The organism is Pseudomonas sp. GW821-FHT09C10 (assembly GCF_059418085.1).
The window spans coordinates 133,172-187,723 of the sequence record NZ_JBWKPE010000015.1 but is presented as its reverse complement, the minus strand read 5'-3'; the positions used below and the strand labels follow the sequence as shown (position 1 = coordinate 187,723).

Sequence of the window (54,552 nt, the reverse complement as noted above, 5' to 3'; positions counted from 1 at the left end):
ACCAGCCCTGGAATACCCCTGGGGAGGCGAGCGGACACCAGGCAAAATCCCATTGCGTGGCGGGGAGTGCCTGTTGTTCGGCGGCGGCACTGCGCGCGCCCTTCCAATCGAACACCGTCAGGCCTTGCCAGGCCAGGACCACTCCCTGGGCCTGGCTGTCATCCGTACTGATCCAACGCGCCGCCGCCGCTGCCATGAAGGTTTCGATGGGCTCTTCATCAATCTGCCCGCGATACGGCGACGCCAGCAGCCAACGGCACAGGTTCAGGTGCCAGGTCCAGTCCTGGGCCGGCTGGTTGCGATAGGCCCAGGTCATGAAGCTGCGAAACAGATTCAGGCCTTCGGGCGGGTCGAGCTTGAGCAGCGTCGGGCAGATGTCGAACAGGGTGTGCCAATACGGCAACAGGCGTGCATCCAGGTGCACAAAGCAGCGGGCATTGCTCGGGTAGTCCGGGCGTGCCGGTTCCGCGCGCAGGCGACGGGACGCCTGGCTGACCAGACGGCTGGCGCCGGCAGGCAAGTGATGGTTCATAAAGCACACTCACAGTCGTGACGATAGAACGCCCCCTGCTCACAGGAGGCCCAGGGCACACGTCAGAATGCGGGGGATGCGCGGGGGTTGGCCGAGGGCCAGGAATAACGCGGCGGCGCCTTGTTGCGCCGCTCATGGGCCGGGCGTGGGTTCTGCCCCAGGCCCAGCAACCAGGCCAGGCCGATCAGGAACACCAGAGCGACGGTCACGGCGTTGCACACCGGGCAGGCAAAGTAGTTCGAGATGTTACTGGAAGACGGCGCGCCCAGCCCTTTGTCGGAAAGTGGCGCCTGCTGGCCGTCCACTCCACAGAACGCGCCACCGATGCCATTGAGCTGCTGGCCCGTCATCTGGCCATGGCCCAAACCGCACACGAACAGGTTCATCAGCACGCAGAAGTACAGGGTCCAGACGATCAGGGAACGGTAGGGGTGGCTCGATTTCATGGCGGCGACTCTACCACCAGCGGTGCAAAAGGATGAAATCCAGCGTGCCCCTGTGGCAGAACGTCGCAGATTACGCGGGCTGGCCAGGGTTGGTAGACTTGGCGCCCTCCTCGTTTACTCCTATTCCAAGCCCGCCGAGTTGATTTCGCGCAATGCGGGCGTTTCACAGGATGCACCGTTGATGAGTACGTTATTCACCCGCCGCAAGGTCCTGACCGGCATGGGCCTGTTGGGCCTGGGCCTGCTGGCCGGTTGTGACAACAGCCCCAAGTTGAACTTCAAGTACGGCAAGGACTTGAGCGACAAGATCATGGGCCGCACCTTCAAGCTCAAGAACACCGAGGGCGACACCGTCACCCTCAGTTCCTACCGTGGCCTGATGCCGGTGGTGTTCTTCGGTTTCACCCAGTGCCCGGCCGTGTGCCCGACCACGCTGGCCCGCGCCGCCCAGGCCAAGAAACTGATGGGCCGCGACGGCGAGATCATGCAGGTGATCTTTATCACCCTGGACCCGGAGCGCGACACGCCGGAGATTCTCGACAAGTACGTCAAGGCCTTCGACCCCAGCTTTGAAGCGCTGTACGGCACCCCGGAAGAAATCGCCGTGGCCGCCAAGGAATTCGGGATCTTCTATGAAAAGATCCCCGCCGGCGACACCTACACCCTGTCCCACACGGCCACCAGTTTTGTCTTCGACACCCGTGGCAACCTGCGCCTGGGGTTGCAGGCATCCCTTACCGCTAAAGAGTGCGCAGAAGACCTGCTCACCGTCATGGAGGTCTGCTAATGACTGCCGTTCAACACCTCAAGCGCTTCACCCTTGGCCTCGCCCTGGTGGGCCTCGCCGCCCACGCCAGTGCCCAGGTGCAAGTCACCGACGCCTGGGTGCGCGCCTCGGTGCCGGGCCAACCGTCCAGCGGCGCGTTCATGACCGTGACCGCCGACAGCGACAGCAAGCTGCTCAGCGTGGCCTCGCCGGTGGCCAAGGACGTGCAGATCCATGAGATGAGCATGAAGGACGACGTGATGCGCATGGGCCCCGTGGACGCGGTGGCCCTGCCGGCGGGCAAGGCGGTCAAGCTCGACCCGGACGGCTACCACGTGATGCTGATGGGCCTGACCGGCCAGATCAAGGAAGGCGACCAGGTGCCGCTGACCCTGACGGTGCAGGACGCCAAGGGCGAAAAGCAGACCGTTGAGGTCCAGGCCACGGCGCGTGGGCTGGATGGCATGGACCATAGCATGATGCATTAAAGCAGCGGATTTAAGGGGGTGCCTGTTCCTGTGGTGAGTGAACTTGTTTCCTCACCACAAAGGTCCCCTTCAATCCACGATAAATAGCTTCGCCCCGACACTCGTCGAGGAACGATGCGCCTCCATGTCATTGCCCACCTGGTAACTCATCCCGGCCGTCAGCGTGAACCGGCGGCCGTCTTCCAGCTCGGTGTGCAACTCGCCTTCCAGGCACAGCAGCACATGCCCGCGCCGGCACCAGTGATCGGCCAGGTAGCCGGGACTGTAATCCACCCTGCGCACGCGGGTGGTGCCGAAGTGGCAGGTGCGCCATGAGGCACTGCCGCTGACGCCGGGGTGAAGCTCGGGTTCGAGGGTGGACCAGTCGGTGATGCCAAACGGGACAGCGGTGAGTTCCATGGTTTGCTCGGTCGTCAGTTAACGTGGCCTGAGGCTATCCACCTGACAACGTGCGCGATAGACACAGATCCCGTGGTTTTGTGGGATACAGGCGAGCGTGCTTGTTATCCTGCCCACCCTGCTCCCAAGGACACGTGCTGATGCAGATCGACCCCGCCTACATCCTGTTTGAGACCGAGCATTGGCTGCTCAACCATCACCTGGCTTCGAAGCTGCCGGGTTACCTGATGCTGGGTGCCAAGGCGCCAATTGATTCCCTCGCCGATATGCCGGAGGCCGCGTTGGCCGAACTGGGTGGACTGCTGGCGAAAACCCAGCGGGTCATGGAGGCGCAACTCAAGCCCAAGTGGTTGTATATCAGCCGCTATGGGCATCTGCCGGGGTTCCCGCTGCACTTTCATTTCATCCCGGTGTATGACTGGGTGGAAGATGCGTTCTGGCGGGATGAGCGTTATCGGCGGTTGCAGGATTTGGGTTCCCAGGACCTGGCAAAAACCCTGACCGATGGCGCGGAACTGACGCTGTTTGTGTGGCGGGAGTTTGGTGAGAGCCTGATGCCCCCGGCGATCAAAGGGCTGTCGGTTGAGCAGGTGATCGGGAGCTTGCGTGCGCATTTGCGTCACTGATGGAGATCCCCGGCGGGAGCTGACTTATCGGCACGGGTGGTGGTGTAGCATCAGAAATCGAAGTGCTGTGTCATGGTGTGCATGTGCCGTTACAAGTCTGTCTGGCAGCTTCCCGATGTCTGGATACAGTTCAGAAAAGACTTCTGGATATCGCCCCCATGAAACGCAAAGTTCGAATCTTGATCCTGTGCAAAACCTACCCTTCCCCGAGCGCAAAATATGCCGAAACATCCTGCGTTGCGGGGATGGATGAGGACGGCAATCTCATACGCCTGTATCCCGTACCGTTTCGCTTGGTGACTAGCGATCAGCAGTTTGCCAAGTGGCAATGGATCGAAGCCTCTATAGAACGCAGCCCGGCGGACCGCAGACCAGAAAGCCATAAGATCGGCGTCGACAGTATTTGTGTGGGCAAGCCCCTGCCCGCAGGCGATTGGTACGAAAGACGAGTATTGCTTGACAGACTGACGGTGTATGAAAGTTTTGATGCACTGGAAAAGGCCAGGATTGAGCATAACGTCACGCTAGGCCTGATCAGGCCGGCACGCATCGCAGCATTACGCATCCAGAAATCAGCCTCTACAGAATGGACCCCAGAGGAAATTGACAAGCTGCAATCGATGCAACGCCAACCCAGCCTGTTTGAAGAGCAGGAGCACGCCAGCATCAAGCGCCTGGAGAAAGTGCCCTTCGACTTTCATTACGTTTATGAGTGTTTGGTCGACGGTGAACTGAAAACCCATATCCACAAAATTGTCGACTGGGAAGCCAGTCAACTCTTTAGAAACGTGTATCGCAAACACGGTGTAAAAGGTTGGGAGGCCCCCTTTCGGCACAAGCTGGAAACCGATCTACCCGACAAAGACCTCATGCTGTTGATGGGCACGATCCATCGTTTTCCCAAACAGTGGCTGATCGTAAGCTTGATCTATCCGCCTAAGCGACAGAAAGAAAATGATCAACAAATAGCGTTGTTTTGACCGGCAGATGCTGAGCTTCCAGCGACGGTTCCACTTCCTGCGCGGCTTCGGCGATCAAACTGCGATGGCAAAAACTTGCGTCCGCCTCATAGCAGACCATGCAGACCCGCTGTTCAGCCGCGCTGCAAAGCAGCTCGCTCAACACAGTGCCTTGGGTGCGGATATAAGCCCTGAACTCACGCGCATAGGTGGCCCAATTACCGTCTTCCTTGTATTGCTTGCGTATGGGCTTCGGGCAGCCGAGCGACCGGATGTGCTCATAGGCGATCCCCTCCGCAGCCAGGCATTGGGCAAAGGCATTTTTGGAGAAGCCTTTCTTTCGCGACAGCGGGTATTCACGCACATCCAGCACCTTGTCGATCCCGGCCTGCTTGAGTCGCGCGATGAATGCGTCGATAGACAGTCCTTCGTAGCCTGCGGTGTAGAGGTTCATGCGGAGTCTCCTAGGGCCTCCCGGCGCGATCAAAAGGTAAAAAAGCGCCGGGACTATAACATCGCCGGTTATTGACCTGACTTTGCGGGTGACGGGCGGAGTAGATTATTGCGTAACAAGCCAATGGCGCTTTTTTGGTTGGAACTCCGTTTCAACCCATCTGTTTTTTCATCGGAATACACGCCAACTGCAACCCCGACGGCGAGTGATAAATCGCCTGTTCATCGCCCACGTAGCCGCACGCGCGATAAAAACTCGCGGCATTCAACGTCGCGTCCAGCACCACCTCTTCAATCGCCAGTTCCCGCGCGACCTGCTCAAGGTGATCCAGCATCGCCTTGCCATACCCGCGCCCGGTGAATGCAGGCAATACGAACAGTGCGCCGACTTCGTTGTTGACCAAATCGAGCATGCCGGTGGCCACCGGTTCACCGTTCAACCAGCCCAGGTAGAACGGTTTTTCCATCAGCGCGCTGTAGCCGTCCTCGGCCTTGCCACGGGTCCAGAGCGCCATTTGTTCGGCGGTGTAGGCGCCGATGCATTGGCTGCGGATGGCTGCGCGGCGGATGTCAAAAGCGGCGCTGGCGTCGGTGGGGGTGGCGCGTTTTATTTCCAGCATGGGTCCTTCCTTCATGGATTTTCATTGCCCGCCCGGGTGAATGAATAACGGAGGTGAGGGCGCTTGCTCCCGCTTTGGCGGGCTCCACACTGCCTCTTGAATGCCGTGCCCCTGACCAACATACATCGAAAACAGCACCCACCACCAAGCCTGGCGCGGACAAAACTGTGGGAGGGGGCTTGCCCCCGATAGCGGTGGATCAGTTATAGATGGGCTGATTGACACGCCGCCATCGGGGGCAAGCCCCCTCCCACAATTTCGATCTGTGTTCTGCCCAGAGTCCCAGCAAGGCCGTTATGATGTGGCCTTTCGCTCAACGCCCCAGGAAACGCCCATGCCCGCCCTCACCTTACGCAACGCCCTCCCCGCCGACGCCGCCCGTTGCTACGAGATTGAAATCACCGCCTACGAGGGCGACGAAGCCGCGACCCTGGAAAAGATCGCCACGCGCATTGCCCTATACCCGCAAGGCTTCCTGATCCTGGAAGCCGATGGCGAGGTGGTGGGTTTTATCAACGGCGGCTGCGCCCATGAAGTGGTGATGTCGGACGAGGCATTCAAGGAACTGGTGGGGCATTCGGCCGAGGCGCCGAATGTGGTGATCATGTCGGTGGTGGTCGACCCGGCGCATCAGGGCAAGGGGTATTCCAAGGTGCTGATGACCGAGTTCGTGCAGCGCATGCACGCCATGGGCAAGCGCACGATTCACCTGATGTGCAAGGAACAGCATGTGCCGTTGTACACCCGCATGGGCTACACCTATGTCCAGCCGTCGCCCTCGGATCATGGCGGCATGGCGTGGCATGAGATGGTGATGACGCTTTAACCAACGGAGGGTTTTGCAATGACCGCAGCGCTTATGGAAATCGGCGACCAGGCCAACCCCGAGGCCGAGCGTATGCTCGGCAACGGCCTGGCGGCGTTCAACGAAGGTATCGCCGGCTACAACGACCGCCTGCCACTGACGGTATTGCTCAAGGATCCCGAGACCCGGCAGACCGTCGGCGGCATCACCGGCAAAACCACCCTGGGCATGGCTTTTCTCGACCTGTTCCACCTGCCCGAGGCCCTGCGCGGCACAGGCCTCGGCAGCCGGTTGCTGCAAGCCTTTGAGCACGAAGCCCGGCGTCGCGGCTGCGCGAACGCGGTGCTGTATACCCTCAGTTTTCAGGCCCCGGGGTTTTATGAAAAGCATGGGTGGGTGCGGTTCGGGGAAGTCCCCTGTGAACCGGCAGGCAGCAGTCGCGTGTTTCTGTCCAAGCGGCTGTAACGTCCAGGCCTTTGCCAGGCCGCCGTTTGCAGCCTGGCGTCACGCCGAACAACCGCCGATTACCAACTCCCCGACGCCCCGCCACCGCCACTGGAACCACCGCCCCCCGAGGAACTGCTGCTGGAGCTGGAGCCGCTGGAACCCGAGCCGGAGCCGGAGCCGGAACTGGCGATGCTCTGCACAAACACGATAAACGCCACAAAAGAGGCCACTGGAATCGCCACGATCCAGCCCTGATACCCGTGCCCCAGCAGTGTCCCCGCAGCGACGTAGATGGCCATGACTGCCAGCGCACGCAGGAGGAAAAAGCGCGGGCGCTTTTTCCAGGATGCCCTGATGACGAAGAACAACCCGAGGTACAAGCCCAGCACCAACGCCCCGCCAAACGGCCACACCAGCCAATGGATATAACTGACCTCCACGAATCGGTTGGCGATCACCACCCCGGCGATGTAGGCCAACAGCCCTATCACGCAGTAGAACGCCGTGCGCGCCAGCCACAAGGCGCCGAAGGTGGCGCCGCCGATCAGGAGGGTCAGGGGCAGTACCAGCAGGTACATCGGCCATTCCCGGCCGCCGGCGAATGCCACCAGCGCCACGGTAACGACTGCCGTGGCGATCAACGCCCCACGCCAGCCCAGCTTGCGCGCGGCGACCAGCACGCCGCCGATGGCACCGCACACGAACGCCAGCAACACCGCAAGCGCCTCAAGACTGCCGCCCTGCCCGGCTACTTGCGGCAAGTCACCGCCATCCACCAGGACAACCAGGTCGTTCACGCCCTGCTCGACACCGCCAGCATAGTCGCCCTGGCGAAAGGCCGGGGTGATGTGTTCTTCAATAATCCGGTGGGCCAGCAGGTCGGTGACCGTGCCCTCCAGGCCGTAGCCAACTTCGATGCGCACCTTGCGATCATCCTTGGCCACTACCAGCAGGATGCCGTCGTTGACATCCTTGCGCCCCAGTTTCCAGGCACGGAACAGTTGGTTGGCGTAGTCCTCGATGCTCGCGCCACGGGTGGTGGGCACCAGCAACACCGCCACCTGCGCGCCTTTGCGGTGTTCAAGGGCGGCGAGTTGGTCTTGCAGACGGGTGGTGGTGCCGGCGTCGAGGGTGTTGGTGAGGTCGATCACCCGCTGGTCGAGGGCGACGCCGATGGGCGACGTCTCGGCCTGGGCGGTGATAAACAGGCTGGCAGACATCAATACCAGCAGAGTCAAGACGGATTGCCGCAACCACCGCATCATGTTTGTTACCTGAAGTTTCTTCCTGAAGGCGCTGACTTTACCCTATCGACGCTATAACGCGTGACCCAAAGCCATCGACTATCTAAACTGCAGCACACCTAGCAATACGCCATAACTTCGAGATCCCCATGGGCCTACTCCAGCGCAACAACGTCAACGTGATGGGTGACGGCCACTCGACCCTGGTGTTTTCCCATGGTTTCGGCTGCAACCAGGCCATGTGGAACTACCTTGCGCCGCAGTTCAAAGAGCGCTTTCGCGTGGTCCTGTATGACCTGGCGGGCGCAGGCCTGTCCGACCTCAACGCTTTCGACAAGGCCAAGTACAGCGCGCTGGACGGCTATGCCCGCGACTTGAACGAGATCATCGAGGCCTTTGCCGAGGGCCCGGTCATCCTGGTGGGGCACTCGGTCAGTGCCATGATCGGCACCCTCGCCGACCGCCTGGCCCCCGGCCGTATCGCCGCCCATGTGATGATCGGCCCGTCGCCACGCTATATCGATGACGATGGCTACGTGGGCGGTTTCAAGCGCGCCGACATCGACGACCTGCTCGACACCCTCGACAGCAACTACCTCGGCTGGTCCAGCGCCATGGCCCCGGTGATCATGGGCGCCCCCGGCCAACCGGCGCTGAGCGACGAGTTGACCGAAAGTTTCTGCCGCACCGAGCCGGAGATCGCCAGGCAGTTCGCGCGCGTGACCTTTATGTCGGACAACCGCCAGGACGTGATCGGCCTGCCCACCCCGGTGCTGATCCTGCAATCGAGTGACGATCTGATCGCCCCGGTGGCCGTGGGTGAATACCTGCACAGCGTGCTGCCCAACAGCACCTATTGCCTGGTGGACAACGTCGGCCATTGCCCGCACATGAGCGCGCCGCAGGCCTGCGCGGCGGCCATGGACGCCTTCCTCGTGCCGTGGATGGCCGCACGTGCCGGCTGATCTGTTCGACAGCGCCGCCTGCGCCCTGGCCGTCACCACGGAAGATGGCACGATCCTGCAGGCCAACGCGCGCCTCAGCGGCTGGCTGGGATTCAGCATCGCCGCGCTGCAGGGCCGGCGCTTCCAGGACCTGCTGAGCATGGGCGGGAGGATCTTCCACCAGACTCACCTGGCGCCCATGCTGCGCATGCACGGCAGCGTCACCGAGGTTAAGCTGGACCTGCTGCACCGCGATGGCCACAAGCTGACCTTGCTGCTCAACGGCAACAAACGCGAACAGGCCGGCGCCGTGGTGTACGACCTGGCGCTGTTCGGCACCACCGACCGCGACAAATACGAGCGCGAGCTGCTCAACGCGCGCCACCTCGCCGAAGCGCTGTTGCAGGAAAAAACCGCCACCGAAGTCGCGCTGCAACAAGCCCAGGCCGAACTGAACGAGGCCTACGCCATCGCCCAGCGTCGCGCCCTGTTTGCCGAGCAGATGGTGGCGATTGTCAGCCATGACCTGAAAAACCCGCTCACGGCGATCCGCATGGCCTCGGACTTTCTCAGCCGTGGCGAACGCACGCCCAAGGAGCGCCAACTGCTGGGGCACATCGGCCAGTCCTCCGAGCGCGCGCAACGCATGATCGCCGACCTGCTGGACTTTACCCAGGCACGGGTCGGCCACGGCATCACCATCAAGGCGGCGCCGCTGGACCTGCACGAGGTGATCCGTCGCGCGGTGGACGAACTGCGCGTGGCGTTCCCCAAGGCAACGCTGGAGCATCACGCACAGGGCCGTGGCGACGCCTGCCTGGATGCCGATCGCGTGCAGCAAATCATCGGCAACCTGGTCGCCAACAGCGTGGCCTATGGCGACCTGCAACGGCCGATTACCATCACCTCACGCCTGGATGGCGGCGCTTGCGAAGTGACGGTGCACAACCACGGCACGGCGATTCCGGCAGGTTTGCTGGCCGGGCTGTTCGAGCCCATGACCCGCGGCACCGACCAGGGCAGCGACGTGCGCAGCGTGGGCCTGGGCCTGTATATCGTGCGGGAGTTGGCCAAGGTCCATGGCGGCGATGTGGCGGTGAGTTCCTGTGCCACGGCCGGCACCACCTTCACGGTGACGTTTCAGAACAGGTAGGCACTGCCCTGCATGATCGGCTCCACACTGCCCGTCAACACCACACCGCCCTGCCCGTCCCAGTGCACCGTGACCGTACCGCCATCGCACTGCACCTGCACCGTGGCGTCCAGCAAGCCACGACGGATGCCATTGACCACCGCGCCGCAGCAGCACGAACCGGAACCCAGCGGCACACCGCCGCCACGCTCCCAGATGCGTAGGCGGATATGCCCACGGTCGAGCACCTGCACGAAATGCACATTGGTCCTGGCCGGGAACAGCGGGTGAATTTCCAGCGCCGGGCCGACGGCGGCCGGATCGATGGCGTTGATGTCGGCCACAAAAAACGTGCAATGGGGGTTGCCCATGCTGCACGCCGCCGGGTTGCCCGCCAGCGGTAACGTACCCGTATCCATGGCCTCGGCCAGCGGCACGGCCGACCAGTCCAGCGACGGCTCACCCATGTTGACCGACACTTGACGATCCGCTACCCGCACGCAGGTCAGCAGGCCCCGGTCGGTGCGCAGCACAACCGAATCGCTGCGGGTTTCATGCATCAAGCGGTCGGCCACCCCACGCGTGGCGCTGCCACAGGTTTGCAGCGGCGTGCCGTTGGGGTTCCAGAACTTGATGCGCGCAGCGGCGTCTTCGCAGTCGAGCACCACGGCCAGTTGATTGAAGCCAATGCCGGTGTGGCGATTGCCCAGGCGGCGGGCGACCTCGGGGGTGACAGGGTCGTCCAGGCCACGGCGGTCGATGATGATGAAGTCGTCGCCGTGGGCGTGCATCTTTGTGAACGGCAAGGTCATGGGCTGTCCTGGGGTCGACCGGTGGGGGAACTGGAGGATACCCTGAACCAACCCAACCTTATCGAGAGTCAAGCATGCTTATCGTCTTCAGCGGCCTGCCCGGCACCGGCAAGACCACGATTGCCCGCGAGTTGGCGCGCCAGACCGGTGCGGTTTACCTGCGCATCGATGTGATCGAACAGGCGATTCGCGACGCGGGCGTATTGGCAGGTGATGTCGGTGCCAGCGGCTACGGCGTGGCGAATGCGCTGGCGCTGAGTAACTTGCAGTTGGGCCATAGGGTCGTCGCCGATTGCGTGAACCCGGTCCAGGAAAGTCGGGCAGCCTGGGCAGCGACGGCCGCGACGGCAGACGTGGCGCTGGTCAATATTCAGGTGGTGTGTACAGACGCACACGAACACCGGCGCCGGGTGGAAACCCGTACGGGCGACATTCCTGGGTTGACGCCGCCGACTTGGCAGTCGGTATCGGCGCATGAATATGAGCGTTGGGACCAACCCGTGTTGACCCTGGACACGGCCTCCGCGACAGCTACCGAGGCCGTCGCATCGATCGTCGCCCACACGGCAATGCCCTAGAGCACACTCCCCATCGCCTTCATCAACACCAGGTCGCGCGCATAAATATCCGGCGCATACACCAGGTCACCCTGGCCGTCGACCTGCACTGTCCAGTAGCCCAGCAGCACCGGCACCGGGGTGGCCAGCCGGAATTCATGGGTCACGCCGGTGGCCAGCAGTTCATCGGTGCGCGCGCGTTCGGCCGGGCTGACCAGCAGGTCGCGCAACAGCAGCGGTTGTTCAACCCTTACGCAACCCGAACTGAAGGCCCGTGGGCCTTTGGTGAACAGCGGTTGGCTCGGGGTGTCGTGCAGGTACACCGAGTACGGATTGGGAAAGCGCATCACGATCTTGCCCAGCGGGTTGCGCGGACCGGCTTCCTGGCGCAGGAGGATATTGCCGGGGCGCGCCCAGTCGATATTTTCCGGCGCCAGCGGGTGCCCTTCGGCATCGAGCACTTGCAGGTTCTGCTGGCGCAGGTATTCGGGGTTGAGGCGGATGGCCGGGAGTTTGTCCTCGCGCATGATGGTGGGCGGGATGGTCCAGGTGGGGTTGAGGGTCAGCCGGGTGATGCGTGACTTGAGCAGCGGCGTCTGCCGTTCGGCGCGGCCCACTTGCAGGCGGGTCTGCCACACCGGGATGCCGCTCTGGTACACGCTCAGTTGCGCGGCGGCGACGTTGACCAGCACGCCTTCGGGCTCCAGGTCCTGGGCCAGCCAGCGGAAACGCTCGAGGTTGATGCGCAGCTGTTCGCGGCGCATGGCCGGGCTGATATTGAGTTCGGCCACGGTGCCGGCACCGATCACGCCGTCCGATTGCAGGGAGTGGCTGAGCTGGAAGGCCTTCACCGCCGCGACCAGTTCCGGACCGTATTGTTTGCCCGCGCCCCTGGGCTCCACGGGCAGGTAGCCACCGCTGTGGAGCCGACGGGCCAGTTCCGGGACGCGTGGGTCGTCCATGCCGGGACGCAATAACGGGCCGCTGCCAACCGGATCCCAATGGGGCAAGGGTTGCAGGCGCACCGTGGAATAGGCGTTGCGCAGGCTGCGGTACAGATCGGCGCTGGGGCGCGCCTGGTCAAAGGCTTGCGCCATGTTTTGCAGGCCGAGGGCAGCGAGGGCCAGCACTTCGGTGTCGGGGTCGCGAGTGGGCGGCTGCGAATGCCACAGCGGTTCGAAGCGCGATTGCTGCAGGCGCCCGTAATGCAGATCCTGCAGGGCTTGCAGGTAGTGCTGGCTGATGTCGATGTCGCTGCACAGCACATTGGCCGTGGCATCCGCCGCAGGCAGACTATAGTGGGTGGGGTCCAGCCCGTCATCGGCGAGCAGCTGCAATTGGGCGTGCAGTGCCTCGCGGCGATCATTGGCGGACCACAGCGGCCCATTCCCCTGCTGCTGGTAGAACGCCTGCAGGCGCAGTTGCGCGGCAGCGTCTATCTGCGCGGCAAGGCCCGGGCAGACACCCGGCAGTTGCGCCAGCGCCTGCTGCAGCGGGGTCAGTTCGACCGGCGCCGGCGTGGTGACCGGCAATGGCTCGACTGGCAGCACGTCGGCTGTGGCGACCAATGGTGCAACGAGCAGGCAAATGCTCAAGTAACATGCGTGTTTTTTGAACAATAGCTTTGCTCCAATCCACAGTGGGGGATGTACTGTAGATGCTGACTTTTATATGCCGCCTTGGTGTGGTCACCATGGGCCTGGCTTTACTGAGCAATTCTGCGCTCGCCGCCAATGGCAACCCTCCTTCCTTGTATAACAGCCTGGCGCGCTCGGCTCCAGAACTCAATCCCACCGTACTGAAAAGCGCCCTGAACGCCGTGCAGTGCGCGGTCAATAACGGCGAGGAACGCTCCGAGCGCCTGGCCGTGATTGACTATTCCCAGCCGTCGACCGCCCGTCGGCTGTGGATCTTCGACCTGCGCAAGAAAACCCTGGTGCTGCGCGACCTGGTGGCCCACGGCGCCAAATCCGGGGAAAACTTCGCCACCCAGTTCTCCAACCTTGAAGGCAGCCACCAATCCAGCCTGGGCCTGTTCCGCACCCAGGAAAGCTACCTCGGCACCCATGGCTACTCGCTGCGCATGGACGGCCTGGAGCCCGGCTTCAACGACCAGGCCCGCGACCGCGCCCTCGTGATTCACGCCGCCGACTACGTCAGCCCCTTGTGGAGCAAGCGCGAAGGCCGCATCGGCCGCAGCCAGGGTTGCCCGGCCGTGCGTCCGCAGGTGGCGCGCCAGGTGGTGGACAAGCTCAAGGATGGGCAGTTCATGTTTTCGTGGTACCCCGACCAACGCTGGTTGAAGTCCTCGACGTACCTCAATTGCAAACCCCAGCAGGTGGCGAGTAGTCGTACAATCCGTGGCGGTTAGCCTGTCCCCACAGATAAAAGAGAGCTTCGCATGCTTCTACATCAATCGACCTGGATCGAGATCGGGCAGTTCCTGGAACGCAGCCGCACGGTGGTGATCCCCATCGGCTCCAACGAACAACACGGCCCCACCGGCCTGCTGGGCACCGACTGGATGTGCCCGGAAATCATCGCCCATGAGGCGCAAAGGCACGCCGACATCCTCATCGGCCCGACCTTCAATATCGGCATGGCCCAGCACCACCTGGGTTTCCCCGGCACCATTTCCCTGCGCCCTTCCACCTTTATCGCTGCGATCGGCGACTGGGTGCGCTCGCTGGCCGGGCATGGCTTCGACAAGATCCTGTTTCTGAACGGTCACGGCGGCAATATCGCCACGATCGAAGCGGCGTTTTCCGAGCTGTACGCCGAGGCGAGCTTCGGCCGCCGCCCTGCCGGGTTTGCGTTGAAGCTGGTGAACTGGTGGGACCTGGAAGGCGTCACTGACCTGGCGCACCGCCAATTCCCGGTGGGCCATGGCAGCCATGCGACGCCTTCGGAAATCGCGGTGACGCAGTGGGCGTACCCGCACGCGATCAAATCGGCCGACTACTCCCCGCAGATCGCCAACACCGGGCCGATCCGTGAGGCCCTGGACTTCCGCGCACGCTTCCCCGACGGGCGCATGGGCTCGGACCCGGCGCTGGCGACGGTGGAGAAAGGTGGGGAGCTGGTGGCACTGGCGGCTCAAGGGCTGGTGAAAACGGTTAACAGCTTCAGCAACGAAGCCAGACCTTAGGCCTTATGCAGATTCAAATGTGGGAGGGGGCTTGCCCCAATGCCAGTCAGTTAAGGAGGAACACTGTAACTGTGGTGAGCGGGCTTGCCCCGCGTTGGGCTGCGCAGCAGCCCCCAATAAGAGCACTGCAGTGTGCCAGACAGCTCCGGGGCCATGTTTTGGGGCTGCTTCGCAGCCCAACGCGGGCAAGCCCGCTCGCCACAGGTGACGGGTTGCCCGTTCTGTCCCTTAACTGACCGGCGTTGGGGCTTGCCCTATCCCACATGGGTTATCTGCAGTCCTGCGCCACCTGTTCAAGCCGCGACGGCGTAATGGTCGACGCCATCGGCTTGCGCTCGTACAAAAACACCTTGCCGCCGTCCCCCGCCTTGTAGACCTCCAGCACGTCATCGGCGGCAATCTTGCTGGTCAACACCAGCTTGGCGTGGCGCGAGTTCTGGGTCACCGTCGACGTGATCCCGTGCTTTTCCAGCTTGGGAAGCAGGCATTGCACATAGGCTTCCGGGCTCTTGCCGGTTTGCAGGGTCAAGGTCGGATTATTGGGGGCGGAAACACAACCGGCCAGCAACAGGGTCGCGGCCGGTACGAAAAAAGAGCGCATGAAAAAATCCTGAGTCTAAAAATAAAGGTTCACATCAACCCGCGCGAACCAGCGCCTTGAGCGAGGCATCGAACTGCTTCAGCGCATCGAGCTGCACATCCCGCTGCTGCTCGATCCGCGCGGCAATCTCCGGTGCGGCCTTGTCGTGCACCCACACCGATGGCACCTGCCTGTGCACCGAGCCTTCGGCCTTGGCGATGTATTGCAGGTTCGCGTCATAAAACCGTGCGATAAAACGCGCTTCGACCTGATCGTTGCGCTGGGTCAGCAATTGGTTATGGGTATCGAGCATCACCACCACATCGGGGCGAGCCTGCACCAGGGCATCCAGGTTGTCGTAGACCGTCACCGACAAAAAGATTCCCTGCAGCGAGCCCATCAACCAATCAATGGCCAGTTCCGGGTCGGAGCTGTTGACGAACGCCTCGCGGATACGTGCGTCAAGGGCATCCCTGGCGCCGTTCAAGGCCATGTCGTGGTAGCGTTCGAGGTAGCTGAGGTTGTCGCGGGTGTTATCGCTTAACAACACACCCACCGATTGCGCATGCTGCAGGGAGTCTACGCTACCGGCGATAGGTAGCAAATGGCCTGCACGCAATTCATCAGCGATCGCTGCGTTGTTGACGATCACAGTGCCCAGCATCAGCATCATTAAACCCAGCTGAATCAACGTCCTCATCGCGCATTTCCTTGAACAGCGTCTCGATGCAGGCGATTTTGCGCTTTTCCTGAAAAAACAGAACTTGCGTTGCATGATGGTGACTATTATCTGAACCGATAGTGCTCACATAAAACCTATAAGGACCACGCCATGAAGCCCCACCAGAAAACCTTCGACCGCATCCGCGAAGCCGTCTTGCCGGAGTTTCGCGAACGGGTCGCCGATTACCTGCTCGACTATGAACAGGTACTGCTGGATGAGGCGTCGGAGGCCGACCAGGTGCACGCCAGCGCCCAGCAGTTGCGCGGCTACCTGCGTGGTTTGAACACCACGCGAGTGCTGGGCATGGCCGATTGGGAAGACCTGGACCGGCGCGTCATGCAGATGACGGCCAGCGCTACAGCGCAGGACGTTGCAGGTTGATCCACGCCTGCACGGACGGCCGGCGCCACTGGCGCTGCGCATAGGCCACCAGCTCGGCAGGTACGCTGTCGCCGTTGAGAATCAGGCGATTGAGCATCACCGCCAGGTCCACGTCAGCAATGCACCACTCACCGAACAAGTACGAAGGGTTGCCCGCCAACAGCACCTGTGCAGCACTGATCAAGCGCCGGGCTGCCCCTTGGGCGTTGGCTGACAACGGCGGCATTTTCTGCCCATAAAACACCACCAGGGTCGAACGCTCCTGGCGAATCGGCAGCAAATCACTGCGCAACCACGCCTGCACCTGTCGTGCCCTCGCCCGCTGTTTGGGATCGGCCGGGTACACGGCTGTCTCGGGGTAGGCCTGGTCCAGGTATTCGGTAATCGCGGAGGATTCCGACAGGGCAAAATCGCCTTCCAACAGGGTCGGCACGCGCTGGGTCACGGATAGCTGGGCAAAGTCGGCCGTCTGGTTCTGCGCGGCGTCGAGGTCCAGGGTGACCAGGTCGAAGGCCAGGCCTTTTTCCCGCAGGGTGACGAACACCGACATCGCGTACGGGCTGGTGTAGAGCGAATCAACGTAGAGGCGCAACGGAGGCTGGTTCATAACGGGGCTCCTTGGGTGAAGCCCTACGCTACGAGATGCGCGCCGAGAAAGACAATGCGCGGTTTTTATGGGGGCATTCCCGGGCGGAATAGCGGGTTAACCGGCAAACCCGCCCTTGTCCAGAAAGGCGCGCTCTTCATCCGTGGTGACCCTGGCCAGCACCGCATTGCGATGGGGAAAGCGCCCGAAGCGCTCGATGATCTGCGCGTGTTCCTTGGCCCAGCGGTAAGTGTTGGCATCCAGTTGCTGATTGAGGGTCAGGGAGCGTTGCTGGTCCCTTGGGTCTTCCGAGTGTTCGAACGGCAAATAACAGAACGCGCGCAATGCCGGCTCCACCTGCTGGTCGAGCCCGGCGTCCACCATGCGCTGGGCGTACAGGCGCGCCAGCGGGTCGGTGGCGAACATGTGCGCGGTGCCGCGAAAGGCGTTGCGTGGGTATTGGTCGAGCAGGATCAATAAGGCCAAGGCGCCTTCGGCCGAATCCAGCCAGCTTTCCAGCTCGCGCCGGGCGGCTTGCAGGTGGGTGGCGTGGAAGGTGTCGCGGAAGGTGGCGTCGAACCCATCGTCCTTGGCGAACCAGCGTTTGGGGCCGGCGTGCCGCCAGAAGTCGATGACGGTTTGAGGGGTGCTCATGCTCAGGGTCTCCGGATGTGAGTTCACTGACGGTATCAGAAGCGGGATCAACGGAGGGCAACGCGTTGATTAATGTTATAGGATAACGCCAGTTTTCCGCCCTGCCCTGTGATTCCGCCCATGACCGATGTCGTTCCCCTGCGCCAACGCCTGCTATCCATCGACGCCCTGCGCGGCCTGGTGATCCTGTTCATGCTGCTCGACCACGTGCGCGAAACCTTCCTGCTGCATCGGCAAGTCAGCGACCCGATGAGTATCGACAGCACCGAGCCCGCGCTGTTTATCAGCCGCACCCTCGCCCACCTGTGCGCGCCGGTGTTTGTGTTGCTCACGGGGTTATCAGCATTTTTATACGGCCAGAAATACCAGGGCCGCCGCGATGTGTCGGCGTTCCTGTTCAAGCGCGGGGTGTTCCTGGTGGTGCTGGAGTTCACCCTGGTCAACTTCGCCTGGACCTTCCAGTTGCCGCCCAGCGTGATCTATCTGCAGGTGATCTGGGCGATTGGCATCAGCATGCTCGCCCTCGCCGCCCTGGTGTGGTTGCCGCGCCCGCTGTTGATCGTGCTGGCGCTGGTGATCATCGGCGGGCACAACCTGCTGGATGGCCTGCACTTCGACCCAAGCTCGGCGCTGCATATTCCGTGGACGATCCTGCATGAACGCAGTTGGATTGACGTGTCCGACAGCCTGCGCCTGCGCACGACCTACCCGGTACTGCCGTGGATCGGCGTGATTGCCCTGGGTTACGGCCTGGGACCGTGGTTTGCCAATGCCACACTGCCCGCCGTGCGCCAGCGGTATTTGCTGCTCGGCGGCTTGGGTGCGTTGCTGGGGTTTGTGCTGTTGCGTGGGCTCAATGGCTACGGCGAGAAACCCTGGCAGGCATATGACAACGGCGTGCAGACGCTGATGAGCTTTTTCAACGTCACCAAGTACCCGCCTTCGCTGCTGTTCCTGGCGTTGACCCTGGGCATTGGACTGTTGCTGTTGCTGGCGTTTGAACGCGCGGGGCATCGACGCTGGATCGGCGTGTTGGCGGTGTTTGGTTCGGTGCCGATGTTCTTTTATCTGCTGCACCTGTATGTGCTGAAAGTGCTGTATGTCGCCTGTGTGGCGCTGTTTGGCCTTAACCATGGCAACTACTTTGGCTTCGACAGCATGGGCGCGGTGTGGCTGGTGGCGTTGGTGTTGCCCCTGGCGCTCTACCCGCCGGTGCACTGGTTCGCCGGGCTCAAGGCCCGCCGCCGCGACCTGGCGTGGCTCAAATACCTCTAATCTGACGCAGATCCAAATGTGGGAGCTCGCCCATACTCATCGTGGCATAGGTATCTACACAACTTTCAGAGACTGGCGAGTTCCCCTGTGGCGAGCGGGCTTGTCCCGCGTTGGGCCGCGTAGCGGCCCCAAAACAGCCGCTATGGAGTTTCTGATACACCGCATTCTGCTTTACTGGGGCTGCTGCGCAGCCCAACGCGGGACAAGCCCGCTCACCACAGGGAGATTTGTCAGAAGCTGAAAAGTTGTGTAGATACCCATGGCTATCGGGGGCAAGCCCCCTCCCAAATTTTTTACGGGGTTAAGCCAACTCGGCCCGTAGCTGGCGAGCCGCGGTGACCATGTGAATCAACGCCGCCTCCGTCTCCGGCCAACCGCGTGTCTTCAACCCGCAATCCGGGTTCACCCACAGGCGCTGGGCAGGAATCCGTTTCGCCGCCTTGCGCAACAGGTTGGCCATTTCCGAGGCATCCGGCACCCGTGGCGAGTGGATGTCGTAGACGCCCGGGCCGATGTCGTTGGGGTAGGCGAAGGCTTCGAACGCGTCCAGCAACTCCATGTCCGAGCGCGAGGTCTCGATGGTGATCACGTCGGCATCCATGGCGGCGATGGACTCGATCACATCGTTGAATTCGCTGTAGCACATGTGCGTGTGGATCTGGGTTTCATCGCGCACACCCGAGGCGCACAGGCGGAACACTTCGGTGGCCCAGTCCAGGTAGTGCTGCCAGTGCGCCTGGCGCAACGGCAAGCCTTCACGGAACGCGGCTTCGTCGATCTGCACGATCTGGATGCCGGCAGCTTCCAGGTCGACCACTTCGTCGCGAATCGCCAGGGCCAGTTGCCGCGCCTGCACTTCGCGGCTCACGTCTTCGCGGGGGAACGACCACATCAGCATGGTCACAGGTCCCGTCAGCATGCCCTTCATCACCTTGCGGGTCAGGCCCTGGGCGTAGCGGATCCACTCCACCGTCATCGCCTTCGGGCGGCTCAGGTCGCCGAAGATCACCGCCGGTTTCACGCAACGCGAACCGTAGCTCTGCACCCAGCCGAAGCGGGTAAATACATAGCCATCCAGTTGCTCGGCGAAGTACTCGACCATGTCGTTACGCTCGGCTTCACCGTGCACCAGCACGTCCAGGCCGAGGTTTTCCTGCACCTCGACGGCGTGACGAATCTCGCTGTGCATGGCTTCGACGTATTCGGCCTGGCTCAACTTGCCTTGCTTGTAGGACTGCCGCGCCAGGCGGATCGATGCGGTCTGCGGGAACGAGCCGATGGTGGTAGTCGGGAACAATGGCAGATTCAGGCCGGCACGCTGGCGCTCGATACGCTGGGTAAACGGCGACTTACGCTGGCTGTCCTGACGGGTAATCGCCGCCACCCGCGCTTGTACCGCAGGCTTATGGATACGCGGCGAGGCCGCGCGGGCCGCCTGCACTGCGCGGCTTTCGGCCAGGGCAGCAAGGACGTTGGGCGCTTCAGGCTGATTAACCGCTTGCGCCAGCACCGCCACTTCGGCGCATTTTTGCACGGCGAATGCCAGCCAGCTTTTCAACTCGGCATCCAACTGGTCCTCACGTTCCAGGTCCACCGGGCTGTGCAGCAAGGAGCAGGACGGCGCCACCCACAGGCGATCGCCCAATTTCTCATGGGCGTGCTGCAGGATGGCCAGGGCGTTTTCCAGGTCGCAACGCCAGACGTTACGGCCGTTGACCACGCCCAGGGACAGCACTTTATAAGCCGGCAGGCGGTCGAGAATGGTCGGGTACTGCTCCGGCGCGCGCACCAGGTCGATGTGCAGGCCATCCACCGGCAGGTTCGCGGCCAGGCCAAGATTCTCTTCCAGGCCGCCGAAGTAGGTCGCCACCAGCTTTTTCAGCGGGTCGCGCTGGATCAGGTTATAGGCACGCTCGAAGGCGTTTTTCCATGCCTGCGGCAGGTCGAGGACCAGGATCGGCTCGTCGATCTGCACCCATTCCACGCCGAGGTCGGCCAGGCGCTGGAAGATCTGGCCGTATAACGGCAGCAGGCGCTCAAGCAGGTCGAGCTTGTCGAAATCAGCCCCCTTGGCCTTGCCCAGCCACAGGTAGGTCAGCGGGCCGATCACCACCGGCTTGACGGTGTGGCCCAGGTCGCGGGCCTCCTGGACTTCTTCGAACAGCTGCTCCCAACCCAGGTGGAATTGCTGGTCGGCGCTGAATTCAGGCACCAGGTAGTGGTAGTTGGTATCGAACCACTTGGTCATTTCCTGGGCATGGGCACCGCCGCAGCAGCTGTCGCTGACGCCACGAGCCATGCCGAACAGGGTGTCGAGGGTGGCCTGGCCATCGGCCGGACGAAAACGCTCGGGGATCACACCGAACATCAGCGAGTGGGTCAGCACCTGGTCGTACCAGGCAAAATCACCGGCGGGCAGCAACTCGATACCGGCCTGCTTTTGCAGGTCCCAATGGGCCTTGCGTAGTTCACGGCCGATGGCACGCAGGCCGGCTTCGTCCAACTCGCCCCTCCAGAACGCTTCCTGCGCTTTTTTCAGTTCACGATCGCGTCCAATGCGCGGAAATCCGAGGGAATGAGCGACTGCCATGACTTACAACTCCACTGTAGGTATTCAATGGCAGCCATTGTCGGCACACGAGCATAGTGAGACAAACTCATTTTATTCCAGATGATCACAAGATCTGCTCATGTTACCAGCAGTGAATAGATCAACCTATTGCTGGTCGCGTCTCCTCTATTACGCATACCATGGCCCCAAACAACCATTCAAATGAGCCCCCATGATCAAAGCCAGCCTGCGTAGTCACCTCACCCTATGGTTTGCCGGGTTGTCGCTGCTCATTTTGTTGAGCGTGGGTTTCTATGTGGGGCATATCGCCACCGAGCAGATGAAACAGGCCAGTGCCAATACGCTGTTGAGCACTGCGCGCTCGACGGCGGCGCTGCTGGCGGTGCAATTGCGCGAACGGCAGTTGGAAGTGTCCTTGCTCAGCAAGGCCCCGCTGTTTCGCCGTGGCGACCTGGATGCACCGGACATCCTGGCCTTGATGGAACTGCGCACCCAATCGCGCGCCGAGTACGCGTGGATGGGGGTTGCCGACGCCGACGGGCGTGTGCGCCAGGCGGTCAATGGGCTGCTGGTCAATCAATCGGTGCAGCAACGCCCCTGGTTCCAGGCCGGCCTGCGCGGTGAGTACACCGGCGATCCCCACGAGGCAGTGCTGCTGGCCAAACTGCTGCCGGGTGCGGCGAATGGCGAGCCGCTGCGCTTTATTGACTTTGCCGCGCCGATTCGCAATGCCAGCGGCGACACGATTGGCGTGCTGGGCGCCCATGCCCACTGGCGCTGGGTGACGCAGATTGTCGCGTCCGCCGTGACGCAAAAAGACGCCCTCCCCGATATCGAGGCCTTGATTGTCGACTTCGATGGCAAGGTGCTTTACCCCGAAGCCCTCGCCGGTGAGCAGATGCCTAAAGACAAGCTGGTCCCGTCAACCGGCTGGTTCACAGACAACGGCTACGTCACCGCCTCGGTCGCCGTCCCCAGCCCGTCCAACGCGCGGGTGAGCTGGTACATCATGGTGCGCCAGCCGTTGGACGTAGCCCTGCAACCAGCGCGCAGTCTGCTGTACAAATTGCTCGTGCTCGGCCTGCTCGCAGCCATCAGCTTTGTAGTGGCCGCGTATTACCTCGCCTCCTCCCTCAGCCGTCCCATCGAGCGCCTGGCCAAGTCCGCCAAACAGGTGCAGGACCATCAGCCCGGCGCGGTCTTCCCCCAGGAACACCCGGTGCTGGAGATTGCCCAACTGGGGCAATCGCTCACCGGCATGACGCAATCGCTGCTCGCCAAGGAACGTGAACTGCAAGACGCCAACGCCTCCCTGGAAGCCACCGTGGCGCAACGCACCGCCGACCTCACCCAGGCCAACGCCGACCTGCTCAAGCTGGCCACCCACGATGCCCTCACCGGCGTGTTCAACCGGCGCCGCTTCGACGAAAAACTCGCCGAGAACAGCCTGCTGTTCCAACGTACCGGCCGCACCTTCGCCCTGCTGCTGATCGACGCCGACTATTTCAAGCGCGTCAACGATACCTACGGCCATGCCGTTGGCGATGATGTGCTGTGCCAACTTGCGGTGCTGATAGAAAGCACTACGCGCGCCACCGACTTCGTTGCCCGTTATGGCGGAGAAGAGTTCGCCGTGCTGCTGCCGGAAGTCGAAGAGCCGGACAGCCCTGACGTGGTCGCCGAAAAGATCCGTGTGGCTGTCGAGGCGGCAGTCTTTCCAAGCGTGGGTCGCCTGACCGTGAGTATCGGCGTGGGCGTGGCCGAGCCTTCTGACCGCGACTCCCTGGCATTGCTCAAGCGCGCGGACATGCGCTTGTATGAGGCCAAGGGCGCGGGCAGGAATCGGGTGGCGTGAGCACCACGGTCTTTTGGGGCCGCTTCGCAGCCCAACGGGAGCAAGCGCCCTCGCCACAGGTGGCGGGTCGGTTACTGCCTTGCGCTTACATCAACGGAATCGAATAACTCACAAACACCCGATTCTGGTCCTGGTCCCGCGCCACTTCACTGCGTGACACGCCGTTACGCCAGCCGAACCCGACGTTCTTGAATGTGCCGCTCTGCACCACGTAATCCAACGAGATGTCCCGCTCCCACTCGCTGGCGTCGTTGCCGCTGGTGGTGAGGATGTGGTCGCCCTTGAGGTACATGACCGAGGCCTTCAGGCCGGGTACACCCAACGACGCGAAGTCGTACGCGTACTGGGCAAAGGCGGTGCGTTCGCCGGCCTGGATGAAGGTCTGCACGGTACGGTCGGTGTAGAGGTACAGGCTGGCACCGCCCTCGCCTTTGTTCACCAGGCCGCCCTGGTTGAGTTGGGCGAAGTTGCTGTCGTCCGAGACTTGCTGGTAGCCGGCGGTGATCGCGTGCGGGCCGAGGGAGTAGATGAACGCGGCGCTCCAGGTGTTGTTGTCGATTTCACCGTTGCCGTTCTTGGTATAGCCGCCCAACTTGTAGCCTTCGGCACGGCCGGAGGCGCTGCTGTTTTTGCCGTCGGAGCGGGTATTGAAGTAGCGCAGGTCGGTTTTCAATGAGCCGTATTCGCCCAGCGGCAGTACGTGGATCAGCCCGGCGAAATGTTGTTGGTAATAGTCTTCGAGGTTGGCGTAGTAGTACTGGACCATCAGGTCCTTGGTCAGTTGGTAGTCCGCACCGGCGTAGGTGAATTTATTGCTCTCCCGGGTACCGCCCGCCGCTGCCAGACCGCTGCGGTCGCTGGAGCCGCGACCGGTGGTGTGCTCAAGCTGGCCGCCGACCAGGGTCAGGTTGTCGATGTCCTTGCTGGTGACCTGCCCGCCTTCGAACGACTGCGGCAACAGGCGGCCGTCGTTGCTCACCAGGATCGGCAGGTTCGGGCGCAGGTAGCCGTAGCGCGCTTCGGTCTTGGCAAAGCGTGCCTTGGCCGTTGCGCCACCACGGGCCCAGTTATCCGTGGCCTTGCCGTCTTCGGTGGGGATCATCGAGCTGCCGACATGGCGCGCGGCGCTGCTGTCAAGGGTCACGCCGAGCATGCCGATGGCGTCCAGGCCAAAACCGACGGTGCCGTCGGTAAAGCCCGACTGGTAGTTGAGGATAAAGGCCTGGCCCCACTCTTCGGTCTTCGACGGTGCCGCCGTGCCGTCGCGGTTGTCGTTATTGAAGTAAAAGTTACGCATGCTCAAGTTGGCTTTGCTGTCGCTCAAAAAGTCAGCAGACGCCAAGGGGCTCAGGGCAATGCCCAGGCCGCCGGTCAATACACTTAATACATTCAACGTGGCTTTCATCAGGACGAACTCCGGCGCGGAATCCAGGTTCCGGGCGCAAAAAATGGGCAGCAGGATGCCGTCGGCCAAATGTGAAGTTGGCCGGGGCGTTAACGGTTATTCAGTTGCTTAGTTGTTAGCGAGTTGAGTGAAGTGAAACCTCCGTAAACCTCAGTCAATCAATCCATGAGCGTCATAAAACGGGTACGGCCCCGGGTAATCCCCGAACACGCCGTTGTGGCTGATCAAGCCCTGTTGCGCATCCCAGCGATGCAACAGATACCCCGCCGGTTCCAGGTTGAAATGCGCGGGCGCGGCGTCCTGCAGGTCCAGCACAATCTGATGGGAAGTACCGGGGCACACACAACTCAGGCTGCCGCCAAAGCGTCGTTGCATGGGCCGGTGCAGGTGCCCGCACAGCAGGCGTTCCACTTGCGGGTGGCGAGACACGACTTTTTCCAATGCGGCGGCATTGATAAAGGGTTCGCGGTCCATATGGCCGATGCCGCTGATAAACGGTGGATGGTGCAGGATCAGCAACGTCGGAGCGTCCGGGCGTCGTGCCAGTTGCTCATCCAGCCATTGCAATTGGCTGTCCAGTAACTGCCCGCCATGGCCGCCGGGGATAGTCGAGTCCAGGCCGATCAGGCGCAGTGGATGCTCGTCCACCACCCAGTCCAACGGCCCCTCTGCCGACAACGGCAAATAGGCGTGATCACGGAATGCCTCGAGCAACGGCCCGCGTGTGTCGTGGTTGCCCGGCACCAGGTAGCACGGCATGTGCAGGCGCGCGAGTTCGGGGTGCAGCACGGCGTATTCATCGGCGCGACCGAAGTCCACCAGGTCACCGCTGATCACCACGATATCGGGTCGTGGGTGGCTGGCGTTCAAATGGTCGACGGCACGGCGCAGCGCACCCAGGGTATCGACCACCCCATACGTCAGGCGCTGGCCGGCTTTAAGGTGCAGGTCGCTGATTTGCGCAACAAGAAACGGACGATTCACAAGCAAACTCTCACGCATTCAGGGTGAACAACATGTGCGGCGCAATCGCCAGGGCAATCGGCGCGCCGACGGCGTACAGGTGGTTGTCGCTGCTGTCCACCAGCAGCGGTTGCGGGCCGCCCACGTCCACCAACAGGCGGCTTTGGGCGCCCTGGAAAAACTGCGCCACTAGATGGCCGTGCAAGTGCCCTTCGCTCTCCATCACCCGCAGGTGTTCGGGGCGGCAGTACACCGTGTTGGGCACGTCGGCGGCCTGCCACGGCAACTCGCCGCCGCAGACTTCCAGGCCATGGGTTGTTCGCGAGGTGACGGCAAAGGCATTGAGGTTGCCGACAAAACTGGCGACGAAGGCATTTGCCGGCTTTTGGTAGATCTCCCGTGGGCTGGCCAGTTGCGCGACGCGGCCGTGCTCCATCACCAGGATACGATCGCCCAGGGCCATGGCTTCGCCCTGGTCGTGGGTGACAAATACCGAAGTGATACCGAGGCCGCACAGCAGTTCATTCAGCTCGCTGCGCAGGCGCTCGCGCAATTGCGCATCCAGGGCCGCCAGCGGTTCGTCCAGCAACAGCACTTTAGGGCGAGGCGCCAGGGCACGGGCCAGGGCCACGCGTTGACGCTGGCCACCGGACAATTCGTGGATGCTGCGTTTGCCATGCTGTTGCAGGCCCACCAGTTCCAGCAGTTCCTCGCAGCGCTTGTTGCGCTCCAGAGCTGCCATGCCGCGAATCTTCAAGCCGTAGACGATATTGCCGGCCACATCGAGGTTGGGAAACAGCGCGTAGTTCTGGAACACCATGCCCACGTCGCGGCGCTCGATGGGCAGGCGGGTGACGTCGTCGGTGCCGAAAAAAACCTGGCCCACATCCGGGCGTTCCAGGCCGGCAATCAGGCGCAAGGTGGTGGTCTTACCGCAGCCGGACGGGCCGAGAATCGCCAGGGTTTCACCGCCTTCAACGGTCAGGTTCAGATCATGCACAGCCACGGTGCCGTCGGCGAACACCTTGCGACAGCCTTGCAGGCGGATAGTGATAGCGGTCATCGACGCTCTCCACGGGACAAACGAGCGCTGATGGCCTGCAACGCAATCAGCAGCGGTACGATCATCAGCAAAAAGATAAGGGTGTAGGCGCTGGCGATTTCCAGGCGCGCCGAGGCGTAGCTGTCGGCCAGGCCCACGGGCAATGTCTTGGTCATCGGTGTGTGGAGCATCCAGGTCAGGTTGAATTCGCCCAACGACAAGGTCACCACCATCAGCACGCCCGCCAGAATCCCCGCCCGGCAGTTGGGCACCACCACGCTGAAAAAGCGCTTGATCGGCCCGGCGCCCAGGCTGGCCGCCGCCTCTTCCAGCACCGGCAGTTGCTGGCGTTGCATCACCGCCATCACCGGACGTACCAGGAACGGCAAGGTGAACAACACATGGCCGACCAGGATGAACAGCCAACTGCTGCGAAACGTGCCGAACTGGCCGTAGGTGAGCAGCAACGCCAGCGCACTGGCCAGCCCCGGCATCGCCACCGGCAGCACCATCAGCTCTTCGAAGGCACGGCTGAAGCGGTTGTTCATGCGCACCAGCGCATACGCCGCCGGCACGCCGATCACGCAGACACACACCGCGCACGCCAGGGCCAATTGCAACGACAGCCATACGGTGGGCGAATAGGCCTGCCAGACCTGGATCAACCAGTCGAAGGTCAGGCCGCTGGACAGGCCGACGAAGAAATTGCGCGTCAACCCGGCCAGCAACGACATCAGCACCGGCACCAACATGAACGCGCACACCAGCAAAGTGAACAGCAGTTGCATCACAAACAGCGATGAGCGTTTCACAAGACTGTCCCCGCATTTTTCACCAGGCGTCGCGTGAGCAACAGCACCGCCCAGGTCACCGCGCCGAGCACCACCGACAACGCGGCGGCGACGGCAAAATTGGCGTAGTTGGTAAACACATTGTAGATCGCCACCGGCGTTACATTCAGGCGCGTGCCCAAGGTGAACGCGGTGCCGAAGGCGCCCATGGACGTGGCGAAGCAGATCGCGCCGCAGGACGCCAACGCCGGCGCCAGGCCCGGCACGATCACGTCGCACACCACCCGCCAGTGCCCTGCTCCCAGCGAATGCGCGGCTTCTTCCAGGCTGCGGTCGAGGCTTTCGCACGCGGCCATCACCGTGAGGATCACCCGCGGAATCGAGAAGTACAGGTAGCCGACAAACAGCCCGGCCAGCGAGTAGGCAAAGATCCAGCGCTCACCGGCCAATTGCAGGCCCAGGGACGCCAGCAGCCCCTGGCGCCCGGCCAGCAGGATCACCAGGAAGCCCACCACCACCCCGGGAAACGCCAGGGGAAACGTGAGCAAGGCCACCAGCGCCGAGCGCCCGAAAAAGCGCTGGCGCGCGAGAAATACGCCGCTGATGCCACCGATCAACAACGCGGTGAACGTCACCACGATCGCCAGCACGCAGGTCTGCGCCAGGCTACCCAGGTACTGCGCGCTGCTGAGCACCTGCCAATAGCCGCTGCCGTGGCTGTCGCGGCTGTCGGCGCCGAGCACCATCAAGTGCGCCAGCGGCAACAGCCAGAACGCGAACAGCACCGCAAAGGCCGGGGCCAGCGCCCAGGCTGCCTGTTTTGCCGATGCAGCCACTTACTTGACCTCGTTCAGGTAACGGGCGGCGAAGGCTTCCTGCACAGCGGCCATTTTCTGATAGTCCACCACACCGGCGCGGGCGTAATCGCTGTCGGGCAGGAACTGCGCGGCGACGTCGGCCGGCATGGTCACCGGGCGCACCGGGCGCAAGTAAGCCTTGGCCCAGAGGGCCTGGCCTTGGTCCGACAATACGAAGTCCAGCACCTTCTCGCCATTGGCGCGGTGCGGCGCGTTGGCCACCAGGCTCATCACATAGGGCACGCTGATGCTGCCTTCCTTGGGGATCACGAAGGCGACGTTGGCGTTGTCTTTGTAGCGGGCGCGGTAGGCGTTGAAGTCGTAGTCCACCAGGATCGGCAACTCGCCGGACAGCACCCGCGCATAGGCGGTCTGCTTGGGCACGATGGGGGCGTTTTTCGCCAGCTTCTGGAAGTAATCGATGGCCGGGGCGAAGTTGTCCAGGTCGCCGCCCATTGCGCGGTTGATCGCCACGGCAGAGACGTAACCGACGAAGGCGCTGGACGGGTCCAGGTAGCCGACCATGCCTTTGTATTGCGGCTTGAGCAGGTCGGCCCAGCTTTGCGGCACCGGCAGGCCACCCAATGCATCGACGTTGACCATGATGCCCAGGGTGCCGGAGTGGATCGCAAACCACTGGCCGGCGGGGTCTTTCAACCCGGCGGGGATCTGTTCCCAGCCCTTGGGCTTGTAACCCTCGACCACGCCGGCCTTTTGCGCCTGCAAGCCGAAGGTCACGCCGTAATACACCACGTCGGCGACGGGCGCGGCTTTTTCGGCCACCAGTTGCGCCAGGGACTGGCCGGAGTTCTTGTTGTCCAGCGGCACCTGCACCCCCGTGTCGGCGGCGATGGCCTTGAGCTGGGTGCCCCAGTCGGCCCAGTCCGGTGGGCAGTTGTAGCAAATCGCGGTGTCGGCGGCCTGGGCCAGGCTGGCCACGCCGCAGAGCAGCACGGCGGCCAGGGTTTTACTGAATGCGCGCATCAAGGAACTCCTCAAAGGGTTGGGTACTTTCGCCCGGCCGGATATGGCAAGGCAGGCAATGGGAAATGGGATCGTTGCCGGCGATCTGCGCCAGCAGTTGGTCAATCACCGTGCTGGCCAGCAGCGCGATGGGCTGCACCACGCTGCACAGGGTTGGGTGCATCTGGGTGCCGAGGGCAATGCCGTCGAAGCCCATCACCGACAGTTGCCCAGGTACATTCCAGGCGTTGCGGCGCAGCTCGGCGATCAGGCTGATCGCGAGGAAATCGTTGGAGCACACCAGCGCGCTGGGGGCGTCGGGGCCGTTGAGGTACGGCTGGATGGCAGCGAATTCGGCCTGGGTATGGGCGGGCATTTCGATCACCGCGCGGCTTTTGAGACCGTATGCCTTCATCGCGTCGCAGTAACCGGCATAGCGCAGGCGTGCACGGTCGGACTGCAAGGCGGGGCCGGCGACCATGCTGATGCGTCGATGGCCGGCCTCCAGCAGGTAGCGCGTGGCCAAGGCCATGCCGGCGCGGTTGTCCACCGACACGGCGCTGTAGTTGGGATTGCTCGGTTGGTGATAGGCCAGCACGAACGGCGTCCGTTCGGTATTCAGGCTGCTGAGCACGCTGTTGCTTTCGGCATCGGTGACCGTCAGCACCAGGCCATCGACGCGCTGGCGCAGCAGTTCTTCCACTACGATGCACTCGCGCTCGCTGCTGTAGTCGGTGGTCGCCAGCACCAGGCTGTAGCCACGCAAGCGTGCGGCGCGCTCCATGGCCTGGAACTGTTCGGCGAACACCGGGTTGAGCAGATTGGGCACCACCACGCCGATCAACTGGGTGGTTTGCAGGCGCAATTGGCGGCCGAGCAGGTTGGGCCGAAAGCCCAACTCACGGGCGGCGGCGAACACCTGCTCACGGGTGGCCGGGCGCACCTGGTCGGGGGAGGCAAAAGTGCGGGCGGCGGTCGCGCGGGATACGCCGGCCAGTCGCGCGACGTCTTTCAGGTCAGTCATGTTTACTCGCTTGAGATCGATCTCATTGGCGAGGACAGTAACGGCGGAATGTGGCAGGAAGGTGGTGGGCAGATGACGGTTTGATGGCAGTGCAGCAGAGGTACCTGGGGCCAAATGTGGGAGGGGGCTCGCCCCCGATAGCAGAGGGTCAATAAAGAATAGGCTGGCTGATACACCGCTATCGGGGGCAAGCCCCCTCCCACATTAGAGCGGTGTAAATGCATAGATAGTCATACTCAGTGGTTAGGATCGTAAAGCTGGCGCAGCAAAATCCGCCCACTAACCTTTCGATTCGATCCAAGTGCGGGCACAATGCGTGTCCTTTTTTGGCAGGCACCGCCGCAGGCTCTCAAAAATGATCAAAACGCCGTACTACCTCATCGATAAACAGAAGCTTCTGGTCAACATGCAGAAGATTGCTTACGTGCGCGAGCAGTCCGGCGCCAAGGCCCTGCTGGCGCTCAAGTGCTTTGCCACCTGGTCGGTGTTCGACCTGATGCAGGAATACATGGACGGCACCACCTCGTCGTCGCTGTACGAGTTGAAGCTCGGCCGCCAGAAGTTCGAAGGCGAGGCGCACGCCTACAGCGTGGCCTGGGCCGACGATGAAATCGAAGAGATGCTCGATAACTGCGACAAGATCATCTTCAACTCCATCAGCCAGCTGCAGCGTTTTGCCGAACGCAGCGAAGGCAAGACCCGCGGCCTGCGCGTCAACCCGCAGGTAAGCAGCTCCGACTACCTGCTGGCCGACCCGGCGCGTCCATTCAGCCGCCTGGGCGAATGGGACCCGGTGAAGATCGAAGGCGTGATCGAACAGATCTCCGGCTTCATGTTCCACAACAACTGCGAGAACGGCGACTTCAACCTGTTCGACCAGATGCTGAACACCATCGAAGAACGCTTCGGCGCGCTGCTGCACAAGGTCAACTGGGTCAGCCTCGGCGGCGGCATCCACTTCACCGGTGAAGGCTATGCCATCGACGCCTTCTGCCAGCGCCTCAAGGCGTTCTCGCAGAAGTACGACGTGCAGGTCTACCTGGAACCCGGCGAAGCGGCGATCACCAACAGCGCCTCCCTGGAAGTCACCGTGCTCGACACCCTCTACAACGGCAAAAATCTCGCCGTCGTCGACAGCTCCATCGAAGCCCACCTGCTGGACCTGCTGATCTATCGCCTCAACGCCAAGCTGGCGCCGAGCGAGGGCGAACACACCTACATGGTGTGCGGCAAATCCTGCCTGGCCGGGGACATCTTCGGCGAGTATCAATTTGATCGTCCGCTGGCCATCGGCGATCGGCTGTCGTTCATCGACACCGCGGGCTACACCATGGTCAAGAAAAATTGGTTCAACGGCCTGAAAATGCCGTCCATCGTAGTGAAACAACTCGACGGTACAGTCGAGGTGGTTCGTGAATTTGGTTACGACGACTACCTGTCCAGCCTTTCGTAAGCTGGCGGATAAAGGAGAGATAAAGCAATTGAAAAAGAACGTTCTTATCATTGGTGCAGGAGGTGTCGCCAAGGTGGTGGCCCACAAGTGCGCGCAGCACAACGACGAACTCGGTCGTATTGCTATCGCGTCGCGCAACATCTCCAAATGCCAGGCCATCATCGACAGCGTCAAGGCCAAGGGTAGCCTCAAGGTTCCCGCCGACATCCAGGCCTTCGCGCTGAACGCCCTGGACGTGGAAGCGACCAAGGCCCTGATCCGCGAGACCGAATCGCAGATCGTCATCAACGTGGGTTCCGCATTCCTCAACATGTCGGTACTGCGTGCCTGCATCGACACCGGCGTCGCCTACCTCGACACCGCCATCCACGAAGAGCCGGGCAAGGTCTGCGAGACCCCACCGTGGTACGGCAATTACGAATGGAACCACCTGGAAGAGTGCAAACAGAAGAACATCACCGCCATCCTTGGCGTGGGCTTCGACCCGGGTGTCGTCAACGCGTATGCCGCGCTGGCGCAGCAACAGCATTTCGACTGCATTGATTCGATCGACATCCTCGACGTCAATGCCGGCTCCCATGGCAAATATTTCGCCACCAATTTCGATCCGGAAATCAACTTCCGCGAATTCACCGGGCAGGTGTGGAGCTGGCAGAACAGCCAGTGGACCAGCAACACCATGTTCGAAGTCAAACGCACCGACGACCTGCCGGTCGTGGGTTCGCAGAACCTCTACCTCACCGGCCACGATGAAGTGCACTCGCTGTCGAAAAACCTCGACGTGCCCAACGTGCGTTTCTGGATGAGCTTCGGCGAACACTACATCAACGTGTTCACCGTGCTGAAAAACCTCGGCCTGCTCTCCGAGAAGCCGGTCACCACCGCCGAAGGCCTGGAAGTGGTGCCGTTGAAAGTGGTCAAGGCCGTGCTGCCCGACCCGTCGTCCCTGGCCCCGGGCTACACCGGCAAGACCTGCATCGGCGACCTGGTCAAAGGCACCAAGGATGGCCAGCCGCGTGAGATGTTCATCTACAACGTGGCGGATCACGAAGAAGCCTTCGCCGAGACCGACAGCCAGGGCATCTCCTACACCGCAGGCGTTCCACCGGTAGCCGCCGCGCTGCTGGTCGCCCGGGGCGAGTGGGATGTGAAACACATGGCCAACGTCGAGGAACTGCCGGCTGAGCCGTTCCTCAAGGCGCTGGACGTGATGGGCCTGCCGACTCGCATCAAAGACGAGAACGGTGACCGGGCCTGGGATGCAATGGCCTGACAGGCCATAGCGAACCGAACAGAATGTGGGAGGGGGCTTGCCCCCGATAGCGGTGGATCAGCAAGCAGCTGCTCGCTGACACACTGCAATCGGGGGCCGGCCCCCTCCCACATTTGCATCTGCATTGCCGGTTATTCCAGGTTCCGCGCCGAGTTGCTCAATGCCCTGGAGCATTGCAACAGCGCCGGCGCCAGCTGCTTCTCCGCATCCGCCCTGCTCCACCGACTGGTCGGCGCCACCACATGCACCGCCGCCACCGGGCGGCCATTGGCGCCCAGCACCGGCGCGCCGATGGTCATGTCGCCGAGGAACAGCTCCTGGGCATTCACCGCATAACCCTGCTCGCGCACCTGCTGCAACGATTCCAGAATGCCCGCCACGTCCGTCAACGTCTGGCTGGTGTGTGCCACCCGCTGGCTGTGCTCGATCAGCGCCAACGCCTCCTCCTGCGGCAATGCACTCAGAAACGCCCTCCCCGACGCCGTACAGTACATCGGCACCCGCGAGCCGATCGGCATATGCACCGGTACAAAACCCGCGCTGACAAAGCGCGCGATATAGGTCATGTCGTAGCCCGCCGGCTCCGTCAGGCACGAGGTCTCGCCTGTGAGCCGGGTCAGTTCCGACAGAAACGGGTTGGCCACCTCGATCAATGAATGCGCATCCAGGTAGCTGAACCCCAACTCCAGCACCCGGGGGGTGAGTTGGTAATGCCGTGTGCGGGAGTGTTTCCGAAGGTAACCCAGGCTTTCAAGGGTAAACACCATGCGCTGGGCCGAGCTTTTGGTCATGCCAGCGGCCTCGGCCACCTCTGCAAGGCTCATGCTGCGGCGCTGGGCGCTGAATGCCTTGAGCACCGACAGGCCTTTTTCAAGGGATTGGTTGTGCAGACTGTTGCGTTCTTCGGACATGGCGAACTCGCGGTCAGGTGGATCAGGCGTGGCGATATTACTACCCCAAATCACAAAAATAGACCATTAAATATCGCATATCGATACGAATAGTTCATTTTGTCGATTTTATATAGCTTAATTCGATTTACTTGAATCGAAATGGCACAGAGCTTGCGATTTCATCGGTAACCGCTCGCGGTACTGACTTTCCGTTTTCCTTCTGGAGTAGCCCGATGAACAGTCTTTCGCCCTTGTTTCGCCGCCTTGCCTTCGGTGTGTGCGCCACACTCTGCGTCAGCGCCGCGCACGCAGAAAGTGCGTCCACGTACAAAGTCGGTGCAACCGCCAGTGGGTCGCCGTTCACCTTCCTCGATATCAAGACCAACAGCATCCAGGGCGTGATGGTCGACGTCGCCGAGGCAGTGGGCAAGGCCGGCGGCTTCACCAGCCAGATCGAACAGACCAACTTCGCCGCGCTGATCCCCTCCCTCACCTCCGGCAAGCTCGACTTCATTTCCGCCGGCATGCTCAAGACCGAAGAGCGCACCAAGGTCGTCGACTTCAGCGCCCCGGTGTACGCCTACGGTGAGGGCCTGATCATCAATGCCGACGACAGCGCCGCCTACCCCGACCTCACGCCGCTCAAGGATCAGGTGGTCGGCGTACAGGCCGGCACGGTGTTCTACGACCAACTGAACAAGCTGGGGATTTTCAAGGAGATTCGCACCTACGACTCCATCGGCGAGATGGTCCGCGACCTGTCCCTGGGGCGCATCAAGGCGGCGGTCGGCGACCAGCCGGTGGTGGCCTACCAGATTCGCCAGAAGCTGTTCAAAGGCGTGAAGCTCGCCCCCGACTACCAGCCCACCAACGTCGGCGAAGTCTGCCTGGTGGTACGCAAAGGCGATGCGCAAACCCTCGGGCGCCTGAACACCGCCATCGCCAGCATCAAGGCCGACGGCACCCTGGACAGCATCCTCAAGAAGTGGGGACTTGATACCCAGGTGCGTCCATGAACCCGGCCGAGTTCCTGCAAAACGCCCGGGACTTCCTGCCGATTCTGCTGCAAGGCGCCTGGGTGACGATCCAGATCACCGTGCTGTCGTTCCTGCTCAGCAGTGCGATCGGCCTGGTGCTGGCGCTGCTCAAGCTGTCGCCGATTCGCACGCTGTCATGGGTGGCCAGCACCATCATCAACGTGATCCGTGGCCTGCCGATCATCGTGCAGCTGTTCTACATCTACTTCGTGCTGCCGGACATGGGCGTGCACCTCACGGCGTTCTACGCCGGGGTGATCGGCATGGGCATCGCCTACTCGGCATACCAGGCCGAGAACTTCCGCACCGGCATCATTGCCGTGGAACAGGGCCAGCGTGAAGCCGCCGAAGCCCTGGGCATGCGCTCGGCGCTGATGATGCGCCGGGTGATCCTGCCCCAGGCGTTTCGCATCGCCCTGCCGCCCTACGGCAACACCCTGGTGATGATGCTCAAGGATTCGTCCCTGGTATCCACCATCACCGTCGCCGAGATGACCCGCCAAGGCCAACTGATCGCCTCGTCGACCTTCCAGAACATGACCGTCTACACCCTGGTCGCCCTGCTCTACCTGCTGATGAGCCTGCCGCTGGTGTATGGCCTGCGTCGTATGGAGCAGCACCTGGGGCGGAGGAAAAAAGCATGATCGAGATTCGTCAGTTGCAAAAACATTACGGCAGCCACCGCGTCCTGCACGGCGTTGACCTCGACGTGGCCAAGGGCGAAGTGGTGTGCCTGATCGGCCCCTCGGGCTCGGGCAAATCCACCCTGCTGCGCTGCATCAACGCGCTGGAAGCCTACGATGGCGGCCACATCAACGTGTTCGGCGAAACCGTGCAACGCGGCAGCAAAACCGTGCACGCGTTGCGCAGCCGCATGGGCATGGTGTTTCAGCGCTTCAACCTGTTCCCCCACCGCACCGTGCTGGAAAACGTGATGGAAGGTCCGGTGTATGTCAAAGGCGAACCGCTCAAGCAGGCCCGCGAAGAGGCCCTGGTGTTGCTGGACAAGGTGGGCCTGAGCGCCAAGGCCGACGCCTACCCCGAACAGCTCTCCGGCGGCCAGCAGCAACGCGTGGCCATCGCCCGCGCCCTGGCGATGAAACCTGAAGCCATGCTGTTCGACGAACCCACCTCGGCCCTCGACCCTGAACTGGTGGGCGATGTCCTGGCGGTAATGCGCACCCTGGCCGACGAAGGCATGACCATGATCGTGGTCACCCACGAAATGGGCTTTGCCCGCGAAGTCGCCGACCGCGTGTGCTTCCTGCATGGCGGCTACATCGTCGAGAGCGGCCCGGCCGAGCAGGTGCTGGGCGATCCACAGCATGCACGTACCCAGGACTTCCTGCGGCGCGTGCTGCACCCCACCGGCAACACGCGGAGCCTGTCATGAAATCATTGTGGTCGGCGACGGCGCCCTCCGTGGTGCCGACGCCTGCGCTGGGTGAGTCGGTGAAAGTGGATGTGGCGATTGTCGGCGCGGGGTATACCGGCCTGTCGACAGCCCTGCATCTGGCCGAGCGCGGGGTCAGCGTGTGCGTGCTGGAAGCCAATGAGCCCGGCTGGGGCGCATCGGGACGCAATGGCGGGCAGGTCAACCCGACGCTCAAGTACGACCCGGAGCAACTGGTGCAGATGTACGGGCCGGAGCAGGCCGAGCCGTTGATCTCGACAGTGTCGAACTCGGCGGACCTGGTGTTCACGTTGATCGACAGGCACGGCATTGATTGCGCGCCGGTGCGCAAAGGCTGGATGCAGGTGTCGTACACGCAAAAGGGCGTGGCCGGCCTGCATGCGCGAGCCGAGCAATGGGCGCGGCGCGGCGTGCCGGTACAGCGCCTGGATGCGGCGGCGGTGGCATCGCGCATGGGCAGCGAGGCATTTGCCGGCGGCTGGCTGGATGGCCGCGCCGGGGCGATTCAGCCGCTGGCGTATGCCCGTGGGCTGGTCGGCGCGGCGTTGGCGGCGGGTGTTCGCATTCATGGTCACAGCGCAGTGACAGGGTTACAGCGCCAGGGCCCGGGATGGCAACTGCAGACCGCTGGCGGTGCGCAGGTGATGGCCGATCAAGTGGTGCTGGCCACCAATGGCTACAGCGGCAGCCTGTGGCCGGGCATGGCGCAGAGCATCCTCGCGGCGAACAGTTTTATCGTCGCCACCAAACCGCTGCGTGGGCGTGCGGCAGAGAGCATCTTGCCGGGACAGGAAACCGTATCCACCGCACAACGGCTGCTGCTGTACTTTCGCAAAGACAGTCATGGGCGCTTACTGATGGGCGGACGCGGGCTGTTCAACGACCCCACGTCACCGGCCGATTTTGCCCACCTGGAGCGCTCCCTGGCGCTGCTCTTTCCGCAATTGGGCCCGCTGGAGTTTGAGTACCGCTGGGCCGGGCGTATCGCAATCACGCGGGACTTCATGCCCCATGTCCACGAACCGGCACCGGGCCTGACCTTGGCGCTGGGCTGCAATGGCCGTGGCATCGCATTGTGTACCAGCCTGGGGCAGCAACTGGCCGGGCGGTTGTGCGACAGCCAGGCTGAATTTGCCTACCCGGTCACGCCGCTGCAGCGCTTGCCGATGCACGGATTGCAGCGGTTTTACATTGGTGCAGGGGTGGCTTGGTACAGCTTGTTGGATCGGCTCAATATCAGCTGAGTCCTAATTGCAGGCACGCTGAAAACCGTTATCCCTCACAGGTCCTTTGGTACGCAAAACCCGCTAGGCTTAGCCATGGACTGGCTGACCTGCGGGTTTGCGGTCTATTCATCCTGTGGGAAAGGCATGCTCATGCAACTCGACAACACTCGCACCGCCCGTGTCATCGGACTGGTGTACAGCGCCTGCTGCTATTTGGCGTTCCTGTTCACGTGTTTGTATCTAATCGGCTTCGTCGGCAGCGTGGCGGTGCCCAAGAACATCAACGATGGCCCCCACGTCGCGTGGCCAGTCGCCGTGCTGATCAACGGCGCGCTGATCCTGCTGTTCGGCGTCCAGCACACGGCCATGGCGCGCAAAGGCTTCAAGCAGTGGCTGGCGGCAGTCATTCCGACCTCCGTGGAACGCTCCACGTATGTGCTGCTCAGCAGCCTGGTGCTGATGCTGATGTTCTGGCTGTGGCAACCGATGCCGCTCACCGTCTGGAAGGTTGAAACGACGTGGGCCAAGGCCGTGTTGATTGGCTTGTTCGGGCTGGGCTGGTGCATCGCTTTACTGGCAACCTTTTTGATCGACCACTTCGAACTGTTCGGGCTCAAGCAAGCTATCGACCGTTGGCGCAAAACCACACCACGGGCGCCAGTATTCAGGACGCCGCTGTTTTACAGGATCGTGCGCCACCCGCTGTATCTCGGCTTCCTGATCGCCTTTTGGGCAACGCCACACATGACGGCCGGGCACCTGTTGTTTGCGACAGGGATGACGGTTTACCTCTTCATTGGCGCCAGCTTTGAAGAAAAGGACCTGGTGGCGTTGTTTGGTGAGCGGTATCGGCGCTACCAGCAAGAGGTGGGCATGATTTTGCCGGGGTCGAAGACGCGCAAAAAAGGACGCTGAATAGGCGTTTGTGGCGAGCGGGCTTGTCCCGCGCTGGGCTGCGCAGCAGCCCCAAAACCAGGCTCAGAGGAGTGCCTGATACACCGCATTCATCTTCATCAGGGGCGCTTCGCCCCCCAACGCGGGACAAGCCCGCTCACCACAGAGGTCCCAGTTTGCTTCACGACAGCGCTACGTCGAAGAGGTAGTGGAACCTCCCTCGCCACAGGATGTAGCGTCCGGCCATGAGGTCCCTAGGACTTATCCCACGACTGTTTCAGGTTGTCGCTCGGAACTTCGCTGACTAACCTCCGTGCCGTCGCTGCCAATTCAGCGACCGGATTTGACCGTCCGACTTCAAAGAGCAACTGCGCCAACCCCGAGCTTAGGCGTTTTTTTATGTCTGATGTATCGTGTCGCGGCAGCTGTACGCGGGATACCTTAGGGTATGCCGGTTTTGTTCTTTGGGCCGGTCGGTCAACCCGCGTACAGCTGCCACCCTCTTCGATTGACCGCGAATCGTGGCAGCCCCATTTACAAAGGAGCTTCACCATGATTAAAGACCGCCCCAATCCCCCAGAAAAACTCTTCACCGTGCGCCCTGACCTCGGCACGGAAACCCTGCTGGTCAACGCCTCCCAGGATCTATCCTCCATCACCGATATCGCCACGCACCTGGCCTTTGAAATCGACGGCGCCCAACGCAATGTGGCGTTGGGCATCTGCCGAATGCTGGAAGGTGTGCAACTGTTGGTGGACAAGGTGCTGGACGAAACTCACCCGGCAGCCTGACATAAAAGACATGGGGCGCCTGCGCTATTTTCGGCGCCCTCCCGAAAGACCCGGAACAGAAAGTTACCGTTTGGGCTCGTCGTCCCTACTGCAAGACCGCACCTTCGCCCTACTCACCAGCATCGCCTTGTTGTAGTGGACTTGTTTGTGAAGCGGCTACGTCAACTTATCGATGACGTATTGCTGAAACCACGCAGGCTGGGTGTCCGCAACAATATCGATATCCTCGCCTTCTGTAATCTCGGCAAGTTGCGCAAAACTGGGCTCGCCGTCTTGCGAATTATCAAAGATATAGGCTCGATTGGATAAAAGTATCGCCTCAGACAAGTTTTCCAGAGAGCGCTTATAACGAGATCGAATCTTGTCCGGTGGTACATCATGACCACCTATAGAGGCCCGGTAGGCAACCCGGGCAACGTTAATATCAGCATCCGCGGTAGCAACGTAATAAACGTATACCCTATAACCGGCAGCTTTCGCCTGCCTTAGCAGTTCAATTTTGCTGCCGTCCGACATGACTGTCTCGAATGTAAAACTTACGCGTTCTTCAATCAGAGACACCCGAATAAAATCGGCAAGAGCAGAAGCGATATAAGAGTCGATGTTGCGCGAAGCAAAAATGATCCGCTCACCCTTGACGGCCAGGTCGTCCAGTTTGGCGAGGGAGTCGGGAAATTTTGAAAGCAGTGAATGACTGCGCAAGAACGCGATCACGCACTCGGCGGAGCGGTATAGCCCGAAGACAGTAAAGTCAAAAACACCCGTTTCACGAATGCCTAGCTCAATCGCATCGGGATTGATGTAATTGACCAGCAAGTGGGCCGGAACCTTCGAGTTGAATGTGCTCTTTCCGCTCCCGTTCGGCCCGGCGAACATACGGACGCGAGGGGTCGTACTCAAGCCTGAATCTGCGCCTGAGCAGACCGACGGTCCAACAAGGACTTTCTGGTTTTCAAGCGCGTACCAGCCTTGAGTGTGCCGTAGGTTTCCACAGGGCGGATAACTAACGTTTCCGTATTGGAAACTTTAACCAATTGACCAGCACGCACCACAAGCACGGATTCTCCTTTAGAAAGGGCAACCTCGTAGGCATCCCTGAATGCTTTGGCCGCAATGGAGGGAATACTTGATTCCTGGGCAAGAATTTGTGCCTCAGTAATTGGGGGCTTAACTTTTTTACGTGACATGTTGGTCTCCGGCTCAGGACAAGGACTGATCAATGGCAACGAGCATAGATCACCTCAGGCGTCGAACGCTGGCTCGACTTTACCTCAATGTGTGTCCCATGTCCTGCTGTGGGATGTCCAACCCTCCAAGTGGTTTCGCACTCAAAACACCGACCACCCAATCCGCTCACTCAACAACTCCAACGCCTTGATCCCCGCCAGCGAGTTGCCCGCCGCGTTCAATTCCGGCGACCACACGCACACCGTAAACTGCCCCGGCACCACCGCGACAATGCCGCCGCCCACACCGCTCTTGCCCGGCAAGCCCACACGGTAGGCAAAGTTGCCCGCCTCGTCATACAGTCCGCTGGTGGCCATGATCGAGTTGACTTGCTTGGTCTGCCGCGCGGTAAGGATCTGTTCGCCGCTGTGGGCACTGGTGCCCTCGTTGGCGAGGAAGCTGAACGCCTTGGCCAGGTCCAGGCAGCTCATCTGCAGGGCGCAGTAGTTGAAGTAGCTGTGCAGCACCGCATCCACATCGTTGTGGAAGTTGCCGAAGGACTTCATCAGGTAGGCCATGGCGGCGTTACGTGCGCCGTGCTGGGCTTCGGAGTCGGCGACGACGCTGTTGACCAGGATCTGCGGGTTGCCCGACAGGCGCCGCACGAAGTCGCGCATCGACAGAATCGGCACGGCAAAGCGTGATTGGTTGATGTCGCAGATCACCAGCGCGCCGGCATTGATGAAGGGGTTACGCGGGCGGCCGCGTTCGAATTCCAGTTGCACCAACGAGTTGAACGGTTGCCCCGAAGGCTCGTGGCCCAGGCGTTCCCAGATGGTTTCACCGCCATGGTCGATGGCCTGCACCAGGCTGAACACCTTGGAAATGCTCTGCACCGAGAACAGCGTATCGGCGTCACCGGCGCGGTAGGCCGAGCCGTCATTGCCGTACACCGCGATGCCCAGTTGGTTGGCCGGTACATCGGCCAGCGCGGGAATGTAGTCGGCGACTTTGCCGAGGCCGATCAGGGGGCGCACTTCGTCGAGGATCGACTCCAGCAGCGCCTGCATGTCTTGTCCTGTCATCTGTCTTTGAATCGGTGGAAAGAGGGGTGCGGAGGATACTTCAATGGGCGCGGAAGCCCCACACAATCTCTACCACCCGCTCGGCCACCACCAGATAAACCAGGATCAGCAACAGCTGCAATGAAAGGTGATAACGCAGCTTGGCCAGCCCCCGACCGGCGAGAAAGACCTGCCCCTGTGGCGAGCGGGCTTGCCCGCGTTGGGGTGCGAAGCGCCCCTGATGAAGACGAATGCGGTGTATCAGGCACGCCTAAGCGCCTGGTTTTGGGGCCGCTGCGCAGCCCGGCGCGGGGCAAGCCCGCTCACCACAGAGAGAGAGTCGGGTCGCGTCCGTTCAAAAATGCGCCACATCCGACACTCGCTCATCCAGCACATCCCGCGCCAGCGCCCAGGCCTGGTCCTTGGATTCCACCACCAACAACGGATAGCCCCAGGCCTTGCCGAACATCTGCGCAAACGGCTTGAGTGCCAGGCGTTTGGCCGCGCTGGGCTCGACCTGGATCATGCCCTTGACGAACGTGCGCAGCGCCTGTCGATGCTTCTTCATCCAGATCGAGGCTTGCTTGCGCTGTTCATGGGAATGTTCGTGATGGGTTTCGTCCACGGCTTTTTCGTGCAGCAGCAGGAAGGATTGCTGGCGTGCCAACAGGTCTTCGAAGACCCGGAAGGCGTCTTCCGGCCCGCCTTGGTTCGGCGCATCGAAGACGATTTTCACCACAGGGAACGTTGTACTGTCGAGTCGCATGGCAAAGCTCCTTAATGAGAGTGGATCTCAATATAAAGCTCGAACCCCTGGACGGCATTGCACAGAATAGCCAGACTGTTTCGCAATCCGGCCAACCTGCGATCTCCGCCATGAAGCACCACCGTCTTGATCTGCTCGACCCGTTGATGGCCAAGGACGCCGACCTGTTCCCCCGCGCCGTGGTGGCCGTGGGCGCCACCAGCACGTCGGACACCTGGGAACATGCCCAGCACGCCCACCGCAAGGGCCAGTTGATGTACACCCTGCGCGGGGTCATCCACTGTGAAATCGAAGCGGGGATCTGGATCGTGCCGCCCCAGTGCGCACTGTGGATTCCCGGCGGTACGCCCCATGCGGCGCGTGGCTCTGGCGAGGCCGAGGTGTATTGCCTGTTGATCGACCCCGACGCCGCCCACGCCCTGCCGCCGCAATGCTGCACCCTGGCCGTGTCCGGGTTGCTGCACGAGCTGATCAGCAAGGCCGTCAGCTTCCCGCAATTCTATGACGAGGCCGGCGCCCAAGGCCGCTTGATCAGCACCTTGCTGGATGAACTGGCCGCCGCCCCGGTCGAAGCCCTGCACCTGCCCATGCCCCAGGACGCACGCTTGCGCCGCCTGGCCAACAGCCTGCTGGCCGACCCGACCGATAAAGCCACCCTCGGCCAGTGGGCGGTGCGCATCGGCATGAGCGAGCGCAGCATGACGCGCCTGTTGCTGGAGGAACTGGGCTTGAGTTTCGGCCGCTGGCGCCGGCAGTTGCATGTGATCCTGTCCCTGCAACGGCTGGCCAAGGGTGAAAGTGTGCAACGGGTGGCCCTGGACCTGGGTTATGAAAACGCCAGCGGCTTCATCACCATGTTCCGCAAGGCGGTAGGCCAGCCGCCCGCGCGTTACCTGGCGGACCGTGCCGGTGTGTCAAGTACGACCACCCAGGCCATTGCGCTGAAAGACGCCCACTGACTACCAGTTTTCGCCCAACCCCAGCAGGCCTAGTATCTGCCGCCGCAGGTCCACCAGGTAAGGATCGTCCCGGTGCCGTGGATACGGCCTATCAATGCTCAACTGTGCCTGGATCTTCGCCGGGCGGTCGCTGAACACAATCACCCGGTTGGCCAGCAGCAAGGCTTCTTCCACATCGTGGGTCACCAGCAGGGCCGTGTAGCCCTGGCGCTGCCACAGGTCGATCAGCTCTTTTTGCATGGTGATGCGGGTCAGGGAGTCGAGTTTGCCCAGGGGTTCGTCGAGGATCAGCAACCGCGGCTGGTTGACCAGGGCACGGGCCAACGCCACCCGCTGGGCCATGCCGCCGGACAATTGCCGTGGATAGGCGCGGGCGAACGGGCCAAGGCCGACCTTATGCAGGGCCTCATCGACCCTGGCCGAATGAGTCTTGAGCAGGCCTTGGGCTTCGAGGCCGAGGGCGACGTTGTCCCATACGCGGCGCCACGGGTACAGGGTGGGGTCCTGGAACACCACCACGCGGCTTGGGTCCGGGCCGGTGATGGGTTCGCCATCGGCCAACAGCCGTCCGGAGTCCGCCGGCTCCAGCCCCGCCACCAGGCGCAGCAAGGTGGACTTGCCGCAACCCGAAGGCCCGAGCAATGCCACAAATTCTCCCGGCGCCACGTCCAGGGACACCCGCTCCAACACCGGCAAATGCCGGCCGTCCAGCGCAAAACCATGGCTGAGGTTTTCTATGCGCAGCGCCAATCCTTCCGAAGCCGATACCGCGTGTGCCAGGGCTACCATTTCATCGCTCCTTTCTGCCAGGCCAGCAACCGATCACGCACCAGGAACAACCCGGTGATCAACCCCGAACAGGCCAGCGCCATGATCAGCAGTGCGGCGTACATGTTCGCGTAGGCCGCCCAGCCCTGGGCCCATTGCAGGTACCAGCCGATGCCGGATTTGACCCCCATCATTTCCGCCACCACCAAGGTGGAAAATGAGGCGCCCAGGCCCATGAACAGGCCGACGAAGACGTGGGGCAGCGCGGCGGGAATCGCCACCTTGAAAATCAGAAAACCCGGCCGGGCGCCAAGGGTGCGCGCCACGTCGTAATAGGCTTTATCGACGCTGGCCACGCCGGACCAGGTGAGCACCGTGACCGGAAACCAGGTGGCCAGGGCGATCAAAAACACACTCGCACTCCAACTGCTCGGAAACAGGAAAAAACACAGCGGCAACAACGCCGTCGACGGCACCGGGCCGAGGATGCGCAGCACCGGGTGCAGCCAGTAGCCGATACGCGTGGACCAGCCAATGGCAACACCGGCGACAAACCCGGTGGCCGCGCCCAGCGCCACCCCCGAGCCCAGCAGCAGCGCCGAATGCAGCAGGCTGTCGGCCAGGCGTGCGTAGTCTTCGATGTACACCGCGAGCAAGGCTTGGGGCGGCGCGAAGAATGGCACCGGCAACAGCGCAAGCTTGGCGGTGAGCAATTCCCAGAGGCCCAGCAGCACCGGCAAGGCGATCAGCCAGGGCGCGGCCGTGCGCAAGCGCAGCGCGAGTGTCGACAGCCTGCGCCCCAGCAGGCTTAGCACAATAAACAACGCCGCCACGCCCACACAGAGGTTGGCCAGGCCCTGAGTCAACGGCCAATTGCGCACCGCGTTGGGCCAGTAACTGATCAGCAGCGCGACGGCCACCCAGGCCGTCACCACCGCCGCGCCTTGCCACCCGAGCTTGAGCGCCACAGGCGGGTTGAGGACGGTTGCGTCAGTTGAAGACATCGGCGGTGATCTCCTGGGCAAACGCGATCGGGTCGGTGCCTTTGCTGATCACTTCCACGGTTTTCAGGTCGGTGACGTAGGTGGTGATCTCCTGGGTCAGCGCCGCGCCGACCGCGTGGTGGCCGTGGGTGTGGTCGTGGAGGATCGCCTGGACTTCTTCGGTGGAGGTGTTCAGAGCGTAGGCCTGGAAGCCTTTGGCAACTTCCTCCGGGTGCTGCACGGAATAGTCATGGGCCTCAAGGATCGCCTGGGTCAGCGCCGCGACCACGCGCTTGTCTTCACGCACCAATTTGCCGGTGACGCCGACCACGCAGCAACTGAGGTTGGCGTATTCCTCCACCAGGTTGGTGGACAACTCACGCGCCACGCCGGACTTGATCAGGCGGTACATGAACGGGTCACTGCCGCTCACCGCCTGCACTTCGCCACGCTCCAGCGCCGTGCCGAGCAGGTCGGCCGGGTACAGGCGCCACTCCACATCGCGCACCGGGTCGACGCCGTGTTTTTTCAGCAGGATCGAAAAGAAGTTGCGGTCCGGGCTGGCCATGTCGGTCACGCCAATGGCCTTGCCCTTGAGGTCTTCCAGCTTGCTCACACCGCCGTTGGCGGCACTGAGCAACCGCAGGCAACCGCCATGGGTGCCGGCGGTGAGCTTCACGTCAAAGCCCTGCTCCAGGGCCTTGAGCCAACGCAACGCCATGCCCACGCCTGCGTCGGCCTTGCCGGTGGCGATGGCTTCCAGCAAGACCTCGGTGGAGTTGCCGAAGTTGACCAACTCCACGTCCAGGTTGTGCTTGCTGAAGAAGCCTTGCCCATGGGCGATCACCACAGGCGCCAGGCACACCGCGTTGAGGTTCACCGCCAGCTTGAGTTTACGCGGCGCGTCGAGGCGGATGAACTCACCGGTGCCGGCGGGCTCCTGGGCGATGTTGTGGCCGGCATGTGCGTCGGCGGCAAAGCCCAGGCGCGGCAGCGACAGGCTGGCCAGGGTCAGGCCGGCCAGGCCCAGGAGGCGGCGACGGGTCAGGTGATCAAAAGCAGCCATGCGAAGTATCCCTATTGAATGGGTCAGCCCGCTCCAGAGAAAGGCCGAAAGCGACAAAAATTCCATTTTGATTATATTAATGACTGACTTTTATGAAAGAACCATATAATTCTATGGTTATGCCTGATGGGCAGGAAGCGGCTGAAAGCGCCCTAAGCTCAGATCGAAAGAGTATTTATCGAATGGTTTTCAGATCATTAAGCTTGGATCTATTTCGCTGAAGATCGAGCCCACCATGTCCCTTCGTCGTCCCCTCGCCGCTGTATTAGGATTGCTGGCCTTTTCCGTTGCCGTCAGTGCGCACGCCCAGGAAACCGTGCGCATCGGTTACCAGAAATCCTCCACGCTGATCACCCTGCTGAAAACCCAGGGCACCCTGGAGAAAGCCCTCAAGGCCGACAACATCGAGGTGAGCTGGCATGAGTTCCCCAGCGGCCTGCCGCTGCTGGAAGCGCTGAACGTCGGCAATGTGGACATCAGCGCCGACGTGGCCGACACCGTGCCGATCTTCGCCCAGGCCGCCCAGGCCAAACTCACCTACTTCGCCCAGGAAGCGCCCTCGCCTTCGGCCCAGGCCATCGTGGTACGCAAGGACTCGCCGATCCAACAGTTGGCGGACTTGAAGGGCAAGAAGATCGCGGTAACCAAGGCCGCCGGTACCCACTATCTGTTGATTGCCGCGCTGGCCAAGGCCGGCCTGGCGTTCTCGGATATCGAGCCGGCTTACCTGTCGCCGGCCGATGGCCGCGCGGCGTTCGAGAACAACAAGGTGGACGCCTGGGTCACCTGGGAACCCTTCCTCACCAGCGTGCAGCGCCAACTGCCGACGCGCACCCTGGCGGACGGTGCCGGGCTGGCCAGCTACAAGCGCTATTACCTGACCGGCACGCCCTACGCCAAGGCGCACCCGGAGGTATTGAAGGTGGTGTACGCGCAGCTGGAAAACGCCGGCCACTGGGTAAAAACCAACCCGCAGGACGCGGCAAAAGTGCTCGGCCCGCTATGGGGCAACCTGGATGCAGCCACGGTGGAAGCGGCGAATGCGCACCGCAGTTATCAGGTGCAGCCGGTGACGATTGAGCAGTTGGGTGAGCAGCAGAAGATTGCCGATGCGTTCTTCAAGGCGGGGTTGTTGCCCAAGGCGGTGGATGCCAAGGATGTGCAGACCTGGCGGCCTTGAAGGCGGGTGTGATCTCAATGTGGGAGGGGCGGTGCGACGATTCGACTTGCCCTCGATGGGCATGGGTATCTACACAACTTTTCAGACTCTGACAAATATCCCTGTGGTGAGCGGGCTTGTCCCGCGCTGGGCTGTGTAGCAGCCCCAGTAAAGAAGAATGCGGTGTATCAGACACTCTGTAGAGGCTGGTTTTGGGGCTGCTACGCAGCCCAACGCGGGCGGTGCGACGATTCGACAAGCCCGGTCACCACAACAGCCCCGGACGTTCAGTGTTGAGTCAACGTTATGTAGATCCCTATGCTCATCGGCGGCAAGCCCCTCCCACATTTGGTTTGCATATGCGGTTAGAGGAGTGTGCGGGCTAGAGCCTTTTTCCACTCTGAGTAACGCTCCGCCATCGCCGGATCCTCCTGCGGCTCAAAGCGCTCGCGCTGGCGTTCCAACTGCCCCAGCGCCGCATCACTCGCCCACACCCCCAACGCCCGACCCGCCAGGTGCGCGGCGCCCAATGCCGACACCTCCGGCGACAGGCTGCGAACCACCGGGCGTTGCAGCAGGTTGGCGAGGAACTGCATCAGCCAGCGGTTGCGCGTGGCGCCGCCATCCACCCACAGTTCCTTGAGCGGGCTGCCGATGTCTTGCTGCATGGCCTCGAACACATCGCGAATCTGATAGCCGATGGATTCCAGCGCCGCGCGCAGGATATGCGCGCCGGACGTGGCTTCGCTCAACCCGCAGATGAGTCCACGGGCGTCGGCCTTCCAGTGCGGTGCGCCGAGGCCGGACAGCGCCGGGACAAAATACACGCCGCCGTTATCCGGCAATTGCGCGGCCTGTTCGGTCAGCGCATCCAGGGATTCTCCCGCCACCAGCTTCGACGCCCACTGCACGGCAGCGCCGGTATGGACGATATTGCCTTCCATGCCGAAGGTGGGTTGGCTGCCGTCATGCCAGGCCAGGGTGGTCGACAGGCCATGGGTGGAGGCAATTGGGCCACTCATGGGCGTCATCAAGGACGAACCGGTGCCGAGGGTGGCCTTGACCAGCCCCGGCGCGAAACCGCCCTGCCCGTACAGCGCCGCATGGGAATCGCCGATCATCGACATCACCGGGATACCGGCGGGCAAGCCGCCCACCGCGACGGTTTCGGCGAAGAAACCGGCGCTCGGCCGGATCGGCGCCAGGGCCGCAGCCGGAATGCCGAACAACGCCAACAGCTCAGGATCCCAGGCGCAGGTGTGCAGGTTGAACAGTTGGGTACGTGCGGCGTTGGAATAGTCGGTGGCGAACACCTGGCCGCCGCTGAGTTGCCACAACAGCCAGCTGTCGACCGTGCCCAGGCAGATCTCCCCGGCAGCGGCGCGGGCGTGGCCATCCTCAAGGTGCTCGAGAATCCAGCGAAATTTGCCCGCCGAGAACATCGGGTCCAACGCCAGCCCGGTCCTTTCCAGGATCAGCGCTTCATGGCCCTGCTCATGCAGGTGCGTGCACAACGCCGTAGAGCGTCGGCACTGCCAACTGATGCACGGCGACAATGGCTCACCGGTATGCCTATCCCAAGCCACCACCGATTCACGCTGGTTGCTGATGGCCAACGCAGTGATCGGACGATCCACCTGGGCCAGGCATTCTTCAATCGCCGCCAACGTGTTTTGCCAGATCAGCAGCGGGTCCTGCTCGGAAAACCCGGCCTGGGGATGGCGGATGCTCAAGGGCCGCGAACCGCGCGCAACCACCTGGCCAAGTTCGTTGACCAGCACCGCCTTGGCGTTGCTGGTGCCTTCATCTATCGCCAGGATCAGCGGGGTGTTGTTATTCATGGGTTTCACCGCAACCGAGTGGCAGCCGCCACAATCCCAGCCGCGTCGATGTTATGCAAGGCGCGGGTCGGTTCGCGGGCACCGGCGGCGGCGTACTCGCCATCGCCGATACCCAGGCGGACCAGGGCAATGCCCAACCCGGCTTCGGCCAGCACTTCGGCGACCAGGCTGCCGACGCCGCCATTGATATTGTGTTCTTCCACACTGATGACCGCGCGGGTGCCACTCAAGGCGCTGAGCAATCCATCACGCTGCAAGGGCCGGATCGACGACAGGTTGATTACCTGGGCCTGGATGCCCTGCTCCGCCAGCAATGCCGCCGCCTCCACCGCTTCATGCACCACCGAGCCCAGGGCCACGATGCTCACATCGGCGCCCTGGCGCAGGATATCCACCCGACCGGGCACAAACTGATAGTCGGCGCCGTGCACATCGGGCAAGGCTTTGCCGTCGAGGCGGATATACACCGGGCCGTGGTAGCGCAGCGCGTAATCGATGATCTGGCGGCACTCGACGGCATCGGCCGGGGCGAAGATCTGCACATTGCCAAACCCGCGCATCACCGAAATATCGTCGAGGCTGTGGTGGGTGCTGGCGAGCGGGCCATAACTGGTGCCGGCATTCAGGCCGAACATCTTCACGTTGGCCTGGTTGTAGCAGACGTCCACCTTGATCTGCTCATTGGCCCGCGAGATCAGGAACGGCGCCGCATTGCAGGTGGCGGCGATCTTGCCGCCCAGGGCCAGGCCCGCCGCGACGCTGACCAGGGATTGCTCGGCAATGCCCACATTGATCAGCCGCTCGGGAAAGCGCTGGGCAAACGGGCCGATCTTGGCCGTGGAGGTGGAGTCGCTGACCACTGGCACTACGTCCAGCCCGGCCTCGACGGCAGCGATAAACGCTTCCACCATGACGCTCGCCAAATGTTCACTCGCCATGGTTCAACTCCTCCAGTGCTGCGTTGATTTCATCACCCTTGGGCACGCGGTGGTGCCATTCGGGGCGGGCTTCGATAAACGACACGCCCTTGCCTTTGATGGTGTGGGCGATCAGCACCTGGGGCGCGCCGGTCTTGGTCTGCATGCTTTCCAGGGCTTCGATCAATTGGCCGACGTCGTTACCGTCGCACTCGCTGACGCGGAAGCCGAAGGCCGCCCATTTCACGTCCAGTGGGTCCAGCGGCATGATCTCGGCGGTCAAACCGGCAAGCTGCAGCTTGTTCTTGTCGACGATCACAAACAGGTTATCCAGGCCGTACTTGGCCGCCGCCATCGCCGCTTCCCAGTTCGAGCCTTCGGCCAGTTCGCCGTCGCCGGTGAGCACGTAGATGCGTTTTTTGCTGCCGGACATCTTCGCCGCCAAGGCCAGCCCGACCGCCACCGGCAAACCGTGGCCGAGGGCGCCGGTGTTCAGTTCGATGCCGGGGGTTTTCTGGCGTACCGGGTGGCCGGGCAGGTGCGAGTTGAAGTGCTGGTAGGTGGGCAGCCACTCAGTGGGGATGTACCCCGCCTGCGCCAGGCAGCAGTACAAACCGCCGACGCCGTGGCCCTTGCTCTGGATATAAATATCGCGCTCGGGGTCTTCGGTGCGTTCCGGGCCGGTGTTGAGGATGCGGAAATACAGGGTGGCGAGGATGTCGGTCTCGGAAAGGTCCGCCCCGGTGTGCCCGCCCGCCGGTGAGTCGGCATTCAGGCGGATCACATGGCGACGGATCAGGCGGGCCTGTTCCTTGATCTGGTGGGCGTCGTACTGGAAGGCATTCATGCAGCGGCTCCTTTGAGGCTGACCACGCGGGGTGAAAGTGTCCAAGGCTGTCTTTGAATATTTATTCAGCAGTGACAATATATTTCTATTTAGACGCCGATCCTCCGGCAGGTCAAGTGAGCGAACCGCCGAAAAACCAAATAAAACTCGGAAACAGCCCTCGGACAAACGGCCAAAATCCCACACCGGCTCATCTAGCCCGTGGCTTTGCGCCGGGCAAAAACACCGTTTCAGCGGCAGGCAAGAAAAATTAAGCGCTTGACTTTGACACGGTGTCACTGGAATCTGAATTAACAGTCAGGCACGCATAAATATTCAAGACGCCTGAAGCACTCCAAAAAAAATAACTCAGGAGAACACTGTGGACGCCAAAGCTATTGTCCAGCACCCGGCCGAACTCAAGCCGCCACCCCGCCCGCGTATCGTCAAACTGCTGCCCAGCAATATCGGCGGCCCGCTGATCGGGCTGGTGCTGCTGGTGCTGGTCTTCTCCTTCAGTTCCGAATTCTTCTTCTCGTTGCGCAATGGCCTGAACATCCTCGATCAGGTCACGGTGCTGGGCATCCTGGCGATCGGCATGACGGCGGTGATCGTGATCGGCGGCATCGACCTGTCGGTCGGCTCGGTGCTGGCCTTCTCGATGATGATGCTCGGCTGGCTGTATCAGGATCAGGCGGTGCCGTTGGGCTTTGCGATTCCGATCTCGATTGCCAGCGGTATGCTCGCCGGGCTGGTGTCCGGCGCGTTGATCACCTACGCCAAGCTGCCACCCTTTATTGCCACGCTGACCATGATGTCGGTGGCCCGTGGCCTGGCGAATATCCTCACCGAAGGCCGGCAGATCGTCGGCTACCCGGACTGGTTCACCAGCCTGGCGACGGTGCGCCACTTTGGTTTCCTCTCGGCCACCGTGGGCCTGTTCCTGGTGATGCTGGTGGTGGCCTGGGTGTTCCTGCGTTTTCGTGCCGGTGGCCGCAACCTCTACGCCATGGGCGGCAGCCCGGAAGTGGCGCGGTTGTCGGGCATCAAGGTGCGGGCGATTACCTTGTGGGTGTACGCCATCAGCGGGGCGCTGGCCGGCATCGCCGCGGTGACCCTGGCCGCGCGCCTGGACTCTTCGCAACCGAGCGCCGGGCTGAGCCTGGAGCTGGACGCCATCGCCGCCGTGGTGATTGGCGGCGCCAGCCTCAGTGGCGGCGTCGGCAGCATCGGCGGCACTCTGGTGGGCGTGCTGATCATTGGCGTGTTGCGCAATGGCCTCAACCTGCTCGGCGTCTCGCCCTTTATTCAACAAGTGGTGATCGGCGTGGTCATCGCCCTCGCCGTCACCATCGACACCCTGCGACGCCGCTCCAGCACTGCCCGTTAAACCTGTTCGACAGTTGACACCCTCCAACAATAAAACCAGGAGTCACCGACATGTTCAGCCCCAAGAAATTGCTGTTGGCCACCGCTCTCGCCGCCGCCACCCTCACCGCTGCCGGCACCACCTGGGCCAAGGATTTGACCATCGGCCTGGCCGTGGCCAACCTGCAGGCCGACTTCTTCAACCAGATCAAGCAATCGGTGGAAGCCGAGGGCAAAGCCAAGGGGGTCAAGGTGATCACCGTGGACGCCCAGGGCAACTCCTCCACCCAGGTCAGCCAGATCGAAGACCTGATCACCCGCCAGATCGACGTGCTGATCTACATCCCGGCCGGCGCCACCGCCGCCGGTGTGCCGGTGAAAGCCGCCAAGGCTGCGGGCATCCCGGTGATCGCCGTGGACCGCAACGCCCCCGACGCACCGGGCGACACCTTTATCGCCAGCGACAGCGTGGCCGGCGCCAAGACCCTGGCCGAGTACGTGGGCAAGATCACCGAGGGCAAGGGCCGCATCGCGATCCTGCAAGGCCAGATCGGCACCACCCCCGAGAATGATCGCGCCAAAGGTTTTGAAGAGGGCCTGAAAGCCTTCCCGGACCTCAAGGTCGTCGCCCAGCAACCGGCCGAATGGGCCCAGGACAAAGGCTTCGCGGTAGCCCAGGACCTGCTCCAGCGTGACCCGAACATCACCGTGTTCTTCGGCCGCGCCGATGCCATGGCCTTGGGCGCTGCCCAGGCGGTGAAAGTCGGCAACCTCGATCATAAGGTGGTCGTGGTCGGTTTCGACGGCGACGTGGCCGGGCTCAAGGCCGTGCAAAGCGGTGTGCTGAACGCGACCATGACCCAGCAGACGCAGAAAATGGGGCGCCTGGCCGTGGCCTCGGCCATCGACCTCAAAGCCGGCAAGACCCTGCCCAAGGAGCAGTTGTTGCCCACCGTGCTGACCACTAAAGAAAACGTCGCGCCGTTCCTGCAACAGCACCCGTAAGCCTTGGAGGTCGTCATGCAAGCAGCAGCCGTTGACACCGCTCGATCCGACGCGGTGCTGTGCCTGCGCAATATCAGCAAGGCTTACGGGCCGGTGCAGGTGTTGTCGCAGGTCAACGTGGACATTCGCCCCGGCGAGGTATTGGCCCTGCTCGGTGAGAACGGCGCGGGCAAGTCGACCTTGTCGTCGATCATCGCCGGGCTGGTGCAACCCGAAGCCGGGGGCAGCATGACCTGGCTCGGCGCGCCCTACGCCCCCGCTTCACCGGGGGCCGCGCTGGGTGCCGGGATCGGCCTGATCCACCAGGAAATCCGCCTGCTGCCGCAACTGTCGATTGCCGAGAACATCTTCGTCGGCCGCCTGCCCATGCGCCGTGGGCGGGTGGACCGCGAGTACATGGAGGCCCAGGCGCAGATCCAACTCGAACGCCTGGGCCTCAAGGTGCCGGCCTCGCGCAAGGTCGAAGGCCTGAGCGTGGCGGCCCAGCAACTGGTGGAAATCGCCAAGGCGCTGACGCTGAAGGCCAGCCTGTTGATCCTCGATGAACCCACCGCTGCATTGGGTGGCGAAGAAACCGAGCTGCTGTTCAAGCAGGTGGAACGGCTGAAGGCCGAGGGTGTGTCGTTTATCTATATCAGCCACCGCCTGGAAGAAATCGCACGCATCGCCGACCGCGTGCTGGTGCTGCGCGACGGTCGCCAGATCGCCCTGCATGCTACGGCCCAGGTGCCGGTGCGGGAGTTGGTGGAGCAGATGGTCGGGCGCAGCCTGGAGCGGATCTTCCCTGCGTTGCAGGCGCCCCAGGAGCAGGTGATGTTGCAGGTCAAGGATTTGACCTGCCGTGAGTTTGCCTTGCACGGCATCGACTTCAGCGTGCGTGCCGGCGAGGTATTCGGCATTGCCGGGGTGGTCGGCGCCGGGCGAACCGAGCTGGTGCGTACCATTGCCGGCGCGGCCCAGGATATCCGGGGCCATATGGTGCTGGATGGCGAGGTCCGCCAGTTGCGCTCGCCCTTCGAGGCGATCCAGGCCGGCGTGGTGCTGGTGCCCGAAGACCGCAAGCAGCAAGGCGTGGTGGTGGAACACCGTATCGAAGACAACCTGATCTACGGCAACACCGACCTGCTGGATAAACGCGGCTGGGTGTTCCCTGCCCCGCTGCGCGAATTCGCGCGCACGGCGGTGGCGCGACTCGGTGTGAAAGGTGCGCCGCAGTCGCGGATCTCCAGCTTGTCCGGCGGTAACCAGCAGAAAGTGATCATCGCCAAGTGGCTGGCGCGCAACCCCAAGGTGTTCATCCTCGATGAGCCCACACGCGGCATCGACGTGGGTGCGCGGGCGGCGATTTATGAAGTGATCGCGGACCTGGCGGCCAAGGGCATGGCGGTGATTGTGGTCAGTTCCGACCTGGATGAAGTGCTGGGCTTGTCCCACCGGGTGATGGTGATGAGCCGGGGACGGCAGATGGGGATTCTGGAGCGCGGTGAGGCCACGCCGGTGTCGGTGATGGAAATGGCTACCGCCTAGGAACCCGGTCCTCACAGACAATGGAGATCAACTGTGGGAGGGGGCTTGCCCCCGATGAGGGAGTGTCAGCAGATGCATCTGTCACTGAACCACCGCTATCGGGA

The 54,552-nt window shown here is 62.3% G+C and carries 58 protein-coding genes (1 of these 58 running past the window's edge); 27 read left to right on the top strand and 31 right to left on the bottom strand.

The features are described 5' to 3' along the window. Positions 1–532, bottom strand: the 5' portion of a protein-coding gene (locus AC07OT_RS25340; RefSeq protein WP_495109335.1) for a putative natural product biosynthesis protein. Its footprint begins 14 nt before the window's first position; 532 of the gene's 546 nt are visible here — the first part of the coding sequence; the start codon lies at positions 530–532; the stop codon falls past the left edge of the window. A 62-nt stretch (positions 533–594) separates the two neighbouring features. Then, positions 595–978, bottom strand: coding sequence for a DUF2946 domain-containing protein (locus AC07OT_RS25335; RefSeq protein ID WP_495109334.1), 384 nt, complete (start codon positions 976–978; stop codon positions 595–597). A 181-nt stretch (positions 979–1,159) separates the two neighbouring features. Here AC07OT_RS25335 and AC07OT_RS25330 point away from each other — a divergent pair, with 181 nt between their 5' ends. Both AC07OT_RS25330 and AC07OT_RS25325 read left to right on the top strand, forming a co-directional pair. After that, positions 1,160–1,765: an SCO family protein gene (locus tag AC07OT_RS25330; protein ID WP_024074981.1), complete on the top strand. Its 606-nt coding sequence runs from the start codon at positions 1,160–1,162 to the stop codon at positions 1,763–1,765. Next, the gene (locus AC07OT_RS25325; RefSeq protein WP_495109333.1) at positions 1,765–2,232 is read left to right on the top strand and encodes a copper chaperone PCu(A)C; all 468 of its coding nucleotides are present in this window, start codon (positions 1,765–1,767) and stop codon (positions 2,230–2,232) included. The genes AC07OT_RS25330 and AC07OT_RS25325 overlap by 1 nt, the downstream gene beginning before the upstream one ends. A gap of 69 nt (positions 2,233–2,301) precedes the next feature. Here the strand turns inward: AC07OT_RS25325 and AC07OT_RS25320 are convergent, their stop codons facing one another. Continuing rightward, the gene (locus tag AC07OT_RS25320; RefSeq protein ID WP_092357344.1) at positions 2,302–2,631 is read right to left on the bottom strand and encodes a DHCW motif cupin fold protein; all 330 of its coding nucleotides are present in this window, start codon (positions 2,629–2,631) and stop codon (positions 2,302–2,304) included. A gap of 140 nt (positions 2,632–2,771) precedes the next feature. On the opposite strand from AC07OT_RS25320, the gene AC07OT_RS25315 reads away from it, so the two are divergent. Then, positions 2,772–3,257, top strand: a complete 486-nt coding sequence (locus AC07OT_RS25315; protein ID WP_495109332.1) for an HIT family protein — start codon at positions 2,772–2,774, stop codon at positions 3,255–3,257. A gap of 158 nt (positions 3,258–3,415) precedes the next feature. Beyond that, positions 3,416–4,237 carry a DUF8757 domain-containing protein gene (locus AC07OT_RS25310; protein WP_495109331.1) on the top strand — a complete coding sequence of 274 codons (822 nt, stop codon included), beginning with the start codon at positions 3,416–3,418 and terminating at the stop codon, positions 4,235–4,237. Here the strand turns inward: AC07OT_RS25310 and AC07OT_RS25305 are convergent. Further along, positions 4,194–4,670, bottom strand: a complete 477-nt coding sequence (locus tag AC07OT_RS25305) for a DUF488 domain-containing protein (protein ID WP_495109330.1) — start codon at positions 4,668–4,670, stop codon at positions 4,194–4,196. The two genes, AC07OT_RS25310 and AC07OT_RS25305, sit on opposite strands and share 44 nt — an antisense overlap. A gap of 151 nt (positions 4,671–4,821) precedes the next feature. After that, positions 4,822–5,289, bottom strand: a complete 468-nt coding sequence (locus AC07OT_RS25300) for a GNAT family N-acetyltransferase (protein WP_495109329.1) — start codon at positions 5,287–5,289, stop codon at positions 4,822–4,824. 334 nt (positions 5,290–5,623) lie between these two features. Between AC07OT_RS25300 and AC07OT_RS25295 the strand changes: the two genes are divergently transcribed. Together AC07OT_RS25295 and AC07OT_RS25290 are read left to right on the top strand one after the other, a co-directional pair. After that, the gene (locus AC07OT_RS25295) at positions 5,624–6,115 is read left to right on the top strand and encodes a GNAT family N-acetyltransferase (protein WP_495109328.1); all 492 of its coding nucleotides are present in this window, start codon (positions 5,624–5,626) and stop codon (positions 6,113–6,115) included. Between the two features lie 18 nt (positions 6,116–6,133). Further along, positions 6,134–6,559: a GNAT family N-acetyltransferase gene (locus tag AC07OT_RS25290; protein ID WP_495109327.1), complete on the top strand. Its 426-nt coding sequence runs from the start codon at positions 6,134–6,136 to the stop codon at positions 6,557–6,559. A 59-nt stretch (positions 6,560–6,618) separates the two neighbouring features. On the opposite strand, the gene AC07OT_RS25285 is transcribed toward AC07OT_RS25290, so the two are convergent. Beyond that, positions 6,619–7,806, bottom strand: coding sequence for a TPM domain-containing protein (locus AC07OT_RS25285; protein ID WP_495109326.1), 1,188 nt, complete (start codon positions 7,804–7,806; stop codon positions 6,619–6,621). A 128-nt stretch (positions 7,807–7,934) separates the two neighbouring features. Here AC07OT_RS25285 and AC07OT_RS25280 point away from each other — a divergent pair, with 128 nt between their 5' ends. Both AC07OT_RS25280 and AC07OT_RS25275 read left to right on the top strand, forming a co-directional pair. Further along, positions 7,935–8,750 carry an alpha/beta fold hydrolase gene (locus tag AC07OT_RS25280; RefSeq protein ID WP_495109325.1) on the top strand — a complete coding sequence of 272 codons (816 nt, stop codon included), beginning with the start codon at positions 7,935–7,937 and terminating at the stop codon, positions 8,748–8,750. Then, positions 8,740–9,882 carry a PAS domain-containing sensor histidine kinase gene (locus tag AC07OT_RS25275; protein WP_495109324.1) on the top strand — a complete coding sequence of 381 codons (1,143 nt, stop codon included), beginning with the start codon at positions 8,740–8,742 and terminating at the stop codon, positions 9,880–9,882. The genes AC07OT_RS25280 and AC07OT_RS25275 overlap by 11 nt, the downstream gene beginning before the upstream one ends. Here the strand turns inward: AC07OT_RS25275 and dapF are convergent. Next, positions 9,870–10,673, bottom strand: coding sequence for a diaminopimelate epimerase (dapF, locus tag AC07OT_RS25270; protein ID WP_447892816.1), 804 nt, complete (start codon positions 10,671–10,673; stop codon positions 9,870–9,872). The genes AC07OT_RS25275 and dapF overlap by 13 nt on opposite strands. Before the next feature lie 74 nt (positions 10,674–10,747). Here dapF and AC07OT_RS25265 point away from each other — a divergent pair, with 74 nt between their 5' ends. After that, positions 10,748–11,251 (top strand): P-loop nucleotide/nucleoside kinase family protein, encoded by a 504-nt coding sequence (locus AC07OT_RS25265; RefSeq protein ID WP_495109323.1) that lies wholly within the window; start codon positions 10,748–10,750, stop codon positions 11,249–11,251. Here the strand turns inward: AC07OT_RS25265 and AC07OT_RS25260 are convergent. Continuing rightward, positions 11,248–12,849, bottom strand: a complete 1,602-nt coding sequence (locus tag AC07OT_RS25260) for a L,D-transpeptidase family protein (protein WP_495109322.1) — start codon at positions 12,847–12,849, stop codon at positions 11,248–11,250. The genes AC07OT_RS25265 and AC07OT_RS25260 overlap by 4 nt on opposite strands. Before the next feature lie 38 nt (positions 12,850–12,887). Between AC07OT_RS25260 and AC07OT_RS25255 the strand changes: the two genes are divergently transcribed. Continuing rightward, positions 12,888–13,601 carry a murein L,D-transpeptidase catalytic domain family protein gene (locus AC07OT_RS25255; RefSeq protein WP_495109321.1) on the top strand — a complete coding sequence of 238 codons (714 nt, stop codon included), beginning with the start codon at positions 12,888–12,890 and terminating at the stop codon, positions 13,599–13,601. Between the two features lie 30 nt (positions 13,602–13,631). Further along, positions 13,632–14,378: a creatininase family protein gene (locus tag AC07OT_RS25250; protein WP_495109320.1), complete on the top strand. Its 747-nt coding sequence runs from the start codon at positions 13,632–13,634 to the stop codon at positions 14,376–14,378. 268 nt (positions 14,379–14,646) lie between these two features. On the opposite strand, the gene AC07OT_RS25245 is transcribed toward AC07OT_RS25250, so the two are convergent. Then, the gene (locus AC07OT_RS25245) at positions 14,647–14,979 is read right to left on the bottom strand and encodes a YajG family lipoprotein (protein WP_495109319.1); all 333 of its coding nucleotides are present in this window, start codon (positions 14,977–14,979) and stop codon (positions 14,647–14,649) included. Between the two features lie 34 nt (positions 14,980–15,013). Then, a complete protein-coding gene (locus tag AC07OT_RS25240; protein WP_495109318.1) occupies positions 15,014–15,658 on the bottom strand; it encodes an ATPase in 645 nt (214 codons plus the stop codon). 132 nt (positions 15,659–15,790) lie between these two features. Between AC07OT_RS25240 and AC07OT_RS25235 the strand changes: the two genes are divergently transcribed. Beyond that, on the top strand, positions 15,791–16,063 hold the full coding sequence (locus AC07OT_RS25235; RefSeq protein WP_065941850.1) for a hypothetical protein: 273 nt from the start codon (positions 15,791–15,793) through the stop codon (positions 16,061–16,063). Here AC07OT_RS25235 and yfcF read toward each other — a convergent pair. Together yfcF and AC07OT_RS25225 are read right to left on the bottom strand one after the other, a co-directional pair. Continuing rightward, on the bottom strand, positions 16,038–16,670 hold the full coding sequence (gene yfcF / locus AC07OT_RS25230; RefSeq protein ID WP_065941849.1) for a glutathione transferase: 633 nt from the start codon (positions 16,668–16,670) through the stop codon (positions 16,038–16,040). The genes AC07OT_RS25235 and yfcF overlap by 26 nt on opposite strands. Before the next feature lie 96 nt (positions 16,671–16,766). Further along, positions 16,767–17,303, bottom strand: coding sequence for a DUF924 family protein (locus AC07OT_RS25225; RefSeq protein WP_281114100.1), 537 nt, complete (start codon positions 17,301–17,303; stop codon positions 16,767–16,769). A gap of 120 nt (positions 17,304–17,423) precedes the next feature. On the opposite strand from AC07OT_RS25225, the gene AC07OT_RS25220 reads away from it, so the two are divergent. After that, positions 17,424–18,578 (top strand): acetyltransferase domain-containing protein, encoded by a 1,155-nt coding sequence (locus AC07OT_RS25220; RefSeq protein ID WP_495109317.1) that lies wholly within the window; start codon positions 17,424–17,426, stop codon positions 18,576–18,578. 301 nt (positions 18,579–18,879) lie between these two features. Here the strand turns inward: AC07OT_RS25220 and metE are convergent, their stop codons facing one another. After that, entirely contained in the window at positions 18,880–21,168 is a 2,289-nt protein-coding gene (gene metE / locus AC07OT_RS25215) for a 5-methyltetrahydropteroyltriglutamate--homocysteine S-methyltransferase (protein ID WP_495109316.1), read from the bottom strand. A 193-nt stretch (positions 21,169–21,361) separates the two neighbouring features. On the opposite strand from metE, the gene AC07OT_RS25210 reads away from it, so the two are divergent. Then, positions 21,362–23,005, top strand: a complete 1,644-nt coding sequence (locus AC07OT_RS25210; protein ID WP_495109315.1) for a sensor domain-containing diguanylate cyclase — start codon at positions 21,362–21,364, stop codon at positions 23,003–23,005. Between the two features lie 85 nt (positions 23,006–23,090). Here AC07OT_RS25210 and AC07OT_RS25205 read toward each other — a convergent pair whose 3' ends face one another. The 7 genes from AC07OT_RS25205 to AC07OT_RS25175 all read right to left on the bottom strand — a co-directional run bounded on the left by AC07OT_RS25205 (position 23,091) and on the right by AC07OT_RS25175 (position 30,050). Then, positions 23,091–24,410: an OprD family porin gene (locus AC07OT_RS25205; protein WP_495109314.1), complete on the bottom strand. Its 1,320-nt coding sequence runs from the start codon at positions 24,408–24,410 to the stop codon at positions 23,091–23,093. 150 nt (positions 24,411–24,560) lie between these two features. Beyond that, positions 24,561–25,394 (bottom strand): phosphodiesterase, encoded by an 834-nt coding sequence (locus AC07OT_RS25200; RefSeq protein ID WP_495109313.1) that lies wholly within the window; start codon positions 25,392–25,394, stop codon positions 24,561–24,563. Between the two features lie 10 nt (positions 25,395–25,404). Then, the gene (locus AC07OT_RS25195; protein WP_495109312.1) at positions 25,405–26,436 is read right to left on the bottom strand and encodes an ABC transporter ATP-binding protein; all 1,032 of its coding nucleotides are present in this window, start codon (positions 26,434–26,436) and stop codon (positions 25,405–25,407) included. Beyond that, entirely contained in the window at positions 26,433–27,227 is a 795-nt protein-coding gene (locus tag AC07OT_RS25190; protein ID WP_065924597.1) for an ABC transporter permease, read from the bottom strand. Before AC07OT_RS25190 ends, AC07OT_RS25195 begins: the two co-directional genes overlap by 4 nt. Beyond that, positions 27,224–28,042 carry an ABC transporter permease gene (locus AC07OT_RS25185; RefSeq protein ID WP_495109311.1) on the bottom strand — a complete coding sequence of 273 codons (819 nt, stop codon included), beginning with the start codon at positions 28,040–28,042 and terminating at the stop codon, positions 27,224–27,226. Before AC07OT_RS25185 ends, AC07OT_RS25190 begins: the two co-directional genes overlap by 4 nt. Continuing rightward, on the bottom strand, positions 28,043–29,047 hold the full coding sequence (locus AC07OT_RS25180; protein ID WP_495109310.1) for an ABC transporter substrate-binding protein: 1,005 nt from the start codon (positions 29,045–29,047) through the stop codon (positions 28,043–28,045). Then, complete coding sequence (locus tag AC07OT_RS25175) at positions 29,031–30,050, bottom strand: LacI family DNA-binding transcriptional regulator (RefSeq protein WP_141155329.1); 1,020 nt, start codon at positions 30,048–30,050, stop codon at positions 29,031–29,033. The genes AC07OT_RS25180 and AC07OT_RS25175 overlap by 17 nt, the downstream gene beginning before the upstream one ends. 355 nt (positions 30,051–30,405) lie before the next feature. Here AC07OT_RS25175 and AC07OT_RS25170 point away from each other — a divergent pair, with 355 nt between their 5' ends. Both AC07OT_RS25170 and AC07OT_RS25165 read left to right on the top strand, forming a co-directional pair. Further along, positions 30,406–31,503, top strand: a complete 1,098-nt coding sequence (locus AC07OT_RS25170; RefSeq protein WP_027607243.1) for a carboxynorspermidine decarboxylase — start codon at positions 30,406–30,408, stop codon at positions 31,501–31,503. A 28-nt stretch (positions 31,504–31,531) separates the two neighbouring features. After that, the gene (locus tag AC07OT_RS25165) at positions 31,532–32,776 is read left to right on the top strand and encodes a saccharopine dehydrogenase family protein (RefSeq protein WP_495109309.1); all 1,245 of its coding nucleotides are present in this window, start codon (positions 31,532–31,534) and stop codon (positions 32,774–32,776) included. Between the two features lie 131 nt (positions 32,777–32,907). On the opposite strand, the gene AC07OT_RS25160 is transcribed toward AC07OT_RS25165, so the two are convergent. Continuing rightward, positions 32,908–33,687, bottom strand: coding sequence for an IclR family transcriptional regulator (locus tag AC07OT_RS25160; RefSeq protein WP_141155332.1), 780 nt, complete (start codon positions 33,685–33,687; stop codon positions 32,908–32,910). Positions 33,688–33,902: 215 nt separating this feature from the next. Between AC07OT_RS25160 and AC07OT_RS25155 the strand changes: the two genes are divergently transcribed. The 6 genes from AC07OT_RS25155 (at position 33,903) to AC07OT_RS25130 (ending at position 39,032) form a co-directional block, all read left to right on the top strand. Beyond that, positions 33,903–34,685 (top strand): ABC transporter substrate-binding protein, encoded by a 783-nt coding sequence (locus AC07OT_RS25155; protein ID WP_027607246.1) that lies wholly within the window; start codon positions 33,903–33,905, stop codon positions 34,683–34,685. After that, positions 34,682–35,350 carry an ectoine/hydroxyectoine ABC transporter permease subunit EhuD gene (ehuD, locus tag AC07OT_RS25150; RefSeq protein ID WP_027607247.1) on the top strand — a complete coding sequence of 223 codons (669 nt, stop codon included), beginning with the start codon at positions 34,682–34,684 and terminating at the stop codon, positions 35,348–35,350. Before AC07OT_RS25155 ends, ehuD begins: the two co-directional genes overlap by 4 nt. After that, positions 35,347–36,099 carry an amino acid ABC transporter ATP-binding protein gene (locus tag AC07OT_RS25145; protein WP_027607248.1) on the top strand — a complete coding sequence of 251 codons (753 nt, stop codon included), beginning with the start codon at positions 35,347–35,349 and terminating at the stop codon, positions 36,097–36,099. The genes ehuD and AC07OT_RS25145 overlap by 4 nt, the downstream gene beginning before the upstream one ends. Then, positions 36,096–37,364, top strand: coding sequence for an NAD(P)/FAD-dependent oxidoreductase (locus AC07OT_RS25140; RefSeq protein WP_495101663.1), 1,269 nt, complete (start codon positions 36,096–36,098; stop codon positions 37,362–37,364). The genes AC07OT_RS25145 and AC07OT_RS25140 overlap by 4 nt, the downstream gene beginning before the upstream one ends. A 126-nt stretch (positions 37,365–37,490) precedes the next feature. Further along, positions 37,491–38,261 carry a methanethiol S-methyltransferase gene (mddA, locus tag AC07OT_RS25135; protein WP_495109340.1) on the top strand — a complete coding sequence of 257 codons (771 nt, stop codon included), beginning with the start codon at positions 37,491–37,493 and terminating at the stop codon, positions 38,259–38,261. A 531-nt stretch (positions 38,262–38,792) separates the two neighbouring features. Continuing rightward, complete coding sequence (locus tag AC07OT_RS25130) at positions 38,793–39,032, top strand: DUF6124 family protein (RefSeq protein WP_495101665.1); 240 nt, start codon at positions 38,793–38,795, stop codon at positions 39,030–39,032. A 156-nt stretch (positions 39,033–39,188) separates the two neighbouring features. Here the strand turns inward: AC07OT_RS25130 and AC07OT_RS25125 are convergent, their stop codons facing one another. From AC07OT_RS25125 to AC07OT_RS25110, 4 genes are all read right to left on the bottom strand, one after another. Then, a complete protein-coding gene (locus AC07OT_RS25125) occupies positions 39,189–39,848 on the bottom strand; it encodes an ATPase (protein WP_495109308.1) in 660 nt (219 codons plus the stop codon). Between the two features lie 80 nt (positions 39,849–39,928). Next, entirely contained in the window at positions 39,929–40,219 is a 291-nt protein-coding gene (locus AC07OT_RS25120; protein ID WP_065941838.1) for a hypothetical protein, read from the bottom strand. A gap of 141 nt (positions 40,220–40,360) precedes the next feature. Then, a complete protein-coding gene (gene glsB / locus AC07OT_RS25115; RefSeq protein ID WP_027607252.1) occupies positions 40,361–41,269 on the bottom strand; it encodes a glutaminase B in 909 nt (302 codons plus the stop codon). A 349-nt stretch (positions 41,270–41,618) separates the two neighbouring features. Continuing rightward, positions 41,619–42,029: a hypothetical protein gene (locus AC07OT_RS25110; RefSeq protein WP_108572745.1), complete on the bottom strand. Its 411-nt coding sequence runs from the start codon at positions 42,027–42,029 to the stop codon at positions 41,619–41,621. A 110-nt stretch (positions 42,030–42,139) separates the two neighbouring features. Here AC07OT_RS25110 and AC07OT_RS25105 point away from each other — a divergent pair, with 110 nt between their 5' ends. Continuing rightward, positions 42,140–42,988: an AraC family transcriptional regulator gene (locus AC07OT_RS25105; protein WP_092357382.1), complete on the top strand. Its 849-nt coding sequence runs from the start codon at positions 42,140–42,142 to the stop codon at positions 42,986–42,988. Here the strand turns inward: AC07OT_RS25105 and AC07OT_RS25100 are convergent, their stop codons facing one another. From AC07OT_RS25100 to AC07OT_RS25090, 3 genes are read right to left on the bottom strand one after another with little or no spacing between them, the layout of a single operon-like run. Continuing rightward, entirely contained in the window at positions 42,989–43,777 is a 789-nt protein-coding gene (locus tag AC07OT_RS25100; protein WP_495109307.1) for an ABC transporter ATP-binding protein, read from the bottom strand. It abuts the gene before it with no gap. Next, positions 43,771–44,760, bottom strand: a complete 990-nt coding sequence (locus AC07OT_RS25095; protein ID WP_115488613.1) for an ABC transporter permease — start codon at positions 44,758–44,760, stop codon at positions 43,771–43,773. The genes AC07OT_RS25100 and AC07OT_RS25095 overlap by 7 nt, the downstream gene beginning before the upstream one ends. Then, positions 44,747–45,805: an ABC transporter substrate-binding protein gene (locus AC07OT_RS25090; RefSeq protein WP_495109306.1), complete on the bottom strand. Its 1,059-nt coding sequence runs from the start codon at positions 45,803–45,805 to the stop codon at positions 44,747–44,749. The genes AC07OT_RS25095 and AC07OT_RS25090 overlap by 14 nt, the downstream gene beginning before the upstream one ends. Positions 45,806–46,040: 235 nt before the next feature. On the opposite strand from AC07OT_RS25090, the gene AC07OT_RS25085 reads away from it, so the two are divergent. Beyond that, the gene (locus AC07OT_RS25085; protein WP_065941833.1) at positions 46,041–46,985 is read left to right on the top strand and encodes an aliphatic sulfonate ABC transporter substrate-binding protein; all 945 of its coding nucleotides are present in this window, start codon (positions 46,041–46,043) and stop codon (positions 46,983–46,985) included. A 344-nt stretch (positions 46,986–47,329) separates the two neighbouring features. Here AC07OT_RS25085 and AC07OT_RS25080 read toward each other — a convergent pair whose 3' ends face one another. Genes AC07OT_RS25080 through AC07OT_RS25070 form a run of 3 tightly spaced genes read right to left on the bottom strand, consistent with a single transcriptional unit; the run spans position 47,330 to position 50,569 of the window. Continuing rightward, positions 47,330–48,805 carry an FGGY family carbohydrate kinase gene (locus AC07OT_RS25080; protein WP_495109305.1) on the bottom strand — a complete coding sequence of 492 codons (1,476 nt, stop codon included), beginning with the start codon at positions 48,803–48,805 and terminating at the stop codon, positions 47,330–47,332. A gap of 5 nt (positions 48,806–48,810) precedes the next feature. Continuing rightward, positions 48,811–49,743, bottom strand: coding sequence for a transketolase family protein (locus AC07OT_RS25075; RefSeq protein WP_495109304.1), 933 nt, complete (start codon positions 49,741–49,743; stop codon positions 48,811–48,813). Further along, entirely contained in the window at positions 49,733–50,569 is an 837-nt protein-coding gene (locus AC07OT_RS25070) for a transketolase (RefSeq protein ID WP_053134374.1), read from the bottom strand. Before AC07OT_RS25070 ends, AC07OT_RS25075 begins: the two co-directional genes overlap by 11 nt. A gap of 361 nt (positions 50,570–50,930) precedes the next feature. Here AC07OT_RS25070 and AC07OT_RS25065 point away from each other — a divergent pair, with 361 nt between their 5' ends. Genes AC07OT_RS25065 through AC07OT_RS25055 form a run of 3 tightly spaced genes read left to right on the top strand, consistent with a single transcriptional unit; the run spans position 50,931 to position 54,448 of the window. Beyond that, on the top strand, positions 50,931–51,938 hold the full coding sequence (locus tag AC07OT_RS25065) for an ABC transporter permease (protein ID WP_027607262.1): 1,008 nt from the start codon (positions 50,931–50,933) through the stop codon (positions 51,936–51,938). Positions 51,939–51,988: 50 nt separating this feature from the next. Then, on the top strand, positions 51,989–52,921 hold the full coding sequence (locus AC07OT_RS25060; protein WP_065941828.1) for a sugar ABC transporter substrate-binding protein: 933 nt from the start codon (positions 51,989–51,991) through the stop codon (positions 52,919–52,921). A 15-nt stretch (positions 52,922–52,936) separates the two neighbouring features. After that, positions 52,937–54,448 (top strand): sugar ABC transporter ATP-binding protein, encoded by a 1,512-nt coding sequence (locus tag AC07OT_RS25055; protein WP_115488607.1) that lies wholly within the window; start codon positions 52,937–52,939, stop codon positions 54,446–54,448. The last annotated feature ends 104 nt before the right edge of the window (positions 54,449–54,552 follow it).

Bases quoted from the DNA above. Each gene is read 5' to 3' on its own strand.
- AC07OT_RS25105 (WP_092357382.1), top strand. From the start codon at position 42,140: ATGAAGCACCACCGTCTTGATCTGCTCGACCCGTTGATGGCCAAGGAC.
- yfcF (WP_065941849.1), bottom strand. From the start codon at position 16,670: ATGAACCAGCCTCCGTTGCGCCTCTACGTTGATTCGCTCTACACCAGC.
- ehuD (WP_027607247.1), top strand. From the start codon at position 34,682: ATGAACCCGGCCGAGTTCCTGCAAAACGCCCGGGACTTCCTGCCGATT.
- AC07OT_RS25095 (WP_115488613.1), bottom strand. From the start codon at position 44,760: ATGTCTTCAACTGACGCAACCGTCCTCAACCCGCCTGTGGCGCTCAAG.
- AC07OT_RS25300 (WP_495109329.1), bottom strand. From the start codon at position 5,289: ATGCTGGAAATAAAACGCGCCACCCCCACCGACGCCAGCGCCGCTTTT.
- AC07OT_RS25055 (WP_115488607.1), top strand. From the start codon at position 52,937: ATGCAAGCAGCAGCCGTTGACACCGCTCGATCCGACGCGGTGCTGTGC.
- AC07OT_RS25280 (WP_495109325.1), top strand. From the start codon at position 7,935: ATGGGCCTACTCCAGCGCAACAACGTCAACGTGATGGGTGACGGCCAC.
- AC07OT_RS25250 (WP_495109320.1), top strand. From the start codon at position 13,632: ATGCTTCTACATCAATCGACCTGGATCGAGATCGGGCAGTTCCTGGAA.
- AC07OT_RS25265 (WP_495109323.1), top strand. From the start codon at position 10,748: ATGCTTATCGTCTTCAGCGGCCTGCCCGGCACCGGCAAGACCACGATT.
- AC07OT_RS25235 (WP_065941850.1), top strand. From the start codon at position 15,791: ATGAAGCCCCACCAGAAAACCTTCGACCGCATCCGCGAAGCCGTCTTG.
- glsB (WP_027607252.1), bottom strand. From the start codon at position 41,269: ATGCAGGCGCTGCTGGAGTCGATCCTCGACGAAGTGCGCCCCCTGATC.
- AC07OT_RS25305 (WP_495109330.1), bottom strand. From the start codon at position 4,670: ATGAACCTCTACACCGCAGGCTACGAAGGACTGTCTATCGACGCATTC.
- AC07OT_RS25290 (WP_495109327.1), top strand. From the start codon at position 6,134: ATGACCGCAGCGCTTATGGAAATCGGCGACCAGGCCAACCCCGAGGCC.
- AC07OT_RS25155 (WP_027607246.1), top strand. From the start codon at position 33,903: ATGAACAGTCTTTCGCCCTTGTTTCGCCGCCTTGCCTTCGGTGTGTGC.
- AC07OT_RS25310 (WP_495109331.1), top strand. From the start codon at position 3,416: ATGAAACGCAAAGTTCGAATCTTGATCCTGTGCAAAACCTACCCTTCC.
- AC07OT_RS25320 (WP_092357344.1), bottom strand. From the start codon at position 2,631: ATGGAACTCACCGCTGTCCCGTTTGGCATCACCGACTGGTCCACCCTC.
- AC07OT_RS25335 (WP_495109334.1), bottom strand. From the start codon at position 978: ATGAAATCGAGCCACCCCTACCGTTCCCTGATCGTCTGGACCCTGTAC.
- AC07OT_RS25170 (WP_027607243.1), top strand. From the start codon at position 30,406: ATGATCAAAACGCCGTACTACCTCATCGATAAACAGAAGCTTCTGGTC.
- AC07OT_RS25080 (WP_495109305.1), bottom strand. From the start codon at position 48,805: ATGAATAACAACACCCCGCTGATCCTGGCGATAGATGAAGGCACCAGC.
- AC07OT_RS25085 (WP_065941833.1), top strand. From the start codon at position 46,041: ATGTCCCTTCGTCGTCCCCTCGCCGCTGTATTAGGATTGCTGGCCTTT.
- AC07OT_RS25240 (WP_495109318.1), bottom strand. From the start codon at position 15,658: ATGAGGACGTTGATTCAGCTGGGTTTAATGATGCTGATGCTGGGCACT.
- AC07OT_RS25130 (WP_495101665.1), top strand. From the start codon at position 38,793: ATGATTAAAGACCGCCCCAATCCCCCAGAAAAACTCTTCACCGTGCGC.
- dapF (WP_447892816.1), bottom strand. From the start codon at position 10,673: ATGACCTTGCCGTTCACAAAGATGCACGCCCACGGCGACGACTTCATC.
- AC07OT_RS25245 (WP_495109319.1), bottom strand. From the start codon at position 14,979: ATGCGCTCTTTTTTCGTACCGGCCGCGACCCTGTTGCTGGCCGGTTGT.
- AC07OT_RS25255 (WP_495109321.1), top strand. From the start codon at position 12,888: ATGCTGACTTTTATATGCCGCCTTGGTGTGGTCACCATGGGCCTGGCT.
- metE (WP_495109316.1), bottom strand. From the start codon at position 21,168: ATGGCAGTCGCTCATTCCCTCGGATTTCCGCGCATTGGACGCGATCGT.
- AC07OT_RS25210 (WP_495109315.1), top strand. From the start codon at position 21,362: ATGATCAAAGCCAGCCTGCGTAGTCACCTCACCCTATGGTTTGCCGGG.
- AC07OT_RS25295 (WP_495109328.1), top strand. From the start codon at position 5,624: ATGCCCGCCCTCACCTTACGCAACGCCCTCCCCGCCGACGCCGCCCGT.
- AC07OT_RS25160 (WP_141155332.1), bottom strand. From the start codon at position 33,687: ATGTCCGAAGAACGCAACAGTCTGCACAACCAATCCCTTGAAAAAGGC.
- AC07OT_RS25090 (WP_495109306.1), bottom strand. From the start codon at position 45,805: ATGGCTGCTTTTGATCACCTGACCCGTCGCCGCCTCCTGGGCCTGGCC.
- AC07OT_RS25120 (WP_065941838.1), bottom strand. From the start codon at position 40,219: ATGTCACGTAAAAAAGTTAAGCCCCCAATTACTGAGGCACAAATTCTT.
- AC07OT_RS25070 (WP_053134374.1), bottom strand. From the start codon at position 50,569: ATGAATGCCTTCCAGTACGACGCCCACCAGATCAAGGAACAGGCCCGC.
- AC07OT_RS25145 (WP_027607248.1), top strand. From the start codon at position 35,347: ATGATCGAGATTCGTCAGTTGCAAAAACATTACGGCAGCCACCGCGTC.
- AC07OT_RS25175 (WP_141155329.1), bottom strand. From the start codon at position 30,050: ATGACTGACCTGAAAGACGTCGCGCGACTGGCCGGCGTATCCCGCGCG.
- AC07OT_RS25325 (WP_495109333.1), top strand. From the start codon at position 1,765: ATGACTGCCGTTCAACACCTCAAGCGCTTCACCCTTGGCCTCGCCCTG.
- AC07OT_RS25205 (WP_495109314.1), bottom strand. From the start codon at position 24,410: ATGAAAGCCACGTTGAATGTATTAAGTGTATTGACCGGCGGCCTGGGC.
- AC07OT_RS25285 (WP_495109326.1), bottom strand. From the start codon at position 7,806: ATGATGCGGTGGTTGCGGCAATCCGTCTTGACTCTGCTGGTATTGATG.
- AC07OT_RS25180 (WP_495109310.1), bottom strand. From the start codon at position 29,047: ATGCGCGCATTCAGTAAAACCCTGGCCGCCGTGCTGCTCTGCGGCGTG.
- AC07OT_RS25060 (WP_065941828.1), top strand. From the start codon at position 51,989: ATGTTCAGCCCCAAGAAATTGCTGTTGGCCACCGCTCTCGCCGCCGCC.
- AC07OT_RS25110 (WP_108572745.1), bottom strand. From the start codon at position 42,029: ATGCGACTCGACAGTACAACGTTCCCTGTGGTGAAAATCGTCTTCGAT.
- AC07OT_RS25195 (WP_495109312.1), bottom strand. From the start codon at position 26,436: ATGACCGCTATCACTATCCGCCTGCAAGGCTGTCGCAAGGTGTTCGCC.
- AC07OT_RS25100 (WP_495109307.1), bottom strand. From the start codon at position 43,777: ATGGTAGCCCTGGCACACGCGGTATCGGCTTCGGAAGGATTGGCGCTG.
- AC07OT_RS25330 (WP_024074981.1), top strand. From the start codon at position 1,160: ATGAGTACGTTATTCACCCGCCGCAAGGTCCTGACCGGCATGGGCCTG.
- mddA (WP_495109340.1), top strand. From the start codon at position 37,491: ATGCTCATGCAACTCGACAACACTCGCACCGCCCGTGTCATCGGACTG.
- AC07OT_RS25075 (WP_495109304.1), bottom strand. From the start codon at position 49,743: ATGGCGAGTGAACATTTGGCGAGCGTCATGGTGGAAGCGTTTATCGCT.
- AC07OT_RS25225 (WP_281114100.1), bottom strand. From the start codon at position 17,303: ATGAGCACCCCTCAAACCGTCATCGACTTCTGGCGGCACGCCGGCCCC.
- AC07OT_RS25140 (WP_495101663.1), top strand. From the start codon at position 36,096: ATGAAATCATTGTGGTCGGCGACGGCGCCCTCCGTGGTGCCGACGCCT.
- AC07OT_RS25220 (WP_495109317.1), top strand. From the start codon at position 17,424: ATGACCGATGTCGTTCCCCTGCGCCAACGCCTGCTATCCATCGACGCC.
- AC07OT_RS25315 (WP_495109332.1), top strand. From the start codon at position 2,772: ATGCAGATCGACCCCGCCTACATCCTGTTTGAGACCGAGCATTGGCTG.